This window comes from Xanthomonas sp. NCPPB 3174, assembly GCF_056725205.1.
Genome location: NZ_CM161517.1, coordinates 110,777 through 162,500 on the forward strand (window position 1 = coordinate 110,777; position 51,724 = coordinate 162,500).

The 51,724-nt window shown below is 70.6% G+C and carries 37 protein-coding genes (1 of these 37 only partly in view); 20 read left to right on the forward strand and 17 right to left on the reverse strand.

Annotation, left to right across the window (positions count from 1 at the left end):
• From AC1PK7_RS00535 to AC1PK7_RS00550, 4 genes are all read right to left on the reverse strand, one after another.
• Positions 1–310, reverse strand: the 5' end (the start) of a protein-coding gene (locus AC1PK7_RS00535) for an MlaC/ttg2D family ABC transporter substrate-binding protein (protein ID WP_209249430.1). It extends 359 nt beyond the left edge of the window; only the first 310 of its 669 coding nucleotides appear in the window; its start codon is at positions 308–310; its stop codon lies off the left edge, out of view.
• A complete protein-coding gene (gene mlaD / locus AC1PK7_RS00540) occupies positions 307–846 on the reverse strand; it encodes an outer membrane lipid asymmetry maintenance protein MlaD (RefSeq protein WP_017909944.1) in 540 nt (179 codons plus the stop codon). The genes AC1PK7_RS00535 and mlaD overlap by 4 nt, the downstream gene beginning before the upstream one ends.
• 103 nt (positions 847–949) lie before the next feature.
• Positions 950–1,699, reverse strand: coding sequence for an MlaE family lipid ABC transporter permease subunit (locus AC1PK7_RS00545; RefSeq protein WP_010341089.1), 750 nt, complete (start codon positions 1,697–1,699; stop codon positions 950–952).
• Positions 1,699–2,490: an ABC transporter ATP-binding protein gene (locus tag AC1PK7_RS00550; protein ID WP_481099509.1), complete on the reverse strand. Its 792-nt coding sequence runs from the start codon at positions 2,488–2,490 to the stop codon at positions 1,699–1,701. Before AC1PK7_RS00550 ends, AC1PK7_RS00545 begins: the two co-directional genes overlap by 1 nt.
• Positions 2,491–2,780: 290 nt before the next feature.
• Between AC1PK7_RS00550 and AC1PK7_RS00555 the strand changes: the two genes are divergently transcribed.
• A complete protein-coding gene (locus tag AC1PK7_RS00555; RefSeq protein ID WP_010341087.1) occupies positions 2,781–3,068 on the forward strand; it encodes a DUF6916 family protein in 288 nt (95 codons plus the stop codon).
• On the opposite strand, the gene AC1PK7_RS00560 is transcribed toward AC1PK7_RS00555, so the two are convergent.
• From AC1PK7_RS00560 to AC1PK7_RS00575, 4 genes are all read right to left on the reverse strand, one after another.
• Positions 3,061–3,633, reverse strand: coding sequence for an N-acetyltransferase family protein (locus AC1PK7_RS00560; protein ID WP_481099510.1), 573 nt, complete (start codon positions 3,631–3,633; stop codon positions 3,061–3,063). The genes AC1PK7_RS00555 and AC1PK7_RS00560 overlap by 8 nt on opposite strands.
• A gap of 8 nt (positions 3,634–3,641) precedes the next feature.
• On the reverse strand, positions 3,642–4,178 hold the full coding sequence (locus tag AC1PK7_RS00565) for a phage tail protein (protein WP_481099511.1): 537 nt from the start codon (positions 4,176–4,178) through the stop codon (positions 3,642–3,644).
• A 59-nt stretch (positions 4,179–4,237) separates the two neighbouring features.
• Positions 4,238–4,765 carry a phage tail protein gene (locus AC1PK7_RS00570; protein WP_481099512.1) on the reverse strand — a complete coding sequence of 176 codons (528 nt, stop codon included), beginning with the start codon at positions 4,763–4,765 and terminating at the stop codon, positions 4,238–4,240.
• A gap of 68 nt (positions 4,766–4,833) precedes the next feature.
• Entirely contained in the window at positions 4,834–5,379 is a 546-nt protein-coding gene (locus tag AC1PK7_RS00575) for a phage tail protein (RefSeq protein WP_481099513.1), read from the reverse strand.
• 301 nt (positions 5,380–5,680) lie between these two features.
• Here AC1PK7_RS00575 and AC1PK7_RS00580 point away from each other — a divergent pair, with 301 nt between their 5' ends.
• From AC1PK7_RS00580 to AC1PK7_RS00600, 5 genes are all read left to right on the forward strand, one after another.
• Positions 5,681–10,702 carry a putative Ig domain-containing protein gene (locus tag AC1PK7_RS00580; RefSeq protein ID WP_481100957.1) on the forward strand — a complete coding sequence of 1,674 codons (5,022 nt, stop codon included), beginning with the start codon at positions 5,681–5,683 and terminating at the stop codon, positions 10,700–10,702.
• 412 nt (positions 10,703–11,114) lie between these two features.
• The gene (recC, locus tag AC1PK7_RS00585; protein WP_481099514.1) at positions 11,115–14,522 is read left to right on the forward strand and encodes an exodeoxyribonuclease V subunit gamma; all 3,408 of its coding nucleotides are present in this window, start codon (positions 11,115–11,117) and stop codon (positions 14,520–14,522) included.
• Positions 14,519–18,334: an exodeoxyribonuclease V subunit beta gene (recB, locus tag AC1PK7_RS00590; protein WP_481099515.1), complete on the forward strand. Its 3,816-nt coding sequence runs from the start codon at positions 14,519–14,521 to the stop codon at positions 18,332–18,334. Before recC ends, recB begins: the two co-directional genes overlap by 4 nt.
• Positions 18,335–18,476: 142 nt before the next feature.
• Positions 18,477–20,450, forward strand: coding sequence for an exodeoxyribonuclease V subunit alpha (gene recD / locus AC1PK7_RS00595; protein ID WP_481099516.1), 1,974 nt, complete (start codon positions 18,477–18,479; stop codon positions 20,448–20,450).
• Positions 20,451–20,500: 50 nt separating this feature from the next.
• The gene (locus AC1PK7_RS00600) at positions 20,501–21,298 is read left to right on the forward strand and encodes a hypothetical protein (protein ID WP_481099517.1); all 798 of its coding nucleotides are present in this window, start codon (positions 20,501–20,503) and stop codon (positions 21,296–21,298) included.
• A 53-nt stretch (positions 21,299–21,351) separates the two neighbouring features.
• Here AC1PK7_RS00600 and AC1PK7_RS00605 read toward each other — a convergent pair whose 3' ends face one another.
• On the reverse strand, positions 21,352–22,095 hold the full coding sequence (locus tag AC1PK7_RS00605; protein ID WP_481099518.1) for an SDR family oxidoreductase: 744 nt from the start codon (positions 22,093–22,095) through the stop codon (positions 21,352–21,354).
• An 86-nt stretch (positions 22,096–22,181) separates the two neighbouring features.
• Between AC1PK7_RS00605 and AC1PK7_RS00610 the strand changes: the two genes are divergently transcribed.
• Positions 22,182–22,748 carry a TetR/AcrR family transcriptional regulator gene (locus AC1PK7_RS00610; RefSeq protein ID WP_481099519.1) on the forward strand — a complete coding sequence of 189 codons (567 nt, stop codon included), beginning with the start codon at positions 22,182–22,184 and terminating at the stop codon, positions 22,746–22,748.
• A gap of 224 nt (positions 22,749–22,972) precedes the next feature.
• Here the strand turns inward: AC1PK7_RS00610 and AC1PK7_RS00615 are convergent, their stop codons facing one another.
• Positions 22,973–23,305: a hypothetical protein gene (locus AC1PK7_RS00615; RefSeq protein WP_152236469.1), complete on the reverse strand. Its 333-nt coding sequence runs from the start codon at positions 23,303–23,305 to the stop codon at positions 22,973–22,975.
• 375 nt (positions 23,306–23,680) lie between these two features.
• Here AC1PK7_RS00615 and AC1PK7_RS00620 point away from each other — a divergent pair, with 375 nt between their 5' ends.
• Positions 23,681–25,087: a J domain-containing protein gene (locus AC1PK7_RS00620; protein WP_481099520.1), complete on the forward strand. Its 1,407-nt coding sequence runs from the start codon at positions 23,681–23,683 to the stop codon at positions 25,085–25,087.
• Positions 25,088–25,115: 28 nt separating this feature from the next.
• Here AC1PK7_RS00620 and AC1PK7_RS00625 read toward each other — a convergent pair whose 3' ends face one another.
• Positions 25,116–25,571, reverse strand: coding sequence for a hypothetical protein (locus AC1PK7_RS00625; protein WP_481099521.1), 456 nt, complete (start codon positions 25,569–25,571; stop codon positions 25,116–25,118).
• Positions 25,572–25,712: 141 nt separating this feature from the next.
• On the opposite strand from AC1PK7_RS00625, the gene AC1PK7_RS00630 reads away from it, so the two are divergent.
• Positions 25,713–26,348 carry a DUF2306 domain-containing protein gene (locus AC1PK7_RS00630; RefSeq protein WP_481100958.1) on the forward strand — a complete coding sequence of 212 codons (636 nt, stop codon included), beginning with the start codon at positions 25,713–25,715 and terminating at the stop codon, positions 26,346–26,348.
• 304 nt (positions 26,349–26,652) lie between these two features.
• On the opposite strand, the gene AC1PK7_RS00635 is transcribed toward AC1PK7_RS00630, so the two are convergent.
• The 4 genes from AC1PK7_RS00635 to AC1PK7_RS00650 all read right to left on the reverse strand — a co-directional run bounded on the left by AC1PK7_RS00635 (position 26,653) and on the right by AC1PK7_RS00650 (position 32,718).
• Positions 26,653–27,915: a lipase family protein gene (locus AC1PK7_RS00635; RefSeq protein WP_481099522.1), complete on the reverse strand. Its 1,263-nt coding sequence runs from the start codon at positions 27,913–27,915 to the stop codon at positions 26,653–26,655.
• Between the two features lie 602 nt (positions 27,916–28,517).
• Entirely contained in the window at positions 28,518–28,973 is a 456-nt protein-coding gene (locus AC1PK7_RS00640; RefSeq protein ID WP_010341483.1) for a hypothetical protein, read from the reverse strand.
• 526 nt (positions 28,974–29,499) lie between these two features.
• Positions 29,500–30,405: a type II toxin-antitoxin system RelE/ParE family toxin gene (locus AC1PK7_RS00645; protein WP_481099523.1), complete on the reverse strand. Its 906-nt coding sequence runs from the start codon at positions 30,403–30,405 to the stop codon at positions 29,500–29,502.
• Positions 30,406–30,609: 204 nt separating this feature from the next.
• Positions 30,610–32,718, reverse strand: a complete 2,109-nt coding sequence (locus AC1PK7_RS00650) for a methyl-accepting chemotaxis protein (RefSeq protein ID WP_481099524.1) — start codon at positions 32,716–32,718, stop codon at positions 30,610–30,612.
• A gap of 335 nt (positions 32,719–33,053) precedes the next feature.
• Between AC1PK7_RS00650 and AC1PK7_RS00655 the strand changes: the two genes are divergently transcribed.
• The 6 genes from AC1PK7_RS00655 to AC1PK7_RS00680 all read left to right on the forward strand — a co-directional run bounded on the left by AC1PK7_RS00655 (position 33,054) and on the right by AC1PK7_RS00680 (position 41,912).
• Entirely contained in the window at positions 33,054–33,599 is a 546-nt protein-coding gene (locus AC1PK7_RS00655; protein WP_481099525.1) for a YdeI/OmpD-associated family protein, read from the forward strand.
• A gap of 96 nt (positions 33,600–33,695) precedes the next feature.
• Positions 33,696–35,045 carry an MFS transporter gene (locus AC1PK7_RS00660; protein ID WP_481099526.1) on the forward strand — a complete coding sequence of 450 codons (1,350 nt, stop codon included), beginning with the start codon at positions 33,696–33,698 and terminating at the stop codon, positions 35,043–35,045.
• A gap of 169 nt (positions 35,046–35,214) precedes the next feature.
• On the forward strand, positions 35,215–35,814 hold the full coding sequence (gene folE, locus AC1PK7_RS00665) for a GTP cyclohydrolase I FolE (RefSeq protein WP_010340851.1): 600 nt from the start codon (positions 35,215–35,217) through the stop codon (positions 35,812–35,814).
• A 32-nt stretch (positions 35,815–35,846) separates the two neighbouring features.
• Entirely contained in the window at positions 35,847–37,316 is a 1,470-nt protein-coding gene (locus AC1PK7_RS00670) for a DUF3375 domain-containing protein (RefSeq protein ID WP_481099527.1), read from the forward strand.
• Positions 37,303–37,983, forward strand: coding sequence for a DUF4194 domain-containing protein (locus AC1PK7_RS00675; RefSeq protein ID WP_420008495.1), 681 nt, complete (start codon positions 37,303–37,305; stop codon positions 37,981–37,983). The genes AC1PK7_RS00670 and AC1PK7_RS00675 overlap by 14 nt, the downstream gene beginning before the upstream one ends.
• A gap of 101 nt (positions 37,984–38,084) precedes the next feature.
• A complete protein-coding gene (locus tag AC1PK7_RS00680; RefSeq protein ID WP_481099528.1) occupies positions 38,085–41,912 on the forward strand; it encodes an ATP-binding protein in 3,828 nt (1,275 codons plus the stop codon).
• A gap of 82 nt (positions 41,913–41,994) precedes the next feature.
• Here AC1PK7_RS00680 and AC1PK7_RS00685 read toward each other — a convergent pair whose 3' ends face one another.
• Positions 41,995–42,768, reverse strand: a complete 774-nt coding sequence (locus AC1PK7_RS00685) for a sulfite exporter TauE/SafE family protein (RefSeq protein WP_010340843.1) — start codon at positions 42,766–42,768, stop codon at positions 41,995–41,997.
• 96 nt (positions 42,769–42,864) lie between these two features.
• On the opposite strand from AC1PK7_RS00685, the gene AC1PK7_RS00690 reads away from it, so the two are divergent.
• The 5 genes from AC1PK7_RS00690 to bphP all read left to right on the forward strand — a co-directional run bounded on the left by AC1PK7_RS00690 (position 42,865) and on the right by bphP (position 50,400).
• Positions 42,865–43,257 carry a YchJ family metal-binding protein gene (locus AC1PK7_RS00690; protein ID WP_019800734.1) on the forward strand — a complete coding sequence of 131 codons (393 nt, stop codon included), beginning with the start codon at positions 42,865–42,867 and terminating at the stop codon, positions 43,255–43,257.
• A 269-nt stretch (positions 43,258–43,526) separates the two neighbouring features.
• Positions 43,527–45,827 (forward strand): lytic murein transglycosylase, encoded by a 2,301-nt coding sequence (locus tag AC1PK7_RS00695; RefSeq protein ID WP_481100959.1) that lies wholly within the window; start codon positions 43,527–43,529, stop codon positions 45,825–45,827.
• Between the two features lie 664 nt (positions 45,828–46,491).
• Positions 46,492–47,742, forward strand: a complete 1,251-nt coding sequence (locus tag AC1PK7_RS00700; protein ID WP_481099529.1) for a TCR/Tet family MFS transporter — start codon at positions 46,492–46,494, stop codon at positions 47,740–47,742.
• 157 nt (positions 47,743–47,899) lie between these two features.
• The gene (locus tag AC1PK7_RS00705) at positions 47,900–48,499 is read left to right on the forward strand and encodes a biliverdin-producing heme oxygenase (protein ID WP_481099530.1); all 600 of its coding nucleotides are present in this window, start codon (positions 47,900–47,902) and stop codon (positions 48,497–48,499) included.
• Entirely contained in the window at positions 48,496–50,400 is a 1,905-nt protein-coding gene (gene bphP, locus AC1PK7_RS00710) for a bacteriophytochrome BphP (protein ID WP_481099531.1), read from the forward strand. The genes AC1PK7_RS00705 and bphP overlap by 4 nt, the downstream gene beginning before the upstream one ends.
• Positions 50,401–50,421: 21 nt before the next feature.
• On the opposite strand, the gene AC1PK7_RS00715 is transcribed toward bphP, so the two are convergent.
• Positions 50,422–51,600: a benzoate/H(+) symporter BenE family transporter gene (locus AC1PK7_RS00715; RefSeq protein ID WP_481099532.1), complete on the reverse strand. Its 1,179-nt coding sequence runs from the start codon at positions 51,598–51,600 to the stop codon at positions 50,422–50,424.
• Between the last annotated feature and the right edge of the window lie 124 nt (positions 51,601–51,724).

A 51,724-nucleotide genomic window follows, 5' to 3' on the forward strand; every position in this document is an offset into this window, starting at 1 on the left:
GCTTGACGTCGGCGTCGGAGGCGCCGCGGCCGTGCACGCCGAGCACCAGGCGGGCGGCGTAGTCGCGGTCGAAGGACTTGTTCATCTCGCTGTCGATGAACTGGCGCAGTGCGGTCGGGTTGCTCTTGAACTCGCTGCGGCGCTGTTCCAGCGTGGTCAGGATGCGCGTGCTGTTCTCCAGCACCACCTTGCTGGCCGAACCGGCCTGGGTGGCGGAGGCGGCCGGCGCGGCGGCCTGGGCCAGGGCGGCGGAAGGCGCGGCCACGGCCAGCGCGGCGGCGAGAGCGGCGGAAAGCAGTTTGATCGTCATGGCTTGGGTTCCGTTGCGGGCGTGGTGGGGTCGGCCGAGGGTGCGGCAGCGGGTGTTGCGTTCTTGTCGCCGCCGGCGCTGCCGCCGCCGAACATGTACTTGCCGACCAGCTGGATCAGGTCCACCGCTGGCTGGGTGAAGGCGATTTCCTGGCCGGGCTTGAGCGTGTCGGGGTCGCCGCCGGGCTGCAGGCCGACATAGCTCTCGCCGAGCAGGCCGCTGGTCAGGATCGCCGCCGAGGTGTCGGCCGGCAGATCCTTGTACTTGTCGTCGATGGACAGGGTCACCACCGAGTCGAACTTGGTCGGATCCAGGTCGATCTTGGCGACCTGGCCGATGATGACGCCGCCGATCTTCACCGGCGCCTGCGCGCGCAACTGGCCGATCTGCGAGAAGCGCGCGACCAGGTCGTAGCGGTGGCCGCCGAAGCCCCACTGGCGGTTGGTGGAAGCCAGCGCCAGCACCAGCAGCGAGGCCAGGCCCAGCAGCAGGAAGGCGCCGACGGCGAACTCGAGACGGGGACCACGGAGAGCCATAACGTGTCTACCTTGTTGATTCAGCGTGGCCGCGGCGCCAGTGCCGCGACCGGGATGTTGCCGCAAGGCCTGCCGTCGCCGGCCGGCCCCGCGTTGGCGCCGCTCAGCGGAACAGCAGCGCCGACATGACGAAATTGAACATCAGCACCAGCAGAGAGGCATTGACCACGGCGCGGGTGGTGGCCACCGAGGTGCCCTCGATGGTCGGCTCGGCATGGAAGCCGACATAGGCCGCCACCAGCGCCGCCGTGCCGCCGAACACCGCCGACTTCAGCATCGCCACGCCGAAGTCGTCCCAGAAATCCACGCTGCTCGACAGCGCCGACCAGAACGTGCCGCGGTCCAGGCCGAGCGCGCCGACGGCCTCGAAATAGCTGGCGCTGATCGCCAGCGAGCAGAAGATGCCGGTCAGCAGCGGCACGGTCAGCACCGCCGCCCAGAAGCGCGGCGCCACCGCCTTGGCCACCGGGTCGATTGCCATCAGTTCCAGGGCCTTGATCTGATCGGTCGCACGCATCAGGCCGAGCTCGGCGGCGATGGAACTGCCGGCGCGGCCAATGAACAGCAGCGCGGTCAGCACCGGCGCCAGCTCGCGGTACAGCGACAGGCCGAGCAGGGTCGACAGCGCATCGGAGGCGCCATAAGTCTGCAAGGTGCGGTAGCCCTGCAGGGTCAGCACCAGGCCGACGAAGGCGCCGCCCACGGCGATGATCGGCAGCGAGCGCGCGCCGACCTTGTAGATCTCGCGGATCAGCTCGGCGAGCAGGTCGCGGGTCGGCAGCGAGCCGCGCAGCACGGTCAGGAAGAACAGCCCGGCGCGGCCCAGGGAACGGATCGGGGCAACGATGGCCATCAGGCGGCGCTCCGCGCGCGCTGCGGCGCATCGAACGGGATCGGGCCGTCGGGACGGCCATGCAGGAACTGCTGCAGCAACGGATCGCTGCTGGCCTGCAGCGCCTGCGGGGTGCCGGCGAAGACCACGCCGCCGTTGGCGATGGCCACGGCCTGGTCGCAGATCGGCAGCGTCTCGTGGACGTGGTGGCTGACGATGATGCTGGTCAGGCCCAGGGTGTGGTTGAGGCGCTGGATCAGGCTCATGATCACGCCGGAGGCGATCGGGTCCAGGCCGGTCAGCGGTTCGTCGTAGATCATCAGCGGCGGATCCAGGGCCAGCGCCCGCGCCAGCGCCACGCGCCGCGCCATGCCGCCCGACAGCTCGCGCGGCCAGACATCGGCGGCGGCCAGCAGGCCCACCGCGTGCAGCTTCAGCGCCACCAGCCGCTGCAGCACCGGCTCGGGCAGGCGGGTGTGGGCGCGCAACGGCAGCGCCACGTTCTCGGCCACGCTCAGGTCGGTGAGCAGGCCGTTGCCCTGCAGCAGCACGCCGATGCTCTTGCGGGTCTCGCGCAGCGCGCGGCTGCCGTGCGGCAGCGGCTTGCCGAACACTTCCAGCGTGCCCGCGGCGGGCACCAGTTCGCCGGTCAGGGCGGCCAGCAGCGTGGATTTGCCGCTGCCGGAAGGCCCGAGCACGGCGGTGATGCTGCCGCGCGGCACGCTCAGCGAGACGTCACGCAGGATCGCGCGGCCGCCGCGGTCGATGCGCACGCCCGACAACTGCACCAGATTGGATTCGGAAGACGCCATCGCGGCCTTTAACGAAAATACAACATAGGATCGATCCGTTCGGCTGAACTTAACCGAACTGGCCCGTGCAGTATTGTGGCACCGCGCGGGCCGGTGTGCGCGCCCGCTTCGCCCTGTTCATGCAACAGCGTGTCATGCCGCCGCGTCGGTGTTCGGGCCGGTGGCGCGCTGGGTGCGCCGCCGCAGCACGCCCGGTTGTGGACAAATGCCGGAACAGCGCTTGTGCGGTTCGTCACGGCACGCGACGATGCCGGCAGGGCGACCGTGCCGAACCACACCTGGAGTCAAGGATGGAGTTGTTGAGCTTGGAACACTTCGCCGGAAGCGTGAACGAGACGTTCTCGGCGCAGTTGAACGAAGGTGAGGTCGCATTCGTGCTGGTCGAGGCGCGGCCGCTGCCGACGCCGCCCGCGGCACGGCGTGCGCCGTTCTCGCTCCTGTTCCGCAACGGCTCGTCGTTCCTGTTTCCGCAGCAGACCTACCAGATGCGCCATCCGCGCCTGGGCGAAATCGGCATCTTCCTGGTGCCGGTGGCGCGCGAACGCGACGGTTTCCTGTATCAGGCGGTGTTCAACTGACGCACGCATTCGGCCGCGTGCCGGGGCCATCCCAGCGCATCGCCAGGTGGGTCTGGCCGGCCTCGCCGGCGACGAAGCCCAGCCGCGCGTAAAGCCGCTGCGCTGCGCGATTGGCGTGCAGCACGTGCAGCGTCAGTGCGCGCCCATCCGCATGCGCGAGCGCCTGTGCCTGCGCGATCAGCGCGCCGCCAATTCTGTGGCCGCGGCAGTCCGGCAACAGGCTGATATCGACCAGGACGTGCGGATCCGTGCTGCGGTCCAGATACAGCCGGCCCAGTCGCGCGCGTGCGTCTTCCACGATCAGGAAGTCGGCACCCGGGAAATGCTGCAGATAGTGCGCATGCTGCAAGGCGAACTGCTGGTCGAGGAAGGCACGCTTGGCCGGTTCCGGCCACGGCACCGCGGCAAGTTCGTCGCGGCGCGTACTGGCGTACAGGTCGCGCAGCCAGGGCAGGTCGCCCGCGTGCGCGGCGCGCAGCACCACGCCACGCGTTCGCAGCGCGCGCGGCGCCTCGATGGCCTCGTGCCTGGCGGGAAACTCCGGCACTCGCGCAGCACTAGCCATGTGGCCGCTCAACTGAAGACGGGGTAGTCCCCGCTGAGCGCGATGCAGAAGTTCACCGCCAGATACGGCTGCCGGTTCTCGTGTGCCTGGCCGATGCCGGTGGGCATCAGCATGGTCGGGGAGAACTGCGTGTTCGGCGCGACCGCCAGGAACGGACGTTCGCTGGTGCTGTTCAGTGACGACAGGGCGGCACCGCTGGCAGGGGTGCCGGTCTTCTTTGCCGGATCCGGTTGCGAGAACGCATTGACGCCGTGCTGGTGCATCGGGATCTGCGTGCTTTGCAGGCTGACGCCCGCCGATCCGAAGTTGCTGCCCAGCGTGTGCGCGGTCAGGCCGGGCCCCGGGCCCTGCTGGCAGCCGGCGCGCGCGGTGAAGTTCGGCAACTGGAACGTGGTGCTGCCATTGCCACCGTAGGCCACGCCGAGCAGCGAATACAGCGCACTGTTCTGCGTGATCGGCAGGATGGCGCCGTTACACAGCGCCCAGCCATACGGGTTGTAGTCGAAGCCGAACAGCTGGATTTCGCCGAGATAGGGTTCGGTCATGAGCGGATTCCTCCGATGCAGCGGATGCGTGCCGCAGCCATGCCGGCGCGGCGCAGGGATCAGGCCTGTTGCGGGAAGATGCCGGTGGTGGCGATGCAGTACTGCACCGTCAGCGTCGGCATGGTGTTGTCGTGCGGCTGGCTGCCGCCGGCGAACGAGGTGCTTTGCGTGGACATGGCCAGCGTGGTGGTGCCGCTGGTGTCGCTGGCATAGAACAGGGCGCCACTCACGGCGGCTGGGAGCAGACCGGCGGGCGCGGTGGCAGTCGCCGCCACGGTGGTGGCCTGGGCGGTATGCGTGTGGGCCGGCATCTGCAGGTCGGTCAACGTCACCGTCTCGGTGCCGGCCTTTTGGGCGAGCACGTAGTTGCTGAGCCCCGGCCCCTGGCCCTGATGGATCGGCAGGCGACCGCGCAGATCCGGCACCGCGAAGGTGGTGGTGCCATTGCCGCCGTACGCAGTGCCGAGCAGCACATACAACGGTTCGTACTCGGAGATCTGCAGCAGCGAGCCGTCGCACGCCTGCCAGCCCTGGGGTGTGCGGCCGAAGCCGAACATGCGGATTTCGCCGATGAAAGGGGTTCCCATGAGATGCTTCCTGGTCGATGAGGCGCCACGCGCACGGATTCGCGCTGCGCGCCCGAATGCGGATGCGCCTAGCTGCGCGAGGGGAAGATGCCGGACAGTGCGATGCAGAAATTGATCGTGGTGTACGGCTGTACGTTCGGATGTGCCTGGCTGCCGCCGCTGTTGGCGATGGTGGACTGCGACAGCGGTATCGTCGCGCCGGGCGCCGCATACAACGCATGCGGGGTCCCGGTGGCCATGTTGTTGTTCGCGAACAGGCGGCCGGTTGGCGTGCGGTTGTCGCCGTTGACACTGCTGCAATCCAGCAGGTGGGTATGCGCGGGCAGGTTGTCGCCCACCAGGGTCACTGTCTCCGTGCCGGCGGCCTGGCCCATCGGCAGCGCCGGCGGTTGCCACGCCGGATCGGCCGATGGCCCATAGCCCATCGGCGTGCGCCCGCGCATGTCCGGCAAACCGAACGTGGTCTTGCCATCGCCGCCGAAGCGGGTGCTGAGCAGGCTGAACAGCGCCTGGTTCTGATTGATCGGCAGCAATTGCCCGTTGCACTGCGCAAAATATTTTGGCGCAAACGCGAAACCGGTCAGCATGATCTGACCGATGAAGAACTCGCTCATGCGGATCTCCCCCCAGAGTTGATGGCACAGACTTCGTGTCTGGCGCGCATCTACTTAATCACGACTTCGGCGACATGCAAGAGACGATTTCGCTGAACCAGACAGACATGACGCATTTGTTGCTTTACGTCGCGCCGGATTTGCTGTTCCAATGGCCGCGCGACGCGCATGGCCGATGCTTGCAGGGCCGATGTTCTGCGGAGTCCGAGGCACCAGGATGGCTGCCAGCGCCCATTGGGGTGGCGCGTTTTAGGGGAATCGAAATATGTCTACGAATTGCACCGCGTCTAGCGGTATGCGGCTGATGTTGCGTTGGCTGATGGCGCTGCTGTTGCTCACGACATCCCAGCTCTGTCTGGCTGCTGCCGCGCCTGCGCCTGGACCGGCGTGTACGACTCCTCAGAGCGCTAGCGTGAATTCGGGCGGCTCGGTGACCTTTGACGTCAGCGACTGCGACGGTACCTCCAATACCGGCATGACCGATGGTGCGCAGCCGTCGCACGGCAACTACGTGCTTACCGGCCAACTGGACGCCGCCGGCACCGAGCGGGTGACCTACACCAACAACGGCGACGGCGCGACCTCGGACTCGTTCTACCTGCTGGACGAGTACAACAACCAGATCGTCTTCAACATCACCATCAACCCCTCGCGCACCGCCAGCATCACGGTCTCCCCGTCCAGCGCCAACGAGGACAGCGGCACGGCCTTCGTCTACACGGTGACGCTGAGCTCGACCAATAGTTCGGCGACCACGGTGAACCTGACCCGCAGCGGCACGGCGACCAGCGGGACCGACTACACCGGTACGGTCACCAGCGTCGTGGTACCGGCCAATGCGACGTCCGCCAGTTTCAGCGTCACCCCGGTCGCCGACACCACGGTGGAGCCGGACGAGACAGTGATCTTCCAGGTGGCCAACGGTACCGGCTACTCGATCGGCAACCCCTCCAGCGCCACCGCCACCATCGTCAACGACGACTATCCCTCAGCAAGCATCGCGGTGTCGCCGGCCAGCGTGTACGAGAACGGCGGCACTAATTTGGTTTACACCGTCTCCCTGAGCCAGCCGTCGCCATCGGCGCTCTCGATCGGTTTCAGCGTGGGCGGGACCGCGACGTCCGGTAGCGATTACGCTGCGGTCAACTCGCCGCTGGTGATTGCGGCTGGCCAGACCAGCGGCACGATCACCGTCAGTCCCACCCCCGACACCACGGTGGAGCCTGACGAGACCGTGGTGATCAGTCTCAACGCGGGCAGCGGCTACACCGTGGGTTCGCCGTCCAGTGCCACCGGCACCATCCTCAACGACGATCTGCCGGCGCTGTCGATCAATAACGTGTCGCAGAACGAAGGCAATTCCGGCACCACCGCGTTCACCTTCACCGTCTCGCTCAGCCAGCCGGCCGGCAGCGGCGGGGTCAGCTTCAACATCGCCACTGCCGACGGTACTGCCACTGCGGGTTCGGACTACATCGCTTCCAGCGTGAACGGGCTGACCATTCCGGCCGGCAGCAGCAGCGCCACCTTCACCGTGCAGGTGGTCGGCGATACGCTCAACGAACCCAACGAAACCTTCTACGTCAACGTCACCAATCCAAATGGCGCCACGATCACCAGTGGGCAGGGAGTGGGCACGATCAACAACGACGACGCGCAGCCGTCGCTCTCGATCGGCGATGTCAGCGTCACTGAAGGCAACAGCGGCACCACCACGGCCACATTCCCCGTCACCCTCAGCGCCGCCAGCGGCCAGACCGTCACGGTCAACTTTGCGACCACCGACGGCAGTGCCAACGCCGGCAGCGACTATGTCGCCCACTCCGGCACCCTGACCTTCTTGCCCGGCATCACCACGCAGAACGTGGCGGTGACCATCAATGGCGATACCACGGTCGAGCCGGACGAAACCTTCACCGTGAACCTGTCCGGCGCCAGCAACGCCACCATTGCCCGCGCCACCGCGACCGGCACGATCCTCAACGACGATGCGGTGGTGACGATCTCGCCGACGTCGCTACCGGCGGCCACCGCCGGCACCAGCTACAGCCAGACCTTGACGGCCAGTGGTGGGACCGCGCCGTACGGCTTCGCGATCACCACCGGCACATTGCCGGTGGGGATGCTGCTGAGTTCCGCCGGCGTGCTGTCCGGCACGCCCAGCGGCAGCGGCAGCTTCAATTTCACCGTGTCCGCGACCGACAGCGGCGCGTCGCCCATCAGCGGTAGCCGTGCCTACACGTTGACGGTGGCGGCACCAACCGTGTCGCTGCCGGCGACGACCCTGCCCAACGGCACCGCCGGCCAGGCCTACAGCGCGGCGATCACCCAGGCCAGCGGCGGCATCGCGCCGTACACCTATGCGGTCACGGCCGGCGCCTTGCCGGCGGGCGTGACCGTCAACAGTGCGACCGGTGCGCTCAGCGGCACGCCCACCGTGACCGGCAATTTCAGCTTCACCCTGGTCGCGACCGACAGCACCTCCGGCACCCCGGGCCAGGCGGCGCGCAGCTATACGCTGGCGATCGTGGCGCCGACCCTGACCGTCGCCCCGTCCACGCTGCCGTCCGGGACCGCGGGCACCGCCTACAGCCAGACGCTGAGCACCAGCGGCGGGACGGCACCCTACACCTATGCGCTCAGTTCCGGGGCCTTGCCCACGGGCCTGACCTTGAGCAACACCGGCACCTTGTCCGGCACCCCGACCGTGGCCGGCAGTTTCACCTTCGTCGTCAGCGTCACCGATGCAGGCAGTTTCGGCGGCTCGCACGCCTACACTCTGACAATCGTCGCGCCGACCCTGGCCATCACCCCGCGGACGTTGCCGGCAGCGGCGATCAACGCCAGCTACAGCCAGGCGCTGAGTACCAGCGGCGGCACCGCGCCGTACAGCTATATGCTCAATGCCGGCACCTTGCCGAGCGGGATGAGCCTGAGCGCGGGCGGCGTGCTGTCCGGTACGCCAACCACGGCCGGCAACTTCGCGTTCACCGTGGGCGTCACCGACGCCAACGCCTTCACTGCGGCGCAGGCGTTCACCCTGACCGTGGCCTCGCCGACGCTGACGCTGTCGCCGCCGGCGCTGCCGGCCGGCACCGCGGGCAGCGCCTACAGCCAGGCGCTCAGCGCCACCGGCGGCACCTCGCCCTACAGCTACAGCCTCACCACCGGCGCGCTGCCGGCCGGGCTGAGCCTGAGCGCCGCCGGCGTACTGTCCGGTACCCCGACCCAGGCGGGCAGTTTCGTCTTCACCGCCACCGTCACCGACAGCACCGCCGGCGTCCCCGGCCAGGCCAGCCGCAGCTACACGCTGAGCATCGCCGCGCCGACCCTGACCCCGGGGCAGCCGACCTTGCCTGCCGGCACCGCGGGCACGGCATACAACCAGACCCTGAGCACCAGCGGCGGCACCGCGCCGTACAGCTACAGCGTGGTCAGCGGCGCCTTGCCGACCGGGCTGAGCCTGACCACGGCGGGCGTGCTGTCCGGCACACCGAGCGCGGCCGGCAGCTTCGCCTTCAGCATCAAGGTGAGCGACGCCAACGGCTTCTCGGCGACGCCGGCCTACACCCTGACCATCGCCTCGGCGGTGCCGGCACCGGTGGCGGCGAACGACACCGGCGCCACCCTCGTGGATACCGCGCTGACCCTGGCGGTGACCGGCAACGACACCGGCAGCATCGACAGCATCGCCATCGCCACGGCGCCCAGCCACGGCACCGCGACCGTCGATGGCGTGCGCCTGGTGTACACGCCGGCGCCGGGCTACGTGGGCGTGGACAGCGTGCACTACACCGCCATCGGCGCCGGCGGCAGTTCGGCCCCGGCCGTGGTCACCATCACCGTCAACGCCCGCCCCATCGCGGTGTCGGTGACGGTGCCGGCGGTGACCGGGCAGGCGCAGACCCTGGACGTCACTCGTGACGCCACCGGTGGCCCGTTCGTGGCGGCCGCCGTGGTCGCGGTGCTGCCGGCTAATGCCGGTACTGCGACGATCACCCGTGCGGCCGCCAAGGCCGCCGGCGTGCCGACGGCGGCCGCGGACGAGGGCCCGGGCTTCATGCTGACCTTCGTGCCGAACCCGGCCTTCTCCGGCAACGCCACGGTGCGCTTCACCCTGTCCAATGCGTACGCGACCTCGGCCGAGGCGGACATCGTGTTCATGATCGCGCCGCGCCCGGATCCGACCCAGGATGCGCAGGTGCGCGGCCTGATCGACGCGCAGGCCGAGTCGACCCGGCGCTTCGCCAAGGCGCAGATCGACAACTTCCAGCGCCGCCTGGAGGCGACCCACCGGGGTGCGCGCGGCTTCGACAACGGGGTGAGCTTCCAGGCCGGCTCGCAATGCCGCCAGCGCGATCGCACGCTGCAGAGCGATCGCAACCTGGACGCGCAAGCGTGCGATCCGGCCAACCGCGACCTGCGCGACGGTGCCATGGACGGCGGCGCCGACACCGCGTCGGCGGCACCACGCGATGCCACTGCGGCAGGCGATCTCGGCCTGTGGGTGGGTGGTGCGATCCGCTCCGGCAGCCTGGACAAGCAGTCGCAGCGCGCTGGTGTGGATTTCCAGACCGATGGCCTGAGCCTGGGCGCCGATTACCGCGTCTCCTCGTCCTTCGCATTGGGCGCGGGCGTGGGCTTCGGCCGCGACGACAGCGACGTCGGCCGCGACGGCAGCCGCAGCAAGTCGACCGCGTACACGCTAGCGCTGTATGCCAGCTATCACCCGGGCCAGACGCTGTTCTTCGACACCCTGGTCGGCTATCAGCTGCTGTCCTACGACCTGCGCCGCTACGTCACCGACAACGGCGCGCTGGCCGAAGGCGACCGCAGCGGCCACCAGTGGATCGCGTCGCTGTCGGCCGGTGCCGACCTGCAGCGCGGCGATTGGCAGATCACCCCGTATGCGCGGGTGGATGCCGCGCGCGCCACGCTGGACGCCTACAGCGAAGCGGCGATGGCGCCGTACGCGCTGCGTTACGAGGACATGGACGTGGCCACCACCACCGGCAACCTCGGCCTGCGCCTGGAATGGCGCCGGCAGATGACCTGGGGCCGGCTGACCCCGCAGTTCCGGCTCGAGTACCAGCACGACTTCCAGGGCCGTGGCGATGCCGCGCTGGGATATGCCGACATCATCGGCGGCACCCTGTATCGCACCGGGCAGACGGTATACGACCGCAACCGGCTGATGCTGGGCGTGGGCGTGGTGTTCAGCACCGACCAGGGCCTGTCCACGCGCGTGGAATACCGCGGCGTCACCGACGGCGACAGCGGCAGCGACCAGACCTGGATGTTCAACGTCGAGAAGAAGTACTGACGCTTTGAGCCCCTCTCCCCGCGGGAGAGGGGTTGGGGGTGAGGGTCCGGCGCGCAGCGACGCGCGATGTTTGGGTGCACGAGGCTGCGCCCGTACCCTCATCCGCCCCTGTGGGGCACCTTCTCCCGAGGGGAGAAGGGAATAGCTAGCCCCTCTCCCCTCCGGGAGAGGGGTTAGGGTGAGGGTACGATGCGAAGCGACCCGCGATGTTTGGGTGCATGAGGCTGGCGCCCGTACCCTCATCCGCCCCTGCGGGGCACCTTCTCCCGAGGGGAGAAGGGAGCGGCTAGCCCCTCTCCCATCGGGAGAGGGGTTGGGGTGAGGGTCCGGCGCGAAGCGACGCGCGATGTTTGGGTGCACAAGGCTGCGCCCGAAAGCGCTACCTGCCCGCATCCGGCACAATGCCCGGCACATGCCTGCCCTGTCCGCGCCCGATTTCCGGCTGTATCCGTCCAACGCGCTGGATACCCTGGCCGCCCTGCTCGCCGAAGAACTGCGCCGGCCGCCGCCGGGGCAGCCCTTGCTTGCGCCGGAGGTGGTGCTGATCCCGCAGGTGGCGATGCGGCGCTGGCTGCAGTCGACCCTGGCCGCGGTGCACGGGGTGGCGGCGAACCTGGAATTCCTGACCCCCGGCGAATTCGTCGCGCGCGCGCTGGAGCGCAATCTCGGCGCGGCGGCCGACGACCTGGACATGGCGACCATGCACTGGCGCCTGTACGCGGCGCTGCAGGGCGACCTGGGCAGCGATGCGGCGCTGGCGCCGCTGGCCGGCTATCTGGCCGACGGCGATGCGCTCAAGCCGTGGAGCCTGGCCGGCGAGCTGAGCAACGTGTTCGAGAAGTACCAGGCCTGGCGCCGCGACTGGCTGCTGCGCTGGGAAGGCGGCGCCGACCCGGATGATCCGCAGGCACGGCTGTGGCGGCGCATCGCCAGCGGCCGCGCCTACCGCGCGCGGCGCATCGGCCAGTACCTGGACCGCTACGCACGCCCGGACGGGCCGCTGCCGCAGGGCCTGCCGCGGCGCCTGTTCGCCTTCGCCGTGCTCAACATCTCCCCGGACGTGCTGCGCGTGCTGGCCACGCAGGCGCGCGCCGGCACGCTGCACTTCTACCTGCCGACGCCGGCGCAAGGTTACTGGGGCGATCTGCAGACGCTGTGGCAGCGCCGCCGCGAGGGTGGGGCGGTGGACCTGTTCGCCGACCACGTGCAGGAGAACCCATTGCTGCAGGCCTGGGGCGCGGCCGGGCGCGACTTCATGGCGCTGATCGGCGACTACGAAGTGGTGCATCCGCTGGCCGAGATCGCGGTCTACGCCGATCCGCTCGAGTCGGGCCGGCGCGCGCTGGCCGATGGCGGCCTCGGCGACAGCCTGCTGCGGCGCATGCAGAGCGATCTGTTCCATCGCCGCGCGCCGGCGCGGCCGGCGCCCCTGGCCGCGGTGGATCCGCACGATCCCAGCCTGCAGGTGCATGCCTGCCACACCCGCCTGCGCGAACTGCAGGTGTTGCACGACCAACTGCGCGCGTTGCTGGACGACCCGCGCTTCGATCCGCCGTTGCAGCCGCGCGAGATCGCGGTGCTGTCGCCGGACATCGATCCCTACGTGCCGTACCTGGACGCAGTGTTCGGCGGCCACGCCGGCGACGACGCCTTGCCCTATGCGCTGGCCGACGCCAGCCCGCTGGCCAGCGAGCCGCTGGCCGAAGTGTTCCTGGCGCTGCTCGGCCTGCCGATCGCGCGCTTCGGCCTGCACGAGATCCTGGACCTGATCGCCAGCGCGCCGATCGCCGAGGCCGCCGGGCTGGACGAGGCCGGGCTGGAACGCCTGCGCAGCTGGCTGCACGCCGCCGGCGCGCGCTGGGGCCTGGACGCGGCGCATCGGCAGCGCCACCAGGCGCCGGCCGACGACGCCTACACCTGGCGCTTCGCCCTGGACCGGCTGCTGCTCGGCCACGCCAGCGGCGCCGAGGATGACATCGACGGCGTGGCGCCGTGGCCGCAACTGGAAGGCAGCGCGCTGGCGGCGCTGGACACGTTGCTGCGCCTGCTGCGCGTGCTCGATCGCCACCAGGCCGCGCTGGCCGAGCCGATGCCGCCGGCGCAGTGGCGCGAGGTGCTGCTGGGCCTGCTCGAGGCGCTGCTGCCGCAGAGTCCGTCGGCGCCGCGCCAGCAGCGCGCGCTGGAACGGCTGCGCGCGCTGATCGACCAGTTCGCGCGTGACGCCGCCCGCGCCGACTATGCCGACGCGGTGCCGGCCGAGGTGGTGCGTGCGCACTTCGCCGCTGTGCTTGGCGAATCGGACACGCGCGCGCCGCTGCTCACCGGCGGCATCAGCTTCGGCCGCATGGTGCCGATGCGGCTGCTGCCGTTCCGGGTGATCTGCCTGCTGGGCATGAACGACGGCGATTTCCCGCGCCGCGATCCCGCCGCCGGTCTCAACCGCCTCACCGCCGAGCTGGGCACCACGCGCCGCCGCCACGGCGACCGTTCGACGCGCGAGGACGACCGCTTCCTGTTCCTGCAGCTGTTCGCCTCGGCGCAGGAGGTGTTCTACCTGAGCTACCTGGGCGCCGACGCGCGCGACGGCAGCGTGCGCGAACCCTCGCCGCTGGTCGGCGAGCTGCTGGCCTGTGCCGCGCAATACCACGCCGACCCGGCCGCGGCTGCGGCACTGGTGGTGCGGCATCCGTTGCAGCCGTTCGCTGCCGCCGCGTTCGGCGCCACCGGTGCCGAGGATGCCGACCCGCGCCGTTTCAGCTACCGCCGGCAGTGGCGGCCGGCAGTGGACAGCCTGGTCGGCCAGCGCCAGCCGCTGGCGCCGTGGATTGACGATCTGCCGGCCGCGGCCGACGACGCGCCGCCGGCGCAGCTGTCCATCGATGACCTGCGGCGGCTGCTGGTCGATCCGGCCGGACAGTTCCTGCGCCAGCGCCTGGGCCTGCGCCTGCCCGATCCGGCGCAGGCCGACAGCGACCTGGAACCGCTGCTGGCGCCAAGCCGCGGGCTCGACCAGTACGGCCTGCAGCAGCAGGTGTTCGAGGCGGTGCTGCGCGAGGACACCGAGGCCCTGTACGAACGCCTGCGCGCCCGCGCGCTGCTGCCGTCCGGGCCACTGGGCCGGCGCCAGCTCGACGAGCGCGTGCGCCAGTTGCGCCCGTACGCCGAGGCGTTCCGGCAGTGGCGTGGCGGCGACGACGCGCCGCTGGCGCCGCGGCTGCAGGTGGACCTCGACGGCACCGCGCTGCACGGCCGCCTGCCGGGCTGGTACGCGCCCGGCGTGGCGCGCGTGCAGGTGGGCGCCTTGAGCGGGCGCAGCGCGATCCGCCACGGGCTGGAATGGCTGCTGCTGCGCGCCGCTGGCGAACGCGCGCCCTACGTGCGTTTCTTCGACCACGACGACAGCCTCGGCCCGCATCCAATGGACCGCGAGCCGCTGCCGGCCGCCCAGGCGCAGCAGGCACTGGGCGAGTTGCTGCAGCTGTATCGCCACGGCCGCCAGGCGCCGCTGTCGTTCGCGCCGTACAGCAGTTGGAAGTACTACCAGGCCGCGCGCGCCGGCGATCTCGACAAGGCGATCAAGGACGCCGCCGCGCAGTGGCAGGCCAGCTTTGGCTGGAGCGAGGCGGACAGCCCGGAACTGCGCCTGGTCGGCCGCGGCCGCGACCCGTTCGCCGACGCGCAGCGCTTCGCCGAGTTCGCCGCCACCAGCCAGCGCGTGTTCGGCCTGCTCGAACAGGGCGACGCCGGCCCCGCGCTCGATCCCGAACGGCTCAGCGAAAGCTGGCAGCGCTGGCGCGGCACCCAGGAAGACGCCGAATGAGCGCCGCACCCGAACGCGATCCCTACCTGCAATTGCCGCTGCACGGCGTGCGCCTGATCGAGGCCAGCGCCGGCACCGGCAAGACCTTCACCCTGGCCACGCTGTTCACCCGCCTGGTGGTCGAACGCGGCCTGCGCCTGGGCCAACTCCTCGCCGTCACCTTCACCGAGGCCGCCACCCAGGAACTGCGCCGGCGCATCCGCGAGCGCCTGGCGCTGGCGGCCAGCCTGGTGCCGGATGCTGCCCCGGACCTCGTAGGAGCGGCTTTAGCCGCGACCGACCCATCGCGCCCAACCCCGCAACAAGACCCACCCGACGTCGCCCTCACCCGCGCCATCCTCACCGCGCACCTGGCCGTCAGCACCGAGACCCCCGCTGCCCTGCGTCGCCGCCTGCAGCAGGCCGCCGAGGACATCGACCTCGCTGCCATCTTCACCATCCACGGCTTCTGCGCGCGCGTGCTGCGCGAGCATGCGCTGGAAAGCGGCCAGGCCTTCGCCGCGCCGCAACTGCTCACCGACGACCGCGAACTGCTGCGCGACGTCGCCGCCGACCTGTGGCGGCAACGCGCCGCCGATCCGGCGATGGCCGAGGACCTGGTGGCGCTGTGGCCGGGCGGACCGGACGGCATGGCGATCGATCTGCGCGAACTGGTCCGGCATCCGACGCTGTTGCCGGCCGCGCCGGTCTTTTCCGCCGAGGACGGCGCCGTGTTGCAGCAGGCCGCGCAGCGCGCCGCCGTGGCGCTGGCCGAGGCGTTCCGCACCCACGGCACCGCCTGTTTCGAGGCGATCGCCGCGGCGATCGAGGCCGGCGTGCTGAGCAAGGTCAGCTACAAACCCGACTGGCTGACCGCGTTGTGGCACTGGCTGGACGTCTTCGCCGCGACGCCAGCGGCGGACGTCCCGCCGCATCCGAAGCTGGTCAAGCTCACCGCCGCCGAACTGGCCGCCGGCACCAACAAGAAGCACGCCGAGCGCACTCCGGCCTCGCCGCTGAGTCACGCCATCGACGGCTACCTCGCCGCGTTGGCGCAGTTGGCGCAGTGGCGCACGCAACGTCGCATCTGCCTGCTGCACGCGCTGCGCGCCGACGCGGCCGAGCGGCTGGCCTATCTCAAGCGCCAGCGCCGCGTGCAGACCTACGACGACCTGGTCGAAGGCGTGGCGCGCGCGCTGGAAGGCCCGCACGGCGCCGCCCTGGCGCAGCGGCTGCGCGCGCAGTACGCGGTGGCCCTGGTCGACGAATTCCAGGACACCGACGATCGCCAGTGGACGATCTTCCGCAAGGTGTTCGCCCCGGAGACGGCTGGCTCCTCGGCGGCGCAAGACGATGCGGCGATCGCATCGCTGTTCGCGCCCGACGACACGCCGCCGCTGCTCGCCCTGATCGGCGATCCCAAGCAGGCCATCTACGGCTTCCGCGGCGGCGACGTGCGCACCTACCTGGCCGCCGCCGCGGACGCCGAACGCGCGCCGCCGCTGGCGCACAACTTCCGCTCGCGCCCGGCGCTGCTGGCGGCGATCGACGCGCTGTACGCGCAGGCCGGCTACGCCGAGGCCTTCCTCACCGACGGCATCGCCTTCCACCCGGTGCAGCCGGGCAGCAAACGCATCGATGCCGACCTGCAGCGCAATGGCATGCCGGCCCCGGCGCTGACCGTGTGGCGCGCGCCGGAACCGCCACCGCCACCGGCCACCGCCAAGCCGGGCAAGCCCAAGCCGTGGAGCGCCGGGCGTGCCCGCGAACTGTGTACCGCCGCCTGCGTCGCGGCGATCCGCGGCTGGCTGGCCGACGCCCGCGACGGCAACGCCAGCTTGCTCGGCCGCCCCGTGCAGGCCGGCGACATCGCGGTGCTGGTGCGCAGCCACGGCGAGGCCACGCGCATCCAGCAGGCGCTGGCCGCCGCTGGCATTCCCGCGGTCGCCGCCGGCCGCCGCAGCCTGTTCGCCACCGATGAAGCACTGGAACTGCTGGCGCTGCTGCAGGCACTGCTCGATCCCGGCGACGACGGCCGCCTGCGCGCCGCGCTGGCCACCGTGCTGATCGGCGAGGACGCCGCGGCCATCACCGCGCTCGACCACGATGGCGAGCGCCACCGCCGCTGGCAGCAACAGGCGCTGGACTGGCGCGAGCGCTGGCAGCGCGGCGGCCCGCTGGCCCTGATCGGCGACCTCGGTGCCGCGCACGGGCAACGCCTGCTGGCGCTGGTCGACGGCGAGCGCCGCCTCACCAACTACCTGCAGCTGGCCGAGCTGCTGCAGGAAGCCGACACCCGCGCGCTCGGCCCGCATGGCCTGGTCGACTGGCTGGCGCGGCGCATCGCCAATGCCGACGACAGCGACGAGGCGCAGCAACTGCGGCTGGAATCGGATGCGCGCCGCGTGCAGATCGTCACCCTGCACAAGAGCAAGGGCCTGGAGTATCCGCTGGTGTTCCTGCCGTATGTCGGCATCGGCCGCAGCGAGCGCAGCCCCGGGCGCCACTGCGTGGTGCCGGCGCCGCAGGGCGGGCGCCAGTTGCAATGGAATACCGGCCGCAGCGGCGGCGACGCCGACCCGGCCTGGGACACCGCCGAAGCCGCGTGGAAACAGGAACAGCGCGCCGAGGACGCGCGCCTGCTCTACGTCGGCCTGACCCGCGCCGAACACGCGCTGTGGATCGCCACCGGCGCCTTTCCGCAGCACGAGCGCACTGCGCTGGCGCCGATGCTGCGCGACCTTGACGCCTTGCAGGCCGCCGCCGCGCCCGTCGCCGTCGCCCTCGACACCACGCCACCGCCGGCGCAGCTGCCGCGGCTGCCACCCGAGCCGGCGCCGCCGGTGCCGCCGGCACGCGTGCCGCAGCGGCGCGTGCTGCCGGAGTGGTGGGTGTACAGCTTCACCCAACTGGCCAATGCCGATGCCGGCAGCGACCCCATGGCCAGCGCCACGGTGCCCAGCAGCGGCGGCAGCGACGAGCCCGCCGCCAGCGAGCCGGTCAGCGCCGCGGTGGAGGTGGACATGGTCGACCGCCGCTTCGTCGGCAACCGCTTCGGCGTGGCCATGCACGACGTGTTCGAGCGCTGCGACTTCGCCGCCTGGCGCACTTGGCGCCCAGGCCAGCCGGCGCCGGCCGGGCAGGCCACCGCCATCGTCGAAGCGCTGCAGCGCGGCGGCTACACCGAGGACGAACTGGAAGACGGCACCACCATGCTCACCGCCCTGGTCGGCCACACCCTCACCGTGGCGCTGCCCGAAGGCACCTGCCTGGCCGCGGTGCCGGACGCGCAGCGGCGCAACGAAATGGAATTCCACTTCGCCATGCGCCCGACGCGCGTGGACGCGCTGCTGGCGCTGCTGCACCGCTTCGGCGTGGCCGGCGAGCGCCAGGCGTTCGGCACGCGTCAGCGCCTGGAGGGGCTGATGACCGGCCTGATCGACCTCACCTACCAGCACGACGGCCGCTGGTACGTGCTCGACTACAAGTCCAACCGCCTGCCGGCCTACGACCCCGACGCCCTGGCGCGGGCGATGGCGCACAGCGAGTACACCCTGCAGGCGCTGATCTACACCGTGGCGCTGCACCGCTGGCTGCGCTTCCGCCTGGGCGAGGGCTACGACTACGCCCGCGACTTCGGCGGCGTGCGCTACCTGTTCTGCCGCGGCCTGGACGCCGCCCGCGACCCGTCGCCAGGCGTGCACGCCTGGCGCTTCGACCCGGACCTGATCGAAGGCGTCGACGCCCTCTTCGCCGGTGCCCCGCTTGAGCCCCTCTCCCCCCGGGAGAGGGGTTGGGGTGAGGGTGCGCCCGCCCACGGAGCCCCCCCGTGAGCCAACCCACCAACCTCCCGGCCGCCCGCCACCGCACCGTCGCTCCGCGCCCGCTCAAGCCCCTCTCCCCCCGGCGACCGCAGGAAGTCCCCGTGGGAGAGAGGGGTTGGGGTGAGGGTGCGTCCGCCCACGGAGCCACCCCGTGAGCCAACCCACCAACCTCCTCGCCACCCTCTACCGCAGCGGCACCCTGCGTACGCTGGACCACGCCTTCGCGCACAGCCTGGCCCGCCTCGACCCGGCCACCCCCGACCCGGTCCTGGCCGGCGCCGCCCTGGCCTCACTGGCAATCGCCAGCGGCCACGCCGGCCTCGACCCGGCACGCGCCAGCCTCCTGCTCGACACCCGCGACGGCGCCGCCCCGACGCTGCCCACCGCGGACGACTGGACCCGCGCCCTGGCCGCCTCGCGCTGGGTCGCACAACCCGCTGCCGAAGACCCGGCCAGCGCCGACTGCCCACTCGTACTCGAACACGGCCTGCTCTACCTGCGCCGCTACCGCGAGTACGAACGACGCTTGGCCCTGGGCCTGCGCCGCCTCGCCGCGCAGCCGCTGCCGCACAGCGACCCAGCCGCCCTCGCACCCCTGTTCGCCCAGCTCTTCCCTCTCCCCCCGGGAGAGGGTGCCCGCAGGGCGGGTGAGGGCACGGCCGCCAACGATCCATCGGACCGCCAAGCCCAAGCCGCCGCGCTCGCCCTGCGCCGCGCATTGCTGCTGGTCACCGGCGGCCCCGGCACCGGCAAGACCACCACCATCGCCCGCCTGCTGCTGCTGCGCCTGGCCCAGGCCCGCGCCGCCGGCCTGCCGCCGCCGCGCATCGCCCTGGCCGCGCCCACCGGCCGCGCCGCCGAGCGCATGGCCGAGAGCCTGCGCGCCGCGGTGGCGCGCGCGCTTGCCGACGGCGTCGATCCGGCCCTGGCCGAGGCGCTGCCGGCCGGCGCCAGCACCCTGCATCGCCTGCTCGGCGTCATCCCCGACCTGCCGCGCTTCCGCCACGACGCCGACAACCCGCTGCCGTTCGACCTGATCGTGATCGACGAAGCCTCCATGGTCGATCTGCCGCTGATGTGCAAGCTGGTCGACGCCGTGGCCGACGGCGCGCAGCTGATCCTGCTCGGCGACGCCGACCAGTTGCCCTCGGTGGAAGCCGGCGACGTGCTTGCCGCGATCCTGCAGGCCGCCGGCCCCGGCGACGCACTGCAGGCCGACGACGCCCAGGCGCTGCAGCCGTTGCTCGGCCACAGCGCGGTCGCCCGCGACGATGGCGGCCTGGTCGGGCACCGCGTGCACCTGCTGCGCGGCTACCGCCAGGCCCAGGACTTCACCCTGGCGCCGCTGGCCGACGCGGTCCGCAGCGGCGATGCCGACGGCGCCCTGCGCCTGCTGCGCGACGGCCAACTCGCCGGCGTGCACTTCCACGACGGCGTCGACGACGCGCTCGCCGCCGGCGGCGACGCCCTGCTCGCGCACTGGCGCGCCCTCGGCGACGCCGACGATCCGGCGCAGGCCCTGCGCGCCGCCGCGCGCCTGCGCCTGCTCACCGCCGTGCGCGCCGGCCCGCAGGGCGCGCGCGGGCTCAACGCACGCATCGAACAATTGCTGGCCGAGACCGCCAGCGGCGCACGCCGCCTCGGCGCCGCCTCGCCCTGGTTCCACGGGCGCCTGCTGCTGATCACCGAGAACAGCTACCGCCACGGCCTGTTCAACGGCGACGTCGGCATCTGCCTGAAGGACGCACAGGGCACTCTGGTCGCCTGGTTCGACGGCGCCGGCGACGGCCAGGTCCGCGGCTTCCACCCGGCCGCGCTGCCCGCGCACGAGAGCGCCTTCGCCATGACCGTGCACAAGGCCCAGGGCAGCGAATTCGACGAAGTGTGGTTGCAACTGCCGGCCCGCGACGCCCGCGTGCTCAGCCGCGAACTGGTCTACACCGGCATCACCCGCGCCCGCCGCGCGCTGCACATCGCTGCCAGCGAACCGGTGCTGCGCGCCGCGCTGGCCCGGCATGCGGCGCGGATCTCGGGCCTGGCGTGGCGGTTGGATGGGGAGCGCATCGCGGCGTCGCCGGAAGTGGCTCCGCCGGCCGCAGCGCCGGTACAGGGGTCGCTGTTCTAGCCATCGGTGCGCCATGCGATGATCCGGCCACCTTCTCGTGTCCGGCCCGCATGCTCAGGATCGTCTTCGCGCTCGTCGCCTTGCTTGCGTCATTCGCTGGCGTTGCCGGCGAGGCGATCCAGGACCCCGCCAGTGCCCGTCCGGTCGCCGTCCTGCTCATCACCGATCCGTGGGCGATGGTCATTGGCGCGGACACGCCCTGGTTCGCGCTCTACGACGATGGCCGCGTCATCTTCGTCGAGAAGACCGCCGCGGGCGCGTACACCCATATGGCCGCACGTTTGAGCCCCGCGCAGTTGGCCGACGTCGAGGCCACGCTGCGTGGCTTCATCGCGGAACCGGTTCCGAAGAAGATCGACCTGCGGCCAAATTGGACAGATCAACCCACGTCGCATCTGTTCCTGGATGTGGATGGACGCAAGGTCGTGACCGCCGTGCACGGCCTTGGCCATGCTACCGGGGGCGTCGCCTTGCGCCGCGAAGGCGAGAAGCAGCCCGACGTGTTGCCGGCCAACATCGCCGGCCTGCATCGGTATCTCGCCGACTTCCACGTGGCGAGCGCCACCAAGTGGATCCCCGATCGGCTGGAGGTCATGTTCTGGGACTACAACTACGCACCGGGCGCCTCCATCGTCTGGCCGGCCAGTTGGCCAGGCCTGGAGGACCCCACCACGCTGAAGCGTGGCGATGACTATTCGATCTTCCTGCCAGGCACGCAAGAGCCGGCGCTGATCGCCTTCCTTGCGACCCGCAAGAAGAAGGGCGCGATCGCACTGGGCGGCAGGAAGTGGGCGGTGGACTACCGGCCCGTGTTTCCGCAGTGGCGGGACGCGTTTCGCGAACCGTAGCGGCATCCACCTGGCGGCCGGATCGTGCTGGCCGCCACGGGCTCCCGGGCAGGCTAGATGGCCATGACCCCGCCATCGACGAACAGTTCGTGCCCCGCGATGAAGCTGGACGCGTCCGAGGCCAGGAACAGCACCGCCGCGGCGATCTCCTCCGCGTCGCCGAGCCGCCCGAACGGGATCATCTGCTTGAACGCCGCCTCGGCATCGGCATTGGCTTCCAGGTAGGCCTGCATCGCAGGCGTGTGGACCATGCCGGGCGACACCACGTTCATGCGGATGCCGCGGTGCTTCAGGTCAGTGGTCCAGGTGCGCGCGAAGGAGCGGATCGCCGCCTTCGTGGCGCTGTACACCGAGAGCGCGCCGATGCCCTTGCTGCCGGCCACCGAGCCGGCCAGGATCACCGCGCCGCCGGTGGTCATCAGCGGCAGCGCCTTCTGCACGGTGAAGACCGTGCCCTTGATGTTGGTCGCCAGCAGGCGCTCCAGGTGCGCGACGTCGATTTCGCCCAGCGCCGCCGACTCGGAAATGCCCGCGTTGGCGAACACCACATCCAGCCGGCCATGGTCCTGCTGGATGCGCGCATAGAGCCGATCCATGTCCTCGGGAACGCCGACATCGCCCTGCACGCCCACCGCGCCGCCGCCGATCTCTGCTACGGCCGCGTCCAGCCGGTCCTGCCGCCGCCCCGTGATGTAGACCTGCGCGCCTTCCTTCGCAAACGCCTTCGCCGTCACCAGGCCGATGCCGTCGGTGCCACCGGTGATCGCGACCACCTTGCCCTCGAATCGCTTGTCCATTTCGCTTCCCTTGATAAGTGGAGGATTGCTCCACTTACTATACGGAGGTAGCCTCCGTTTCCACAAGCCACATCGGAAAGCCCCCTTTGACTGCCGACACCCCCCTGCGCGCCGATGCCCAGCGAAACCGCGAGCGCCTGCTCGCCGCAGCCGAGGAGGTGTTCCTGGAGCGCGGCGCCGAGGCGTCGATGGAAGACGTCGCCAAGCGCGCCGGCGTAGGGATCGGCACGCTCTATCGACGCTTCCCCACACGCGAGTCCTTGTTCGCCGCGGCCTACAGCGGCCGCTTCCTGTCGCTGGCCGCGGCCAGCCACGCGCGCGCCAGCGAACTCGATGCGTTGGCCGCACTGCGCGCGTATCTCGAGGACTTGGCGCTGCACACGTGCGTCTACCGCGGGCTGGCCACTTCGCTCGGCGCGGTGTTGCAGAGCGGTACGCCGGGCTGCGAGGCCGTCAGCAAGGAAGGGCAGCAGCTGTTGCGGCGCGCGCAGAAGAGCGGCGTCGTCCGCCGCGACGTCTCGTTCGACGATCTGGTCGTCGTCGCCACCGCGACCTCGCTGGCCACCGAGCAACTCGGCTCGCCGAAATCGCGGATCGCGCATCTGATCGGGCTGTTTGTCGACGGCATCGCCGCGCCGGCGCCGCGCGCCTAGCCGGTGAACCAGCGGCGCGCGGGCAGGGCTTCAGCGATGCTGTCGGCGTGATGCGTGAGGCCCATCCGCAAGCCTGCAAGAACTTCAGAGATCCGCACTCGCGCGCGCCAGGCGCTGCCCCGAGTGCAAGCAAGACGATGCTGCGCGCCGCGCTGGCGCGACACGCAGTGTGGATGTCAGGCTGGGCGTAGCGTCATCCGAGACGACGCACGCCGACGACGCGTTTACTTGGCCGGAACCCGCTGGTACTCGTCGCTGCCGGTGTTGAGGTGCCCATCGGCCTCGTCGATGGCGAAGTTCACCGTCTCGCCGTCGTTGCTCACCTGCAGCACGCCGTCCTTGTAGATGGCAGGATAGCTCTCGGTCTTGGGCTTGCGGGTGAAGAAGCGCGGGGTGGTGTTGCGCACCATGAACGACTCCCCGTTGCGCTCGATGTCGATCGTGTCGTCCTTCGACTCCACGTTGACCCAGTGGCCGACGAACTTCTCGCCCTCCACCCTGGCGCAGCCGGTCACCAGCATCGCCGCGGCCAGCGCCGCCCCCATCCACTTCGTCATGTCCCCGCCTCCGGTGTTGGAATCGGGGCGAGGATGCGATGGGTTGGATGTATGGGAGGTCAAGAATGGGGAGGAGCGGTTTCCGACGGCGCACTCGCTCCCTTGTCTTGCCGGCGCGCCAGAGAGAAGGCGGCAGGCAGGGCGCCCAGCCTGCAGCAGGGGGACGAGGAGGCGCGTGACCCTGGATGTGACGCCGACGCTATGACAGCATGCGCAACTAAACGCATCCAGTAGCCAGGTGGGGGGCATGGCGATGCAACACAACACAGGGCATCGCGGCCGCTGGCGAGACACAGTGGCGCTTCATCGCGCCGTCGGGCGCCCATGGGGTGACGCGTGAGTCCTGGGCAACGCGCCGCGCTGGAGCGACTCGGCGTGGCGCTGGACGCGGATGAAGCCAGCATCAAGCGTGCCTACGCCCGCCTGTTGAAGCAGCATCGGCCGGATACCGATCCGGCGGGGTTCCAGGTGCTGTACGAGGCCTATCAACAGGCCCTGGCGTGGTGCCGTCGATCCAGTGGCGCGAAACCGCGCGACGCTGGCGTGGCGACCCACGAACCAGCGGCGCTGGAACAGGCGCCACCGCCGCGCCAACCGCTGGGCGACATGCCGCGGCCACCGGCAATAGCGCGCACGCAGGAACCGCGTGAGATGCCACAGCCGGTGTCGCTACCACGCCGTCAGCCACCCTGCGATCCGCAGGCGGTGGCGCGCGAGATCGTCGCCCATGCCATCGAGGGCACGGCACCGGCCCTGCAGCATTGGCTTGAGCAACATCCGGTGATGTGGTCGTTGCAGGACAAGATGCGTGTGGGCCAGGCGCTGTTCGGGGTGTTGGACCAGGAATCGCGACCCATCGAGGCTGCCCGTTTCGACATACTGCAGCGTTTCTTCGAGTGGGATACGCTCGGCGGCGACGTGGATCCGATGCGCCTGGACGATGCGCGTCATGACGCCAACCATGCCTGGGAACTGCGCCCCGATGCGCTGGAGGTGTTGGCCGATACCTTGAGTGCGCAGGGCCCGGCCGACGTCCCGGCCTGGCGGCTGCGTAAGGACCTCGCCCAGCTCGCGCCTCCGTTCGCATGGCGCAGCGCGCTGTTCAATGCCATTCCCATCGGTGAGGCGGACCGCATGCGCGACCTGTTGGACAGTCTGCAGCGCGTGCCGGACGGCACATTGGTGCCGCCCATCGGTGAGCGCAACCGGGTGTTCTGGCAGGCCGCCGCCGATCCGACCCGGTTCAGCCTGGACCGGGTCCTGGTCTACGCCGCGCGCTGTCTGCTGGTCACCGCGATTCTTTCGCTGTTCGTCGTGCCGATCGTGGCCCTTCGCAATGCCTCCACCGTGTGGGATGTGCTGCGACAAGCCGCGGTGGCCTGGATGAGCCTGAGCGCCATCGTCGTCGCCTGCGCGGTCGCCGTAGAGTTCTGTCATTGGCAGGCACTGCCGGAAACGGCGGTCCGGCGTTGGCGCTGGGCGCATCTGCTGTGCATTCCCGTGCTGTCGGCATTGACCCTGCTTCTGGCCGACAGGGTCTGGTGGCCGATCCCCTGGGCACTGGCCATCGCCTTGCTGATCGTCGCGTGCGTCCGCGGCTTCCAGCGGCACTACCTGAATCCATTCCACCAGCCCGTGTGGCGCGTGGCGCCGGTATTGCTGCTGGTGTGCTTCGTCGCGCTCACCTCGCGGGTGATCGAGATTCCCCTGGCGGCAGCAATGGGTTACTGGTTGCTGGATGCGGCGCGGCAGATGGTTCGGCAGCGCAGGCGAACCCGGTGAGTGCTGGATTCACAAGGCATATGGACAGTCATCGCTTGCCTTCTATCCGCTGTATATCAAGTCTGAGAGACTTTTGAAGTGCTTCGCTGCCGATCAAGCTGTCTAGATCTCTCGCGACGCCAGCTTTGGCTTCTGCGGCTCGCAAACTCGGCAACGCTACCGTTGCCCGCTTTCCCATCGCGCCAAGAATCCGTGCCGCTCTGAACAGCTTTGGGTAGTCGCTCTTCAGCAGTTCCGCGATGTCCAATATCGCGCGCTCATCGATCTTGGTCGACAAATCGGTTTCGTCCATCTCGTAAATTACTCCGAAGTAATAGTCAAGCCTATCGATGCACGACCTGTCTAAACTGCCAGTTTTCTCGCAAAAATCCGCAGAATCGGACAATAGGCGCGATAAATCGGGACGGTCGCTTCTTTCGGAGGCGCCAGCGATCCCCGAAACGAGCAAGGCAAGCAGGGCGAGATGGACTTTCGTTGCCTTCATGGCTAGCTCAAGAAAAAGTGTAGTTGGCATGCTAGCGTTTTCATCGCCAGAGCGGACTGGCCGAGGGAGCCGGACATGCGGGTCGATCCGATACGCGAGGGTGTCGAGCTGCGTCGACGCAGGCTTGTGGCGCGCGTCGTGTTGGCATTGTTGTGGCTGGCGCTGGCTGCGGTTTCGGTCGAGTTCGTCCGCCATGTGTACTTGAAGTATGCGGCGCTAGATTCACCTGCGTACGCCATGTTCCTGACCCGCCGCGGGTGGCTATGGTGCCATCTAGGTGGCGGAGCGGTCGGCCTGTTGCTGGGGGCGCTGCAGTTCGCGACGCAGCGGTGGCGGCGCTGGCCGCGGCTGCATCGTTGGGTAGGGCGGGCGTATTTCGCGGGGATGGTGGTGGCGATGGTCGGGGCGGTCGGGCTGATCGCGACATCGCCGGCGCCGCCTGCGATCCGGGTGGCTTTCGCGGCCACTGCGCTGGCGTGGCTGGTCACCGGGTCGGTCGGACTGGTGGCGATCTGGCGCGGGCAGGTGCTGCGGCATCAGCGCTGGATGGTGCGCGCCTATCTGGCGACGCTGGCGCCGGTGGTGTTCCGGGTGTCGTTGCCGTCGGCGATCGGCCTAGGCCTGACGCCGTCGCCGGGCTTGATCGCGCTGCTGCTGTGGGCGAGCTGGGTGGTGCCGTTGTCGGTGTATGGCGTGGGCCGCGTGGTTGCCGACGAACGGGGCCGGCGCAAGCAATCGGCGATGCTGCCGCGTGGCGCCGGTCTCGGCGCGGGGTGATGGCCAGGCGTGTGGGATCGAGTGCCGGCCGGTGATTGTCGCTGCCGGTATCGCCACTCCGATCTGCGGTCATACGGATTTCTGAGTCAGTTGTGACTCCTGCGTCGGTGTTTCTGCTTTGGCGTTGCGAAGCACAACCCGCCTTCATCGGCGTCGCCCACATCGCCGTGAGACGCCGGCACGTGCGCCGCTCGCATCACGCAGAAAAACGCCGCCACGCCTGCGCCCAGGCGTGGCAGCCAGCGGGACGGACGGTCGCAGGCGCCGGGGGAGGAGTGCGCCTGCGTTGTCGTCCGCCGCGACCTCAGCGAAGTTTGTCGAACAGTTGCTGGCGCACGGCGATGGTGCAGGCCTCTTGGGTGAACAGGTGCTCCAGCGCGCTGTTGTCGCTGGGCTTGCCGGTGCCCAGGTCGAGCACGGTCGCCTGGTTGCTGCCGCGGGCCTTGAACGCGGCGACGGCGGTGGTGGCGTTCTTCAGCGGCACGGTGGCGTCGTTGTCCGAGCCGCACAGCAGGGTCGGGGTGCGCGGCGCCCAGTCGAGCAGGTCGTTGCGCTCCAGGTCGCGCAGGAACGGGTCGTTGGCGTTGCTGGCGAAGTCCTTGTAGAACCCGGGCTGGAAGTACTGGCGGATCTTGTCCACGCCCGGCAGGGTGTCGCCGAGCACCAGGTCGGTCAGGCTCTGGTTGCCGGGGAACAGCTTCTCCACCTGCTTGGCCCACGGATCCTGGAAAACCTGCGACGGGTCGAGGTAGATGTTCTTGTAGGTGTGCTGCATGCCGACGATGGCGTAGCTGGCCAGCACGATGCCGAAGGTGTTCTCGCCCACCGCGTTGCGGCCGCTCCAGCTGTCGCGGAAGGTCTGGCTGAGCGCATACGGGCCGGAGATCGGCGCGCTGGCGACCAGATTGAACTCGTTGGACAGGTGCGCTTCGATCTCGCGCTGGGTGGCCATGGCGGCATGCCCGCCCTGCGAGTAGCCGGTCAGCATGACCTTGCCCGACAGTGGGGTGTTGAGCCGCTGCAGCACCTGGCGCGCAGCGCGCAGGGCATCGATGGTGGCGCTGGCCTCGGACGCGGCGTGCAGGTAGGGGTGGAATGCATAGGTGGAGCGGCCGATGCCGAGGTAGTCGCTGCTCACCACCACGTAGCCCTGGGTGGCGAGGTGGGTGACCATGGTGTCGTCGCCCTTGGCGTCGCGGATCTCCTTGGCCTGCTCGGCGCGGCGCTGCGACTCGGTGCCCTGGCTGTAGCTCACCAGCGGGAACGGACCGGGGCATTGGCTGCCGCCCGGGACCAGCAGCGCGGCCGAGGCGGTGGTGGGTTCGCCCTCGACGCCGATGGTGGCGTAGGTAAACTCCGCCACGCGCACGTCGCACTTGGCCTGGTCGGGCGATTGGTCGTTGGCCAGCAGGGTGCCGATCGCCTGGCGGGTATAGCTGGTCAGGACATTGCTCTTGAGCAGGGTGCCGCGCGCCGGCGCCGCCGTGGCGGCGATGGGCAGCAACGCGCCCGCGATGCCGATGAGGGAAAGTGCGTGCAGCGCCAGCCGATTCCGCTGTGTGGCCATGGAAACATCCTCGCAGTGATGCCCGGTCGCCCGGGGGTGGGGGAGGGCGCAGACGCTACTATGTCGTTGGTATTATTTTCGCGACACGTCGGGGTAATGTTTATCCGCGGTATTGATTCGCGTGGGATTTGGTCGCAGGAATCGACATGTAATGCCGGAAAATCCGGTCGCATGTCGAGGCGATGGCGTGCGATGCGCCACAGTGACGTGGAGGAAATGATGAAAAATCCGCTGGTTTTCGCGCGAATTCGGCCGAATGCGGATGTTGTGCGCAGGTGGGGCCTGTGTGGCCGCATTTGTCTACGGCGCGCGCATGGATGTTTCAGGAGTTAATAATCTTGATCTTAAAGATAATCGGAAGTTGAGCAAAATAATTGAGCGTGTCGTTGCGCCATTTCCAGTGTGGAGAAGGGGAAGGCGACAGGACATGAACTGGACAGCATGGTGGTTCTGCACGGCATGGTGCGGCACGGCTGTCCCCGCGATCGCGGCGCCGGCGCGCCCGGCGAAATACAGGCCTTCATGCGGCACAAAAAAGCCGGCGGACCCTATGGGGCCGCACCGGCTTCATCGCAGGCCCATGCACGAGCCGCTGCAGGGCCTCAACGCACCTGATACAGCACGGTAGCACCGGGCTTGGGTTCGAACGCGGGCACCGTCTGCTGCTTCAGCGCGGTGCCCTTGGCGTCCCATACCAGGGTTTCGGACGGGTATTCGTCCTTGCGGGTCATCGCGTCGATCTGCTTGACGATCACGCTGGAGCCGGCGGCGACCTCGGGGTTCCAGGCGAACACGCCGAGCCTGCCGTAGAACACGGCCGGGGCGGTGGCGTCCAGGCGCCGGTCGGGGCACATCACCAGGCCGCGGTCGAGCATCACGCGCAGCGCGCCTACCGGCACGGCCTTCACCGTGGGGGACGTGCGCTCGGTGCTGTGGCCGGGGCAGACGTTGGCCGAGCGGGTCAGCATGTCCTCGACCACCTGCCGGTCGGACTGGGCCAGCGCGGGCAGGGCGACGGCGGCGAGGGCAAGCGTTGCGAGGGGGGATTTCCAGGGCATGTCGAGACTCCTTCAATGGAGGAAAGACGCCGAACCGGGCGGTCCATGCAAAGCAGGGACAGGCGGCCGCAGCGGCGCGGGCAGACTCTAGCAACCGCGCCTGCGACGAATGCAAAGCGGGCGTGAGGGTGCCGGTGGTGGCGACGGCAGGTGCAATGCGCCATGTGGCCCGCGCTTCGCATCGCCTGGGTCGCGGTTGAAACCGCTCCTGCAGCCTGAGTGGGCCTGCCGGCGTTGACGCAGTACGGAAGGCCGGTGGCGCGTTGTGGGAGGGACTTCAGTCCCGACTGCAGTGATGTCGGCTGCGACGAAGGCTTCGCTCGTCGCGGCTGAAGCCGCTCCTACGGGGGCGGCAGCCGACGCTACCGAGCACGTGTGGTGGCCACGCAGGCCGCGCGGGCGCTTTTCTGCGAAGTAAGCGCTGCCGGCAGCAATAGCAGATGCGCGCTCTGTGTGGGAGGGACTTCAGTCCCGACTGCGCGGAGGCTGCCGCATCGATGCCCCAGCGCGAAGCCAGCGCGAAGCCTCAGCGATACGGCCCCGGCCCGCGCCAGACCAGTTCGCCCTGGTGGTAGACCTGCAGCATGCTGATGACCTGGCGGGCATCGCCGATGTCCTTCAACTCCGGCGAATCCGGCGGCAGGGCGCGGCACTTGCCGGAGCCGCGGGTCAGCGCGATCTCCAGCGGGCAGACCATGCGGTACTGAGTGCCGGGCAGCAGGATGAACATCTCTTTCATGCCCTGCTGCTGCCAGGTGCGCAGCTGGCTCTCGCTGCCCAGGTCGTAATAGACCAGGTAGCCGCCGACTTCCAGGCTGGGCTGGGCCGCATCCATGTCGTGGCGGTTGCCGCGGCTGCCGGGGCCGGCGGCCAGGCCGCTGTTGTCCGGCGCGGTGTCGGTGTCGAGCGCGCCGGGCGGGCGCCCGGTCCAGGTCTGCGGACGCCGCTCCGTCGGCGGCGGCGGGTTGCTGTCGGCGGTCTGCGCCGGGCTCGGTGCCGGGGCATCCGCGGGCGGGGTGGGCGCCGGCGGTGCCGGACGCGGCTGCGGCACCGGGGCGGGCGTGGGCGTGTCCGCCGCTTTCGGCGTATCGACGCGATCGGGCGGCGGCACCGGGTCGTCGGACTGCGCGACCAGCGTGGATTGCACGGTGGTGGTGGCGCGCGTGCGCTTGGGCGCGGCGGACGCCGGCGGCGGGCTGGGCTTGGGCGGCAGCGGCTTCGCCGGCTTGTCGCTCTCGCCGAGGAAGTCCACGCGGATCCGGCTGCCGCCGGCCGCGCCCTGCGGCGTGGACATGGTGGGCTTGGCCGAATACAGCAGGGCGAGCGCCATCAGCACGTGCAGCAGCGCGCTGAGCAGCCAGGCGATCCAGCGCTGCCAGCGTTCGCTGCGGGTCTCCGCAGCGACGGGCGCGCGGTGCGACGCGCGGCTCATGCCGTCGCGGCGGCGTCGGGGAGGCCAGCCTTCATGCGGTTCCGGGGAGGGGGCGAACGTGGGAGGCCGCCATCGTACCGCCTGCGCCGACCCCGGCCATGACAACCGATGCGATGGCCGGCATCGCCCGACACCTGGCGTTCACGCGTTGGGGGCGGTCGGCCCCGCGTCGCCCACCTGGGCGAACGACACGGCCGCCCGCGGTCAGACGTAGGCGCCGACCTTGAACACTTCCACCGCCTGGGTGAGTTGCGCGGACTGCTCTTCCAGCGAGCGCGCCGCGGTGCTGGCTTCTTCCACCAGCGCCACGTTCTGCTGGGTGGTCTCGTCCATGCGCGCGATGGTCTGGTTGACCTGGGCGATGCCGTTGGCCTGCTCGTGCGAGGCGGCGGAGATCTGGCCCATCAGGTCGGTGACGTGCTGCACGCTGGCCACCACCTGGTCCATGGTGGCGCCGGCCTGATGCACCAGCGTGGCGCCGTGGGCCACGCGCTGCACCGAGTCGTCGATCAGGGTCTTGATCTCCTTGGCCGCGCCGGCCGAACGGTGCGCGAGCGTGCCGACCTCCGCGGCCACCACCGCGAAGCCCTTGCCCTGCTCGCCGGCGCGGGCGGCTTCCACCGCGGCGTTGAGGGCTAGGATGTTGGTCTGGAAGGCGATGCCGTCGATCACCGCGATGATGTCGGCGATGCGCCGGGAGGCGGCCTGGATGCCGTCCATGGTCGCCACCACCTGGCCGACCACGTCGCGCCCTTCGCTGGCCACGCCGGCCGCGCCCAGCGCCAGCTGGTTGGCGCGCTGGGCGTGCTCGGCGTTCTGCTTCACCGTGGAGGTCAGTTCTTCCATCGAAGCGGCGGTTTCTTCCAGGCTGGCCGCCTGCTGCTCGCTGCGCTTGGCCAGTTCCTGGTTGCCGCTGGCGATGTCCTCGGCGGCGAAGCCGATGCTGTTGGTGGTGCGCTGGATGTGCGCGACGATGTCGGTGAGGCGGTGCACGGTGCTGTTGGCATCGTCGCGCATGGCCGCGAACACGCCATGGAAGTTGCCGCGCATGCGCACCGTGAGGTCGCCGTCGGCGATGCAGCGCAGCAGTGCCGAGAACTTGGCCAGGTTGGCGTCGGCGGTGGCCATCATGGTGTCGAGGTTCTCGACCATGGTGCGGAAGGCGTGCTCGAACTGTTCCGGCTGGCCGCGGTGGGCGAAGTTGCCGGCGCAGGCGGCTTCGGCCAGGGTGTGGATCTGCACGTTGATCGCGTGCAGGTTCTGCTTGACCTGCCGCATCGCCGCGGTGATCGCGGCCTTCTCGCCGGGATACTGGGCGATGTCCTGGCTGAGGTCGCCGATGGCGTAGCGGCCCATCACCTCGGTCATGCGCAACTGGGTCTGCACGTGCGCATCGACCAGCGCATTGGTGTCGGCGACCATGCGCCCGTACTCGCCGGGGAAGCGCTGCACGTCCATGCGGTAGCTGATGGCGCCGGCGTCGTGGCGCGCGGCCATCTCGCGTTGCGCGGAAATCACCTCGTGCAGGCGCCGCTGCATCTGCTGCATGGCGCGCAGCAACTGCCCGGCCTCGTCGTGGGTGGTGGCGGTGTCCGGGCTGCTCAGGTCGCCGGCACCGATGCGCTCGGCCAGGCCCAGCGCCTGCCGCAGTGGGCGGACCACGCGGCGGGTGAGCAGCAGGGCGATCAGCGTGCCCAGCAGCAGCGCCAGCACGGTGCAGCCGACCATCAGCAACGCGAAGCCGCGCGCGGTGGCCATCGCCTCCTTGGCGGCCTGGCGGTTCTTGGCTTCCTGCAGGTCGATGAAGGCGTTGATGCTGGCCAGCCAGTCGACGAAGGCCGGGCGCGCCTGCTGCAGCAGCAGCGCCTGCGCCTGCACGGTGTCGCCGGCATCGCGCAACTGTCGCACCTGCGCGATCAGCGGCATGGTGCGCGCCTCGATGCCCTGGATGCGCTGCAGGATCGCTTTTTCCTGGGCGTCGGTAGAGGCGGCGAGCAGGGCGTCGAGCGGCTGCGCGGCGCGCGCGTAGTCGCCGGCCAGCTTGTCGATGGTCTGCTCGGTCGCCCGGCGGCTGGCCGCATCGTCCAGCAGCACCACGTCGCGCAGGGCGATGGCGCGGTCGTGCACGCTGCCCCGGAAGTTGATCGCGTAGCGCTGCTTGACGCTGTTGACCTCGTTGATCGCGGTGAGCCGCCGGTCGATGCTGTGCACGCGCTGGATGCCGACCACGGTGAGCAGGACCATCAGCACGATGATGGTGAGGAAGCCGAGCGCGAGGCGCTGGCCGATGCGCAGATGCGAAAGGACGTGCATGGGATCGGGGGAGTGGGGGAAGGAAGAGGGATCGACGGTGGGTGACGGCGGACGGGCAGGCAGGTTGCCTGCGCCCGCGTGACGCGCGCATGGCGCTGGTCCCGGGGCCGGCGCATGAATAGCGGCGATGCCGGGTCGAACTGAAGGGATGGGGCCTGGGTGTCCGCGGCGCGGTGCGGGGAACGTGACGCTGTGCCTGTCTGCGGCGCCGACGGTGGCGGCCCGCGTCGGGCAGGGCGCTGCGTTTGCTGCCCGGCAGGACCGGGGTCGCGCCGCGCCACCGCCGCGCGCAGGTGCAGCATGGCCAGGCCCATGCCCGGTGCTATGGTCCGCGCATGACCGGCACTCCCGACCCGATCCGCTTCCAGGCGACCTTGCTGCGTCCGGCCGCACCGCCCGACGCGACCTGGTATTTCCTGCGGTTGCCCGCGGCGGCCAGCGCGGCCCTGCCGACGCGCGGCCTGGCCAGCGTGGAGGGCCTGTTCGCCGGGCATCCGTTCCAGGCCACGTTGCAGCCGGATGGGCACGGTGGTCACTGGTTGCGGGTGGAGGCGCCATTGCGCGCGGCCGTGGCAGCCGAGGTCGGCACCACGGTGGCCCTGGAGATCGCGCCGGTGGCGGTGGAGCCGGAACCGGCGGTGCCCGACGATCTGGCGCTCGCGCTGGCCGCGCATCCGTCCGCGCGCGCGGCCTGGGACACGCTGACCACGGTGGCGCGCCGCGACTGGATCTTCTGGATCGGCGCGGGCAAGCAGGCGCAGACGCGGGTCAAGCGCATCGCCAGCACCTGCGACATGCTCGTTGCGGGCAAGCGGCGGGTCTGCTGCTTCGACCGCTCGGGCATGTACAGCAAGGCCTTCGCCGCGCCGCAGGCGCAATGAGGGCATGGCGCGCACGCCTGGCGTGGCCGCCGTCGCGACAGGATCCTCGCACGCGCCTGTCTACACTTCCGCACGTCCATCCATGAGGCCCACCGCATGAGTGCACCCACCTCTTCGTCCGCCGCCGCCGCACCGGGCAGCCTGCGCCGTTCGGTGTCCAACACGCTCAAGGGCTCGGCCGGCAACCTGGTGGAGTGGTACGACGTCTACGTCTACTCGGTGTTCGCCACCTACTTCGAGTCGCAGTTCTTCTCCAAGGAGGACAAGAACGCCACGTTGTACGTGTGGGCGATCTTCGCGGTGACCTTCCTGATGCGCCCGATCGGCGCGTGGTACTTCGGCCGCTTCGCCGACCGCTACGGCCGCCGCCTGGCGCTGACGGTGTCGGTGTCGGTGATGGCGGCCTGCTCGTTCCTGATCGCGGTGACGCCCACCGTCGCCAGCATCGGTGGCGCTGCGGCAGTGGTGCTGCTGCTGGCGCGCCTGCTGCAGGGTTTCGCCACCGGCGGCGAGTACGGCACCAGCGCCACCTACATGTCCGAGGCGGCGATCCCGGGGCGGCGCGGCTTCCTGTCCTCCTTCCACTACGTCACCCTGGTCGGCGGCCATGTGCTGGCGCAGGCGGTGCTGTTCGGGATGCTGCACTTCTTCGACAAGGGCCAGATTTCCGAATGGGGCTGGCGCGTGGCGTTCGGCCTGGGCGGCATCGGCGCGCTGGTGGTGTTCTGGCTGCGGCGCACGATGGACGAGTCGCTGACCTCCGAGTCCATCGCCGCGGCCAAGCAGGGCAAGGACAGGTCCTCCGGCTCGCTGCGCGAGCTGTTCGTGCACCAGTGGCGCCCGCTGCTGCTGTGCTTCCTGATCACCGCCGGCGGCACGGTGGCGTTCTATACCTACTCGGTGACCGGGCCGAAGATGATCCAGACCGCCTTCGCCGGCGACGACGTCATGGCCGGCACCATCATCAACCTGGCCGCGCTGATCGTGCTGATGCTGATGCAGCCGGTGGGCGGCTGGCTGTCGGACATCATCGGGCGCAAGACCCTGCTGGTGTTCTTCGGCATCGGCGGCGTGCTCTACACCTGGTTCCTGGTGCTGGAGCTGCCCAGGCAGAGCGACTGGCTGAGCGCCTTCGCCATCCTCACCGCCGGCTTCGTCATCCTCACCGGCTATACCTCGATCAACGCGGTGGTGAAGGCCGAACTGTTCCCCACCCACATCCGCGCGCTGGGCGTGGGCCTGGGCTATGCGCTGGCCAATTCGGCCTTCGGCGGCACCGCGCCGCTGCTGTACCAGGCCTCGCTGAAGACCGGCCACGTCACCACCTTCGTCTGGTACGCCACGGCGGTGATCGCGGTGTCGCTGCTGGTGTACATGTTCTTCCTGACCAACAAGGGGTCCAACTGGCTGGACCACGAGGGCGAGATGCACGCGCGCCGGCGCTGACCGGCGCGGGGGTGGCCAGGGCGGTGCACGCGTCGCCCGCGCGCGGCGCAGGCGGACGCTGAACGGCGCACCCGGTATCGGCCGGGTCGCCCCGCTGTGCAGGTGCCGCGCATGCGGCGGCTGCCAGGCGACTCGGGTACCATGCAGCCCCCTCACGGGCGTTCCCCCCATGGCCGATCCAGACAACAACTCCACTTCCCCGGTGACCCAGGCGCAGGCCGAAGACGCGGTGCGCACCCTGCTGCGCTGGGCCGGCGAGGACCCGACCCGCGAGGGCCTGCTGGACACCCCGCGACGCGTGGCCGAGGCCTATGGCGACTGGTTCAGCGGTTACCGCGCCGATCCGCGCGAGTACCTGCTGCGCACCTTCGAGGAAGTGGCCGGCTACGACGAGTTGATCGTGCTGCGCGACATCGAGTACGAAAGCCACTGCGAACACCACATGGCGCCGATCATCGGCAAGGTCCACGTCGGCTACCTGCCGCGCGGCAAGGTGGTGGGCATCAGCAAGCTGGCGCGCGTGGTCGAGGCCTATGCGCGGCGCTTCCAGGTGCAGGAGAAGATGACCGCGCAGATCGCCCAGTGCATCCAGGACGTGCTGCAGCCGCTGGGCGTGGGCGTGGTGGTGGAAGGCGCGCACGAGTGCATGACCACCCGCGGCATCCACAAGCGCGGCGTCAGCATGGTCACCTCGAAGATGCTCGGCACCTTCCGCGAGGACGCGCGCACCCGCGCCGAGTTCCTGCGCTTCATCGAGCGGGCGCGCTGAGTCTTGCGGATGCGGTGGCGGTCGGTTCCTGCATGAAGCCGCATGTCCGGATCGCCGGCTATCGCCAGTTGCGCGAACAGCCGTTGTGGAAGCTGCTCGCCGCCGACCATGCCCCGGAGCTGATCGGCCTGCTGCAGACCCTGCTGGGCGACGCCCAGCGGCGGCTGCCGGCCGATGTGCTGCACGAACGCCTGCAGCGCCAGCTCGATGCGCTGAAGGACGACCAGCTGTCGCGCGAACTGCCGCGCACCGCGCAGGCCTACGTGGCGCACTGGCTGGCGCAGGGCTGGCTGGAGCGGCGCCTGCCCGAAGGCGATGCGCAGGAAGAGTACGAACTGTCGCGGCAGGCGGCGCAGGCGATCCGCTTCATCGCCGGCGTGCGCGACAGCGCCAGCGTGGCCACCGAGAGCCGACTGTCGCTGGTGATCCAGCAGCTGGTGCAACTGGCCGGGCAGACCGAGACCGATCCGGACGCGCGCCTGGCCGCGCTGCGCGCCGAGCGCGAGCGCCTGGACGCGGAGATCGAGCGCGTGGCCGCCGGCAAGCTGGCTGCGCTGGACGGCAAGCGCGCGCTGGAACGCACCCGCGACATCATCCGCCTGTCCGACGACCTGACCGAGGACTTTCGCCGCGTCCGCGACGATTTCGAGCGGCTCAACCGCGAGTTCCGCGAGCGCATCATCGACGACGAGGGCGCGCGCGGCGACGTACTGGAAAAGCTGTTCGCCGGCATCGACGTGATCGGCGAGAGCGAGGCCGGGCGCAGTTTCCAGGCGTTCTGGAGCCTGCTCAACGATGCCGAGCAGAGCGTGCAGCTGGATGCGGCGCTGGAGGCGCTGCTGGCGCGTGGGTTCGCCCGCCGCCTGGACCGCTACGAGCGCGCCTTCCTGCGCGGGCTCACCGGCACGCTGCTCGAACGCGGCGGCCAGGTGCACGAGGTGATGCAGCATTTCGCGCGGAGCCTGCGCGGGTTCGTGCAGAGCCGCGGTTACCTGGAGCAGCGCCGGCTCAACCAGTTGCTGAAGCAGGCGCAGGGCGAGGCGCTGCAGTTGCGCGATCACCTGCATGCCACCGCCGCCACCGGCTACGTGCTGCCGCTGAGCAGCGCGCGGCTGCGCTCGCTGTCGCAGTGGCGCCTGCACGATCCGCGCAGCCAGCAGGTGGACGGGCGGGTGCAGGCGGCCGAGGCGGCGACGATCTCGCTGGACAGCGTCGGCGACCTGGTGGCGCAATCGGAGATCGACCTGCGCGGCCTGCGCAACGACCTGCACGATCTGCTCGGCCGGCAGCCGCAACTGAGCATCGGCGAGGCGCTGCGGCAGCGCCCGGCGGCACAGGGCCTGGGCAGCGTGATCGGCTACCTGGCGCTGGGTACCCGCCACGGCGTGGTCGTCGACGGCGAATGGGAAGCGGTGCAATGGGAGGGCGGCGACGGCCAGGTCCGGCGCGCACGCATCCCGCTGGTGTGGTTCACCAAGGAAAAACGCAATGAGCTGGTCTGACGAATTCCACGGCCACGACGCCGATGCCGGCGATGTCGCCGCCACTTCCGCTGCGGCCGATGGCGGCACCGCGCTGTTCGCCGGCGACAGCGGCAGCCTGCCGCTGGAGGCGCGGCGCGCGCTGTGCCAGTTGCTGTCCGGCCCCAGCGTCGATGCCTACCGGCACGGCCCGCTGTGGCCGGCGCTGCTGCGCCACGAGGCGGCGATCCGCCGCGTGCTGAGCGAGCTGTTCCTGGAACTGGTACTGGACCGCGACGGCGGCGTGGCGTTCGCGCGCCAGGCCGACACGGGCGAACTGGAGACCCCGGCGCTGCTGCGCACGGCGCCGCTGACCTTCATCGAGTCGGTGCTGCTGCTGTTCCTGCGCCAGCAACTGGCCGAGGCCGACACCCGCGGCGAGCGCGCGGTGGTCGACGAGGCGCAGTTGCTGGAAGTGCTGTCGGTGTACGAGAAGAACGTCTCCACCGATCGCGCCGGTTTCGCGCGGCGGGTGCTGGCGGCGATCGCCAAGATGCGCGACAACCACCTGCTGTCCAAGCTGCGCGGCAGCGAGGACCGCTACGAAGTCTCGCCGGCGCTGAAGCTGCTGTTCTCGGCCGAAGACGTGCAGGCGCTGGCGACGGCCTACCGCGGCCTGCGTGAGGGCGCGGCCGAGGCGGCGCCGTGAGTGGCGTGCACGGCTAGCGGCCGTACCTGCGCCTGCCGGCCGCTGCGCGCCGGCCCTGCGGTCCGCCCTGGGGCCGCGTCCGTTTTCCCGATGAGCTTCCGATGACGTCCCTGTCCGAATCGTCCACCGTCCCCGTCGCCCCGTCCCTGTTCGCCGAGACCCTGGCCGAGCAACGCGCGCAGCAGTACCGCATGCGTCGCCTGCAGGTGCACAACTGGGGCACCTTCAACGGCCTGACCGACGTGCCGATCGCCGAGAAGGGCTTCCTGTTCGTCGGCCGCTCCGGTTCGGGCAAGTCGACCCTGCTCGACGCGATGTCGGCGCTGCTGACGCCGCCGAGCATCGTCGACTTCAACGCCGCCGCGCGCGAGGCCGAGCGCAGCGGCCGCGACCGCAGCCTGGTGTCCTACGTGCGCGGCGCCTGGGCCGACCAGCAGGACAGCGCCTCCGGCGAGATCGCCACCCAGTACCTGCGCAAGGGCGCGACCTGGTCGGCGCTGGCGCTGGAGTACCGCAATGCCCACGGCCAGGCGGTCAGCCTGGTGCGGCTGTTCTGGATCGCCGGCAGCGGCACCGCCGCGGCCGACGTGCGCAAGCACTACATGGTGGTCCCGCGTGGCTTCGACGTGGCCGCCGAGCTGGACGGCTTCGACCTGGACCTGCGCCGGCTCAAGCTGCGCCTGGGCGAGGACGTGCACCACTTCGACAGCTTCGCCGGCTACGCCGAGCGCTTCCGCCACCTGCTCGGCATCGGCAACGAGATGGCGCTGCGGCTGCTGCACAAGACCCAGTCGGCGAAGAACCTGGGCGACCTCAACGCCTTCCTGCGCAGCTTCATGCTCGACGAGCCGCGCACCTTCGAGGCGGCCGACCGCCTGGTCGAGGACTTCGCCGAACTCGACGGCGCGCACCACGCGGTGGTGACCGCGCGGCGCCAGGTGGAAACCCTGACCCCGGCGCGCGACTACCACGCCGAACTGCTGGCGTTGCGCCACAGCGTCGGCGAGTTGCGCGAACTGCAGCTGGGCATCGACGGCTACCGCGAGCAGCGCCGCCTGGGCCTGCTGGACGCGCGCCTGCAGGAACTGGACACCCAGGACCGCGGCCTGGCCGGCGAGGAAGGGCAGCGCCGCGAAGCGCTGGATAACCACGAGCAGACCCTGGCCGAGCTGGAGACCCAGCAGCGCGCGCAGGGCGGCGAACAGGTCGAGGCGCTGGAGCGCGAACGCGGCCGCGTCGAGCGCGAGCGCGACGAGCGCATGCGCCGCCGCAGTCAGGTCGAACAGGCCTGCCGCCAACTCGGCATGGGCCTGGCCGGCAGCGCCACCGGCTTTGCCGAGCAGGTGGCGCAAGCGCGCGCGCTGCGCGACGGCGTCGCCGGCGAGGCCAGCAGCCTGGACGAAGCGATCGCCGAGCGCATGGCCGAGCGCCGCGAGGACGAGCGCCGCTTCGCGGTCATCCGCGCCGAGATCGAGGCGCTGCTGAAGGCGCCCTCGAGCATTCCCGCGCCGATGCAGGCGCTGCGCGCGCGGCTGTGCGCCGAAACGGGACTGTCCGAAGCCGCCCTGCCGTTCGTCGGCGAGCTGGTTCAGGTGGACGCCGAGCAGGCTGCCTGGCGCGGCGCGATCGAGCGCGTGCTGCATGGCTTCGCGCAGTCGCTGCTGGTCGACGAACGCCACTACGCCAGCGTCGCCGACTGGGTCAACAAGACCCAGCTCGGCACCCGCCTGGTGTACTTCCGCGTGCGCCACAACGCGCCGCTGCAACAGCGTGAGCCCGATGCCAAGTCGCTGCTGCGCAAGCTGGAGCTGCGCGACCACGCCTATGCGCCGTGGCTGCGCCAGGAACTGGCGCGGCGTTTCGACTACACCTGCGTGGACACCGTGGCGCAGTTGCGCGATGCCGAGCGTGCGATCACCCGCGAGGGCCAGGTCAAGCATCCGGGCGACCGCTACGAGAAGGACGACCGCCACGCGGTCGGCGACCGCAAGCGCTGGCTGCTCGGCTACGACAACCGCGACAAGCTCAAGGTCTACGAGCGCGAGGGCCAGACCCTGGCGCAGCGCATCGCCGCCTGCGATGCCGACGTCGCCGCCCTGCGCAAGCAGCGCGAACAGGACCAGGGCCGACAACTGGCCGCGCACACCCTGGCCGAGCGCGAGTGGGACGAGATCGACGTGGCACCCAAGCTGCAGCGCCTCAGCGACATCGCCGAGCAACTGCTGCAACTGCGCGAAGGCGACACCGCGTTGCGTGCGCTGGGCGAGCAGATCGCCACTGTCCGCGCGCGCCGCGACCAGGCGCGCCGCACCTACGAGGACGTGCGCCTGGAGCGCGCGCAGGTGAACCGCGAGCGCGCGCGTCTGGAGGCGCAGCGCGAGACCTGCGCCGCACGCGTGGCCACCGCGGTGATCGGCCCGGCGCAGGTCGCAGGGCTGGACGCGCGCCTGGCCACGCTGCCGCCGCTGAGCCTGGATAACCTGGAAGCGCATCTGCGCAGCGTCGAGCGCGGGCTCGGCGAACAGCTGGCGCAGAGCCAGGCGCAGGACGCGCGGCTGAGCCAGCAGGTGCTGGACTGCTTCCGCCGCTACTGCCAGCAGTGGCCGGAGGACAGCGGCGACTTCACCGTCAGCCTGGCCAGCGCCGACGACTTCCTGGCGCGCCTGCAGCGCTTGGAGAGCGACGGCCTGCCGCGCCACGAAGGCCGCTTCTTCGACCTGCTGCAGACCCAGAGCAAGAACAATCTGCTGGCCCTGCAGCGCTACACCGCCGAAGCGCACAAGGCGATCAAGCAGCGCATGGACGAGGTCAACGCCAGCCTGGAGCAGGTGCCGTTCAACCGCGGCACCCTGCTGACCATCGAAGTCAGCGACCGGCGCCTGCTCGAGGTGCAGGAGTTCCAGCAGCAGTTGCGCGCCGTGCTTGGCCATCAGCAGACCGAGGACCGCGCCCTTGCCGAGGCGCAGTTCGCCATGCTGCGCGGCCTGGTGCAGCGGCTCGGCGCGCAGGAGCCGGAACTGCGGCGCTGGCGCGAGCAGGTGCTGGACGTGCGCCAGCACGTGGAGTTCGTCGGCGTGGAACTGGACGCGGACAGCCGTGCGCAGGTGGAGATCTACCGCAGCGGCGCCGGCAAGTCCGGCGGCCAGCGGCAGAAGCTGGCCACCACCTGCCTGGCCGCGGCGCTGCGCTACCAGCTCGGCGGCGAGGACGGCGAACTGCCGCGCTACGCCGCGGTGGTGCTGGACGAAGCGTTCGACAAGGCCGACAACGAGTTCACCGCGCTGGCGATGAACATCTTCGAGAACTTCGGTTTCCAGATGGTGGTGGCCACGCCGCTGAAGTCGGTGATGACGCTGGAGCCGTTCATCGGCGGCGCCTGCTTCGTCGAGATCAGCGGCCGCCACAACTCCGGCGTACTGCTGATCGAATACGACGAGCAGGCGCATCGGTTGAAGCTGCCCGAGCGCAGCCGCAACGAGGCGACGACGCCTGCGGTGGAGTCCGGCGCGGCGGTGGACCAGGCCGGCGCCGAGCTGCCGTTGCCGCCGACCGCTGCCGCAGCGGACGCAACCGCGGAGGCCACCGCAGACGCCGTTGCCACGCCGGCGCGCGCATCTGGCAAGGCGGACGATGGTCGCCGCAACAGCGGCAAACCACCGACCGCGCGCAAGACCTCGCCAGCGACGCCCGGCAAACGTGCCAGCACGGCTGCCACGACGCCTGCTGCCAAGGCCGCGTCGGCGAAGGCGCCACGCAAGTCCGCCGCAGCGGCGGCACGTCCGTCCACGGCAACTCAGCCCGCCACGCGGTCGGCGTCAGCGAAGACCGCGAAAGCCGCCGCAGCCCGCAAACCTGCGAAGCCGGCCAAGGCTGCCAAGCCTGCGGCGCGCAAGACGCCTCCCGCGACCGCCAAGCGCCGCGACGGCTGAGCCGGTGCTGGCCCGCGTGTGCCCACGGGCACGCGCGCGGCCGCCGCGTTGGGAGGACAGGCACGCGGCAACCGCGCTGCACTCAGTGCAGCAGATCCCAGCCCATCTTGCCGATCAGCACCACCACCAGCACCAGGAACAACTGCCGGATCAGCGGCGTGCCGCCGCGCAGCGCCAGCCGCGTGCCGGTCACCGCGCCGGCCACGTTGGCCACGGCCATCGGCACCGCCGCGGCCAGCAGGATCTTGCCGCTGGGCACGAAGAAGCACAGCGCCGCCAGGTTGGTGGCCAGGTTCACCACCTTCGAGGCGGCCGAGGCGCGCAGGAAATCCAGGCCGAAGAAGCGGATGAACAGAAAGATCAGGAAGCTGCCGGTGCCCGGGCCGAAGAAGCCGTCGTAGAACCCGATCGCCGCGCCGATCGCCAGCGCGATCGCCAGTTCGCGGCGCCCGATGTGGCGTGGGCGGTGCAACGCGCCGAAGTCCTTCTTGACCAGCGTGTAGCCCAGCATCGCGATCAGCAGCACCAGGATCAGCGGGCGCACCGCCTGTTTCGGCAGCAGGCTTACTGCGGTGGCGCCGAGGAAGGCGAATACGAACGCCGTCGCGGTCGCGTACAGCACCGGCCGCCACGGCAGGCGCACATGGCGCGCGTAGCGCCAGGCGGCGGTGCCGGTGCCGGCCATGGCGCTGAACTTGTTGGTGCCCAGCACCACTGCCGGTGCCTGTTGCGGCAAGGTCGCGAACAGCCCGGGCAACTGGATCAGGCCGCCGCCGCCCACCGCCGCGTCCACCAGCCCGGCGACGAAGGCGATGCACAGCAGCCAGGGCAGTTCGGTGGGGATCGACTCGAGCACGCCGGCGCTCCGCGCAAGGGCCCGCAAGCATAGCCGCCACCGTCCGCAACGCGCGCGCGGCGTGCGCGTTGGCGCGCCAGCCGGCACAATCGGCACATGCCACCGTCCGCCCCGCGCCTTGCCGATCCCTGTCCCTGCGGCCGTCCGCGCGACTACGCGCAGTGCTGCGGGCCGTACCACGCCGGCGCCGCGGCGCCGGATGCCGAATCCTTGATGCGCTCGCGCTACAGCGCCTACGTGCGCCAGGACGCCGACTACCTGCGCGCCAGTTGGCATCCGTCCACCTGCCCGCCGCAGGTGGAAATCGACCCGCGCACGGTCTGGCTCGGCCTCACCGTGCAGCGCGTGCTGCAGACCGGCGCCGACAGCGCCGAGGTCGCCTTCCTGGCGCGCTATCGCATCGGCGGCGGCAGTGCCGTGCGCATGACCGAGCACAGCCGCTTCGTGCGCGAGGACGGGCGCTGGTACTACCTCGACGCGCTGGACTGAACCGGCACGCGTCGCGCTGGCGGTGCGGACGAACGCGCTCCGCCCGTTCGTTCGCAGGGCTGTCGTCGATCCTGCTGCACTTGGAACGGGCGCTGCGGATAGCGAACGCCATGCCTGCCGAGGCTCCGCGTCGCGCGATCCGCCAACCAAGCCACACGCAGAATGCAGTGCCGGTCGCGCGCCGTCTTCCGCCCACACCACGTGAGCGGAGTGCACACGCGGCGGTTGTTTATGATGTCGGCCCTGCCGTCGGCGAGGATGTTGCGATGATGCGTTTGGCCTGGATCCTGCTGCTGGCGGCCCCGTGCGCGCTCGCGCAGACCCCACCCGCGGCGGCGCCGTCCACGCCCGATCCGGCCTTTGCCAGCTGCGTGGCCGGCCTGCGCACGGCCGCGACGAAGGCGGGCGTCGCCGAAGCGTCCTTCGACCGCTTCACCGCCGGCCTGCAGCCGGACCCGAGCGTGCTGCCGCTGCTCGACGCCCAGCCCGAGTTCACCACGCCGATCTGGGACTACCTGGCCGGCCTGGTCGACAGCCAGCGCATCGACGACGGCCGCGCCATGCTCGCCACGCACCGCGACTTGCTCGCGCAGGTGGCGCAACAGTATGGCGTGGACCCGGAGACCGTGGTCGCGGTGTGGGGCGTGGAGAGCGATTACGGCCGCATCTCCGGCAAGCGCCCGCTGCTGGTGTCGCTGCTGACCCTGTCCTGCGAAGGCCGCCGCCAGCCGTTCTTCCGCAGCGAACTGTTCGCGCTGCTGAAGCTGCTGCAGGCCGGCGACCTGCGTCCCGAGGGCCTGACCGGGTCCTGGGCCGGCGCCTTCGGCCACACCCAGTTCATGCCCAGCACCTACGCCCGCGTCGCCGTGGACGGCGATGGCGACGGCCGTCGCGACCTGGTCGCCAGCATTCCCGATGCGCTGGCCTCCACCGCCAACTATCTCAAGCTGGCCGGCTGGCAGACCGGCCAGCCGTGGGGGCTGGAGGTGAAGCTGCCGGACGGCTTCGACCCGGCGCTGGCCGGGCGCACTCAGCGTCGGCCGCTGTCGGACTGGCGCGCGCGCGGCCTGACCGCCGCCGATGGCAGCGCGCTGCCGGCGCTGGCGGCGCAGACGCCGGCGGCGGTGCTGATTCCGGCCGGCGTGCATGGCCCGGCGTTCCTGGTGTTCCGCAACTACGACGCGATCTACGCCTACAACGCCGCCGAAAGCTACGCACTGGCGATCGCGCTGCTGTCCGACCGGCTGCGCGGCAAGCCCGGGCTGGTCGCCGCCTGGCCGACCGACGACCCCGGCCTGGGCCGCCCCGAGCGGCGCGAACTGCAGACCCTGCTGCTGGCGCGCGGTCACGCCATCGGCCAGGCCGACGGCGCCATCGGCACCGCCACCCGCCGCGCGATCCAGGCCGAACAGCAGCGCCTGGGCCTGCAGCCGGCCGACGGCCGCGCCGGGCAACGCATCCTCGACGCACTGCGCCGCGAGGCCGGCGGCGCGCCTGCGGCACCGGTGACGCCACCGGCTACGCCGCCGCCGCCGTCGCCGCAATCGCCCGCACCGGCATCGTCACCCGCACCCGCACCGACGCCGGTCCCCACCGGGACGCCGGCCCCGACGCCGTTCGGCGGCACCCCGCCCACCGCGTTCCGGCTGCCGGCCGCCTACCCGGCCTTCGCCCAATCCCCCGCGCCACGGAGCATCCATCCCATGTCCGACGTCCCCGGCCTGAGCACAGGCGACTTCCACGGCTACCCCTCGCTGCTGGTGGAGACCCCGCAGTCCACCGCCGCGATCAGCCTGTTCGGCGGCCAGGTGCTGTCGTTCGTACCCAAGGGCGGCACCGACGCGCTGTGGCTGTCGCCGAGCGCGCAGCCCACGCCGACCCCGATCCGCGGCGGCACCCCGGTGTGCTGGCCATACTTCGGCCGCCAGGGCCAGAGCGATGCCGTCCCCGCGCACGGCTTCGTGCGCACCGTGCCGTGGCAACTGCAGGACGCGCGGCGCGAGGCCGACGGTAGCCTGGTGCTGACCCTGGCGCCGCCGGACTTCGACGACCTGCCGCTGCGCCTGCGCATGCAACTGCGCATCGGCGCCACCCTGGAGCAGCGCCTGGTCACCGACAACGTCGGCACCGCGCCCGCCCGCTTCACCCAGGCGCTGCACAACTACTTCCGCGTCGCCGACGCCACCCAGGTGCGGGTGCAGGGCCTTGACGGCCTGGACTACCTCGACAAGTTCGAGAACTACGCCACCGCGCATCGCCAGCACGGCGACTGGAGCCTGCAGGACCCGCGCGATCCTGGCCGCAGCGACCGCATCTACACCGGCGCCGGCGGCCGCTACACCCTGCTGGACCCGGGCCTGCAGCGCCGCATCGAGATCGCCACCACCGGCAGCCGCACCCTGGTGGCCTGGAACCCGGGCGAGGCCGGCGCACAGAAGATGGCCGACGTCGGCCCGCACTGGCGCCAGTTCGTGTGCCTGGAAGCGGCCAACGCCGGACCCGAGGTGATCGAACTGGCCCCGGGCGCCCAGCACGTGCTGCAGCAGACGATTTCCGTCGTGGCGTTGTGACCCCGGCCGAGTGACCCCGGCCGGACGGCGGCACCGCCCGCTGCGGACCGGTAGTGGGCATTGGTGACGGCCCAGCCGTAACTGCTGCGCCGCCGCGCCTTGGTGGCATGAGTGGCGTCGCTGCCTCCGCCGGACCCTCACCCCCGACCCCTCTCCCGACGGGAGAGGGGAGTCGCTTGGTGTAGCCGGACGGGGTGCCGACGCAATCGGGCCAGCGCGCAGACGTCATGGCACCCCAATCACCGCAGGAAGCGTCCCGTAGGAGCGGCTTCAGCCGCGACGGGCGTTCCCGGTAAAGCCCGGTCGCGGCTGAAGCCGCTCCTACCGTGCAATCCGCATCCGGCCTCGATAGCGCCGGATGCAGGTTATTGGAGGTGCCGTTCAATGCCCTCCACGGCCGCAGCTGCACCTGTCTCGTCCGCCTTCCACCTTCTGCCTCCGCGGTGATGCGAGAGGGGCTTCAGTCCGGCCCGCGATCGGCCAGCCCCCATTGTGGGAGGGACTTCAGTCCCGACGCGACGGTCTCCGCCGCTTGCGATCCAAATCGCGCCAACCGCACCCAGCCCAGCCACCGCGAGGTGGCAGGCACGCGGCCCTGTCCACTCCGACCTCCCGCACCCGCAGCGGCGCCGATTACACTGCCGCGTCCGCCAGGAGGCCTGCCGTGCACGCTCCGACTCCCGCTGTCCGCTCACGCCGCGCCGCGGTCGCCTTCATCTTCGTCACCCTGCTGATCGACGTGCTGTCCTTCGGCGTCATCATCCCGGTGCTGCCCACGCTGGTGCGCGGCTTCACCGGCGGGGACTTCGCTGCCGCGGCCCGCTGGGTCGGCTGGTTCGGCTTCCTGTTCGCCGCCCTGCAGTTCGTCAGCTCGCCGCTGCAAGGCGCGCTGTCCGACCGCTACGGCCGGCGCCCGGTGATCCTGGCCTCCTGCCTGGGGCTGGGCGTGGACTTCATGGTGATGGCGCTGGCACAGAGCCTGCCGGTGCTGCTGCTGGCGCGCATGGTCTCCGGCGTGTTCTCGGCCAGCTTCACCTCGGCCAATGCCTACATCGCCGACATCACCCCGGCCGACAAGCGCGCCCAGGCCTACGGCATCATCGGCGCCGCGTTCGGCGTGGGCTTCGTGGTCGGCCCGCTGCTCGGCGGCTGGCTCGGCAGCCTGCACCTGCGCGCGCCGTTCTGGTTCGCCGCCGGGCTGGCCCTGCTCAACTTCCTCTACGGCCTGTGGGTGCTGCCCGAATCGCTGGCGCCGGAGCGGCGAACCGCGCGGGTGGACTGGGCGCACGCCAACCCGTTCGGCGCGCTGCGCCTGCTGCAGCGCTACCCGCAGGTGTTCGCGCTGGCCGCGGTGATCTTCCTGGCCAACTTGGCGCACTACGTCTACCCGAGCATCTTCGTGCTGTTCGCCGACTACCGCTTCGGCTGGGGACCGAAACAGGTCAGCTGGGTGCTGGCCCTGGTCGGCGTGTGCAGCATCGTGGTCAACGCCGTGCTGGTGGCGAGGGTGGTGCGCCGCTTCGGCGAGCGCGGCGCGCTGCTGTTCGGCCTGGGTTGCGGCGTGATCGGCTTCGCCATCTACAGCGTGGCCGGCAGCGGCGCGTTGTTCCTGCTCGGCGTGCCGATCAGCGCGCTGTGGGCGGTGGCCGGGCCGGCGGCGCAGGCGATCGTCACCCGCCATGTCGGCGCCGATGCGCAGGGGCGCATCCAGGGGGCGCTGATGAGCCTGGTCAGCCTGGCCGGGGTGATCGGGCCGCTGCTGTACGCATGGGTGTTCGCCGCCTTCATCGGCCCGCACGCGCTGCTGCACTTCCCCGGCGTGCCGTGGCTGCTGGCGGCGCTGCTGCTGGGCGGCGGCTGGATCGTGGCCTGGCGCCGTGCGCGGGTGCCGGCTGCCGGGGTGGCCGTCGGCTGAGGCGCTGCGCAGGCAGCGCGGCCGGCATGAACGGCTCAGCTTGCTGGGATGGGCGTCGCGGCTCGCGCGCGGCCTCGCCTGGCACCGCGCGGTCGCGATTGTTACGCTGTGTCCTCTCTTTCGTCGCGGCCGGCCGGCTGCTGTACCAGTCGCCTGCATGATGTCCCCTCCCGACGGAACCGCCCTGCCGTTGACCGCTGCGCGCCTGCTGCGCGAGGCCACTGCGCAGCAGCACCAGGCCGTGGAAGACCTGCCGGCGATGCGCGCGCTGATGGATCCGGCGCTGTCGCTGTCCGCCTACGTGCAGCTGCTGCGTCGCCATCACGCGGTGCTGGCCGGCTGGGAACAGCGCGAAGCGGCCTGGCTGCGCGACTGCGGCGATGCGCAGTGGCGTTACCAGCCGCGCACGCCGCTGCTGGCGCAGGATCTGCATGCCCTGCAGGCAACCCCGCCAGCGCCGCAGCCGCTGCCGCCGGCCGCCGACGCCGGCGCGCGTTGGGGCATGCTCTACGTGGTCGAAGGTTCCCGCCTGGGCGGCCGAGTGATCGCCCGGCACCTGCGGCAGACCCTGCCCGCCGTCGCCCCGGCGCTGTCCTATTTCGAACTCGGCCATGCCGACCCGGCCGCCTGGCGGCATTTCCAGCAGCGCCTGGAGCTAGCCTTGCCGAGCGCGCCGCTGCGACAGGCCGCGGTCGACGGCGCCCGCGCCATGTTCGCGCACTTCCATACCCACTTCGCCCTGGAGATCGCCGCATGAGCGACATCGTCGTGCCCCTGGACATGGACGCCTGCGCACGCGAGCCGATCCATATTCCTGGATCGGTGCAGCCGCACGGCGTGCTGCTGGTGATCGAGCCGCAGGACGGGCGCATCGTCCAGGCCAGCGCCAGTGCCGCCGACCTGTTCGGCCGGCCCTTGGACGCATTGCTCGGACAGCGCTACGACGCCCTGCTCGTGCTGGAGGATCCGCGCACGCGGCTGCTGCCCGACGCGGCCGAGCGCAGCGACCTGGCCTATGTCGAAGTGGGGTTCAAGGGCGCGGCCGCGACGCAGCGCTGGGTCGGCGCCTGGCATCTGTATCCGGAGCAGTGGCTGCTGGAACTGGAGCCGCGCGACGCGCCGCTGGCCGACGCCACCCTGCGCGAAGCGCTGCCGGTGCTGCGCCGGCTGGAGACCGACCAGAGCATCGAGGACGCCTGCCAGCGCGCCGCCAAGAGCCTGCGCAGCCTGATCGGCTACGACCGGGTGATGATCTACCGCTTCGACGACGACTGGAACGGCGACGTGGTCGCCGAGGCGCGCGCAGCAGAGCTGGAGCCGTACCTTGGCCTGCACTATCCGGCCAGCGACATTCCGGCGCAGGCCCGCGCGCTGTACCTGCGCAACCGCGTACGCCAGATCGCCAACGTCGGCTATGTACCGTCGCCGATCCAGCCCACGCTGCATCCGCGCCTGCGCGCACCGGTGGACCTGAGCGACGTCAGCCTGCGCAGCGTGTCGCCGGTGCACCTGGAGTACCTGGCCAACATGGGCGTCACCGCCACCCTGGTGGCCTCGATCGTGGTCAACGACGCGCTGTGGGGGCTGATCGCCTGCCATCACTACCGCCCGTATTTCTGCAACCACGAGATGCGCGATGTCGCCGATGCGCTGAGCCGCGCCCTGGCCGGGCGCATCGGTGCGATCACCGCGGTGGCGCGCGCGCGTACCGAGTCGGTGCTGCTGACCGTGCGCGAGAAGCTGATCACCAACTTCAACGACGCCGAGATGCTGACCGCGCCCATGCTCGACGAGATGGCCTCGGACCTGCTCGACGTGGTCGATGCCGACGGCGTGGCGGTGTTCCATGGCGACCACGTCACCCGCCACGGCATGCTGCCGTCGACCGAGGACCTGGCGCGGATCCGCGAACAGATCGAGTCCACCCATCACGAAGCGCTGCGCCACGACGCGGTCGGCGCACTGCACTCGGACCAGATCGGCGAGACCTTCCCGGCGCTGGCCGATCTGGCGCCGCTGGCGGCCGGCTTCATCTTCGTGCCGCTGATGCCGCAGGCGCGCAGCGCCCTGCTGTGGACCCGCCGCGAACAGGTACGCACGGTCAACTGGGCCGGCAATCCGCAGCTGGCCAAGCTGCAGGACATCGCCGGTTCGCGGTTGTCCCCGCGCAAGAGCTTCGACCTGTGGCAGGAGACCGTGCGCGGCCGCGCGCTGCCGTGGTCGCCGATCAGCCTGGAGTCGGCGCGCAGCCTGCGGGTGCTGATCGAGCTGATGGAGCGCAAGCGCTTCCAGCAGGATTTCGCCCTGCTGGAGGCCTCGCTGTCGCGGTTGCGCGAACCGGTGGCGATCGTCGAGCGCGGCGACGGCCCGCGGCCCAGCCGCCTGGCCTTCGTCAACGAGGCCTTCGCCGCACTGTACGAGCGCGAGGTCGCCGACCTGATCGGCTGCGACCTGGAGCGGCTGTACGCCAGCGATGCCGTGCTGGTCGAAACCCAGCGCATCGACACCCTGCTGCGGCAGGGGCGCGCGGCCTACGTCACCCTGCCGCTGCGCGTGGACGGCACCACGGCCGTGCACCGCCAGTTCGACTTCGAACCGCTGCCCGATCACTCCGGCGTGTCCAGCCACTGGTTGCTGCAGTTGCGCGATCCGCGCTGAGTCATCGCCGGCGACGCACGCTCAGCGCGTGCGCCGCCACAGCGCCAGCGTCGCCGCGCCGGCCAGCAGGCCCCACAAGGCTGCACCGATGCCGAACAACGACAGGCCCGAGGCGGTGACCAGGAACGCGATCAGTGCCGGCTCGCGCTCGTGTTCCTCGCGCAAGGCCGAGGCCAGGCTGTTGCCGATGGTGCCGAACAGCGCGATGCCGGCGATGGCCATCACCAGCTCCCGCGGAAAGGCCGCGAACAGCGCGGCCACGGTGGCGCCGAACACGCCGATCAGCAAATAGAAGAGCCCGGCGAACACCGCGGCCACGTAGCGCCGCTGCGGATCTTCCTGCGCTTCGCGGCCCATGCAGATCGCCGCGGTGATCGCCGCCAGGTTCAGCCCGTATGCGCCGAACGGCGCCAGCAGCGTGTTGACCACACCGATCCAGCCGATGGTCGGCGAGATCGGCACCGCATAGCCGGACGCGCGGATCGCCGCGACCCCAGGCAGGTTCTGCGAGGTCATCGTCACCACGAACAGCGGCAGCGCGATCCCGAACAGCGCCTGCCACGACAGCGTCGGCCAGACCAGCACCGGCTGCGCCAGGCGCAGTTGCGCCGCCTCCAGATGCAGCGCGCCGTTGACTGCGGCCACAGCGATGCCGACCAGCAGCGTGGCGATCACCGCATAGCGCGGAAAGGCGCGGCGTCCGAGCAGATAGGTTGCGAACATCGCCAGCGCCATACCGAGCTGATGCTGCATCGCCACGAACACGTCCAGGCCGAAGCGCAGCAGCACCCCGGCCAGCATCGCCGAGGCCAGCGACAGCGGAATGCGCCGCAGCAGGCGTTCGAACAGGCCGGAGAAGCCGGCGAGCGTGGACAGCATGGCCACCACCACGAAGGCGCCGATCGCATCGGACAGCGGCAGGCCGCCGCCGCTGCCGATCAGCAGCGCGGCACCGGGCGTGGACCAGGCGGTGACCACCGGCATCCGGTAGCGCAGCGACAGTCCGATGCAGGTCAGGCCCATGCCCAGCCCCAGCGCCCACATCCACGAGGCGATCTGCGCCTGCGAGGCGCCGACGCTACGCGCGGCCTCGAACACGATCGCCGCCGAACTGGTGAAGCCGACCAGCACGGTGACGAAGCCGGCGATCAGCGCGGGCAGCGAGGCGTCGCGCCAGAGCGAGCGTGCAACAGCGGTCATGCGGAATCCCATGATGGAGCGCAGGCTGCATTCTCGGGCAAACGCCAGCGATCGGCCGCGCCTTCACCAATAGAGAGGAGAGCCGGCAGGGCGCAGCGCCGCAAGGGCTCGCAAAAAAACGGTT

Bases quoted from the DNA above. Each gene is read 5' to 3' on its own strand.
- AC1PK7_RS00625 (WP_481099521.1), bottom strand. From the start codon at position 25,571: ATGAAGGCAACGAAAGTCCATCTCGCCCTGCTTGCCTTGCTCGTTTCG.
- AC1PK7_RS00600 (WP_481099517.1), top strand. From the start codon at position 20,501: ATGCTCAGGATCGTCTTCGCGCTCGTCGCCTTGCTTGCGTCATTCGCT.
- recB (WP_481099515.1), top strand. From the start codon at position 14,519: ATGAGCGCCGCACCCGAACGCGATCCCTACCTGCAATTGCCGCTGCAC.
- mlaD (WP_017909944.1), bottom strand. From the start codon at position 846: ATGGCTCTCCGTGGTCCCCGTCTCGAGTTCGCCGTCGGCGCCTTCCTG.
- bphP (WP_481099531.1), top strand. From the start codon at position 48,496: ATGAGCGACATCGTCGTGCCCCTGGACATGGACGCCTGCGCACGCGAG.
- AC1PK7_RS00715 (WP_481099532.1), bottom strand. From the start codon at position 51,600: ATGACCGCTGTTGCACGCTCGCTCTGGCGCGACGCCTCGCTGCCCGCG.
- AC1PK7_RS00550 (WP_481099509.1), bottom strand. From the start codon at position 2,490: ATGGCGTCTTCCGAATCCAATCTGGTGCAGTTGTCGGGCGTGCGCATC.
- AC1PK7_RS00675 (WP_420008495.1), top strand. From the start codon at position 37,303: ATGAGCTGGTCTGACGAATTCCACGGCCACGACGCCGATGCCGGCGAT.
- AC1PK7_RS00640 (WP_010341483.1), bottom strand. From the start codon at position 28,973: ATGCCCTGGAAATCCCCCCTCGCAACGCTTGCCCTCGCCGCCGTCGCC.
- AC1PK7_RS00680 (WP_481099528.1), top strand. From the start codon at position 38,085: ATGACGTCCCTGTCCGAATCGTCCACCGTCCCCGTCGCCCCGTCCCTG.
- AC1PK7_RS00560 (WP_481099510.1), bottom strand. From the start codon at position 3,633: ATGGCTAGTGCTGCGCGAGTGCCGGAGTTTCCCGCCAGGCACGAGGCC.
- folE (WP_010340851.1), top strand. From the start codon at position 35,215: ATGGCCGATCCAGACAACAACTCCACTTCCCCGGTGACCCAGGCGCAG.
- AC1PK7_RS00670 (WP_481099527.1), top strand. From the start codon at position 35,847: ATGAAGCCGCATGTCCGGATCGCCGGCTATCGCCAGTTGCGCGAACAG.
- AC1PK7_RS00635 (WP_481099522.1), bottom strand. From the start codon at position 27,915: ATGGCCACACAGCGGAATCGGCTGGCGCTGCACGCACTTTCCCTCATC.
- AC1PK7_RS00650 (WP_481099524.1), bottom strand. From the start codon at position 32,718: ATGCACGTCCTTTCGCATCTGCGCATCGGCCAGCGCCTCGCGCTCGGC.
- AC1PK7_RS00575 (WP_481099513.1), bottom strand. From the start codon at position 5,379: ATGAGCGAGTTCTTCATCGGTCAGATCATGCTGACCGGTTTCGCGTTT.
- AC1PK7_RS00545 (WP_010341089.1), bottom strand. From the start codon at position 1,699: ATGGCCATCGTTGCCCCGATCCGTTCCCTGGGCCGCGCCGGGCTGTTC.
- AC1PK7_RS00570 (WP_481099512.1), bottom strand. From the start codon at position 4,765: ATGGGAACCCCTTTCATCGGCGAAATCCGCATGTTCGGCTTCGGCCGC.
- AC1PK7_RS00695 (WP_481100959.1), top strand. From the start codon at position 43,527: ATGCGTTTGGCCTGGATCCTGCTGCTGGCGGCCCCGTGCGCGCTCGCG.
- AC1PK7_RS00705 (WP_481099530.1), top strand. From the start codon at position 47,900: ATGATGTCCCCTCCCGACGGAACCGCCCTGCCGTTGACCGCTGCGCGC.
- AC1PK7_RS00605 (WP_481099518.1), bottom strand. From the start codon at position 22,095: ATGGACAAGCGATTCGAGGGCAAGGTGGTCGCGATCACCGGTGGCACC.
- AC1PK7_RS00565 (WP_481099511.1), bottom strand. From the start codon at position 4,178: ATGACCGAACCCTATCTCGGCGAAATCCAGCTGTTCGGCTTCGACTAC.
- recC (WP_481099514.1), top strand. From the start codon at position 11,115: ATGCCTGCCCTGTCCGCGCCCGATTTCCGGCTGTATCCGTCCAACGCG.
- AC1PK7_RS00645 (WP_481099523.1), bottom strand. From the start codon at position 30,405: ATGAGCCGCGCGTCGCACCGCGCGCCCGTCGCTGCGGAGACCCGCAGC.
- AC1PK7_RS00660 (WP_481099526.1), top strand. From the start codon at position 33,696: ATGAGTGCACCCACCTCTTCGTCCGCCGCCGCCGCACCGGGCAGCCTG.
- AC1PK7_RS00615 (WP_152236469.1), bottom strand. From the start codon at position 23,305: ATGACGAAGTGGATGGGGGCGGCGCTGGCCGCGGCGATGCTGGTGACC.
- AC1PK7_RS00690 (WP_019800734.1), top strand. From the start codon at position 42,865: ATGCCACCGTCCGCCCCGCGCCTTGCCGATCCCTGTCCCTGCGGCCGT.
- AC1PK7_RS00555 (WP_010341087.1), top strand. From the start codon at position 2,781: ATGGAGTTGTTGAGCTTGGAACACTTCGCCGGAAGCGTGAACGAGACG.
- AC1PK7_RS00655 (WP_481099525.1), top strand. From the start codon at position 33,054: ATGACCGGCACTCCCGACCCGATCCGCTTCCAGGCGACCTTGCTGCGT.